The organism is Segniliparus sp., from assembly GCF_051660745.1.
GTDB lineage: Bacteria > Actinomycetota > Actinomycetes > Mycobacteriales > Mycobacteriaceae > Segniliparus.
The window spans coordinates 1-56,171 of sequence record NZ_JBOFQF010000028.1; the positions used below are offsets into that span (position 1 = coordinate 1).

50 protein-coding genes and 3 tRNA genes (1 of these 53 running past the window's edge) are annotated in these 56,171 nt (G+C 67.9%); 33 read left to right on the forward strand and 20 right to left on the reverse strand.

Going from position 1 to position 56,171, the window contains the following annotated elements; all coding sequences use genetic code 11:
• Positions 1–37: 37 nt before the first annotated feature.
• The 3 genes from ACRC20_RS07505 to ACRC20_RS07515 all read right to left on the reverse strand — a co-directional run bounded on the left by ACRC20_RS07505 (position 38) and on the right by ACRC20_RS07515 (position 3,600).
• The gene (locus ACRC20_RS07505) at positions 38–532 is read right to left on the reverse strand and encodes a DUF222 domain-containing protein (protein WP_438685740.1); all 495 of its coding nucleotides are present in this window, start codon (positions 530–532) and stop codon (positions 38–40) included.
• 132 nt (positions 533–664) lie between these two features.
• Positions 665–1,327, reverse strand: coding sequence for an O-methyltransferase (locus tag ACRC20_RS07510; RefSeq protein WP_438685741.1), 663 nt, complete (start codon positions 1,325–1,327; stop codon positions 665–667).
• A gap of 167 nt (positions 1,328–1,494) precedes the next feature.
• Entirely contained in the window at positions 1,495–3,600 is a 2,106-nt protein-coding gene (locus ACRC20_RS07515) for a M13 family metallopeptidase (RefSeq protein WP_438685742.1), read from the reverse strand.
• A 135-nt stretch (positions 3,601–3,735) separates the two neighbouring features.
• On the opposite strand from ACRC20_RS07515, the gene sigE reads away from it, so the two are divergent.
• The 5 genes from sigE to ACRC20_RS07540 all read left to right on the forward strand — a co-directional run bounded on the left by sigE (position 3,736) and on the right by ACRC20_RS07540 (position 7,811).
• A complete protein-coding gene (gene sigE / locus ACRC20_RS07520; protein WP_438685743.1) occupies positions 3,736–4,440 on the forward strand; it encodes an RNA polymerase sigma factor SigE in 705 nt (234 codons plus the stop codon).
• Positions 4,441–4,529: 89 nt separating this feature from the next.
• On the forward strand, positions 4,530–4,931 hold the full coding sequence (locus ACRC20_RS07525) for a zf-HC2 domain-containing protein (protein ID WP_438685744.1): 402 nt from the start codon (positions 4,530–4,532) through the stop codon (positions 4,929–4,931).
• Entirely contained in the window at positions 4,928–6,457 is a 1,530-nt protein-coding gene (locus tag ACRC20_RS07530; RefSeq protein ID WP_438685745.1) for a S1C family serine protease, read from the forward strand. Before ACRC20_RS07525 ends, ACRC20_RS07530 begins: the two co-directional genes overlap by 4 nt.
• Before the next feature lie 7 nt (positions 6,458–6,464).
• Positions 6,465–6,878, forward strand: a complete 414-nt coding sequence (tatB, locus tag ACRC20_RS07535) for a Sec-independent protein translocase protein TatB (RefSeq protein WP_438685746.1) — start codon at positions 6,465–6,467, stop codon at positions 6,876–6,878.
• Between the two features lie 9 nt (positions 6,879–6,887).
• Positions 6,888–7,811, forward strand: coding sequence for an SMP-30/gluconolactonase/LRE family protein (locus tag ACRC20_RS07540; protein WP_438685747.1), 924 nt, complete (start codon positions 6,888–6,890; stop codon positions 7,809–7,811).
• On the opposite strand, the gene ACRC20_RS07545 is transcribed toward ACRC20_RS07540, so the two are convergent.
• Positions 7,778–9,286, reverse strand: a complete 1,509-nt coding sequence (locus ACRC20_RS07545; RefSeq protein ID WP_438685748.1) for an MFS transporter — start codon at positions 9,284–9,286, stop codon at positions 7,778–7,780. The genes ACRC20_RS07540 and ACRC20_RS07545 overlap by 34 nt on opposite strands.
• Before the next feature lie 4 nt (positions 9,287–9,290).
• The gene (locus ACRC20_RS07550; RefSeq protein WP_438685749.1) at positions 9,291–10,445 is read right to left on the reverse strand and encodes a P-loop NTPase; all 1,155 of its coding nucleotides are present in this window, start codon (positions 10,443–10,445) and stop codon (positions 9,291–9,293) included.
• Positions 10,446–10,473: 28 nt separating this feature from the next.
• On the opposite strand from ACRC20_RS07550, the gene ACRC20_RS07555 reads away from it, so the two are divergent.
• The 5 genes from ACRC20_RS07555 to ACRC20_RS07575 are packed head-to-tail and all read left to right on the forward strand — an operon-like array spanning position 10,474 to position 15,258.
• Positions 10,474–11,346 carry an SGNH/GDSL hydrolase family protein gene (locus ACRC20_RS07555; RefSeq protein ID WP_438685750.1) on the forward strand — a complete coding sequence of 291 codons (873 nt, stop codon included), beginning with the start codon at positions 10,474–10,476 and terminating at the stop codon, positions 11,344–11,346.
• 43 nt (positions 11,347–11,389) lie between these two features.
• Positions 11,390–12,262, forward strand: a complete 873-nt coding sequence (locus tag ACRC20_RS07560) for an SGNH/GDSL hydrolase family protein (RefSeq protein ID WP_438685751.1) — start codon at positions 11,390–11,392, stop codon at positions 12,260–12,262.
• 19 nt (positions 12,263–12,281) lie between these two features.
• The gene (locus ACRC20_RS07565) at positions 12,282–13,562 is read left to right on the forward strand and encodes an extracellular solute-binding protein (protein ID WP_438685752.1); all 1,281 of its coding nucleotides are present in this window, start codon (positions 12,282–12,284) and stop codon (positions 13,560–13,562) included.
• The gene (locus ACRC20_RS07570; protein WP_438685753.1) at positions 13,559–14,422 is read left to right on the forward strand and encodes a carbohydrate ABC transporter permease; all 864 of its coding nucleotides are present in this window, start codon (positions 13,559–13,561) and stop codon (positions 14,420–14,422) included. The genes ACRC20_RS07565 and ACRC20_RS07570 overlap by 4 nt, the downstream gene beginning before the upstream one ends.
• Positions 14,419–15,258 carry a carbohydrate ABC transporter permease gene (locus ACRC20_RS07575; RefSeq protein ID WP_438685754.1) on the forward strand — a complete coding sequence of 280 codons (840 nt, stop codon included), beginning with the start codon at positions 14,419–14,421 and terminating at the stop codon, positions 15,256–15,258. Before ACRC20_RS07570 ends, ACRC20_RS07575 begins: the two co-directional genes overlap by 4 nt.
• Before the next feature lie 85 nt (positions 15,259–15,343).
• Here ACRC20_RS07575 and ACRC20_RS07580 read toward each other — a convergent pair.
• From ACRC20_RS07580 to ACRC20_RS07600, 5 genes are all read right to left on the reverse strand, one after another.
• Positions 15,344–15,417 (reverse strand) — tRNA-Gly (locus ACRC20_RS07580).
• A gap of 168 nt (positions 15,418–15,585) precedes the next feature.
• Positions 15,586–17,115, reverse strand: a complete 1,530-nt coding sequence (locus ACRC20_RS07585; protein ID WP_438685755.1) for an L-lactate permease — start codon at positions 17,113–17,115, stop codon at positions 15,586–15,588.
• A gap of 210 nt (positions 17,116–17,325) precedes the next feature.
• Positions 17,326–20,157: an RND family transporter gene (locus ACRC20_RS07590; RefSeq protein WP_438685756.1), complete on the reverse strand. Its 2,832-nt coding sequence runs from the start codon at positions 20,155–20,157 to the stop codon at positions 17,326–17,328.
• Entirely contained in the window at positions 20,154–20,567 is a 414-nt protein-coding gene (locus ACRC20_RS07595) for an MmpS family transport accessory protein (RefSeq protein WP_438685757.1), read from the reverse strand. Before ACRC20_RS07595 ends, ACRC20_RS07590 begins: the two co-directional genes overlap by 4 nt.
• A gap of 122 nt (positions 20,568–20,689) precedes the next feature.
• Entirely contained in the window at positions 20,690–22,483 is a 1,794-nt protein-coding gene (locus ACRC20_RS07600) for a hypothetical protein (RefSeq protein WP_438685758.1), read from the reverse strand.
• A gap of 114 nt (positions 22,484–22,597) precedes the next feature.
• Here ACRC20_RS07600 and ACRC20_RS07605 point away from each other — a divergent pair, with 114 nt between their 5' ends.
• The 7 genes from ACRC20_RS07605 to ACRC20_RS07635 all read left to right on the forward strand — a co-directional run bounded on the left by ACRC20_RS07605 (position 22,598) and on the right by ACRC20_RS07635 (position 29,825).
• On the forward strand, positions 22,598–23,317 hold the full coding sequence (locus ACRC20_RS07605) for a queuosine precursor transporter (protein ID WP_438685759.1): 720 nt from the start codon (positions 22,598–22,600) through the stop codon (positions 23,315–23,317).
• A gap of 9 nt (positions 23,318–23,326) precedes the next feature.
• The gene (locus ACRC20_RS07610; protein ID WP_438685760.1) at positions 23,327–24,097 is read left to right on the forward strand and encodes a crotonase/enoyl-CoA hydratase family protein; all 771 of its coding nucleotides are present in this window, start codon (positions 23,327–23,329) and stop codon (positions 24,095–24,097) included.
• Positions 24,098–24,394: 297 nt separating this feature from the next.
• Complete coding sequence (locus tag ACRC20_RS07615) at positions 24,395–25,177, forward strand: hypothetical protein (protein WP_438685761.1); 783 nt, start codon at positions 24,395–24,397, stop codon at positions 25,175–25,177.
• A gap of 1 nt (position 25,178) precedes the next feature.
• Positions 25,179–25,520, forward strand: coding sequence for a hypothetical protein (locus tag ACRC20_RS07620; protein WP_438685762.1), 342 nt, complete (start codon positions 25,179–25,181; stop codon positions 25,518–25,520).
• Between the two features lie 51 nt (positions 25,521–25,571).
• The gene (locus ACRC20_RS07625) at positions 25,572–26,099 is read left to right on the forward strand and encodes a hypothetical protein (protein WP_438685763.1); all 528 of its coding nucleotides are present in this window, start codon (positions 25,572–25,574) and stop codon (positions 26,097–26,099) included.
• A 717-nt stretch (positions 26,100–26,816) separates the two neighbouring features.
• Positions 26,817–28,925 (forward strand): hypothetical protein, encoded by a 2,109-nt coding sequence (locus tag ACRC20_RS07630; protein WP_438685764.1) that lies wholly within the window; start codon positions 26,817–26,819, stop codon positions 28,923–28,925.
• Positions 28,926–29,012: 87 nt separating this feature from the next.
• A complete protein-coding gene (locus ACRC20_RS07635; RefSeq protein ID WP_438685765.1) occupies positions 29,013–29,825 on the forward strand; it encodes a hypothetical protein in 813 nt (270 codons plus the stop codon).
• Here the strand turns inward: ACRC20_RS07635 and ACRC20_RS07640 are convergent.
• The 4 genes from ACRC20_RS07640 to ACRC20_RS07655 form a co-directional block, all read right to left on the reverse strand.
• The gene (locus tag ACRC20_RS07640) at positions 29,781–30,731 is read right to left on the reverse strand and encodes a COX15/CtaA family protein (RefSeq protein ID WP_438685766.1); all 951 of its coding nucleotides are present in this window, start codon (positions 30,729–30,731) and stop codon (positions 29,781–29,783) included. The genes ACRC20_RS07635 and ACRC20_RS07640 overlap by 45 nt on opposite strands.
• Before the next feature lie 48 nt (positions 30,732–30,779).
• Complete coding sequence (locus tag ACRC20_RS07645) at positions 30,780–31,988, reverse strand: DUF222 domain-containing protein (RefSeq protein ID WP_438685767.1); 1,209 nt, start codon at positions 31,986–31,988, stop codon at positions 30,780–30,782.
• Between the two features lie 121 nt (positions 31,989–32,109).
• Positions 32,110–33,903 (reverse strand): AMP-dependent synthetase/ligase, encoded by a 1,794-nt coding sequence (locus ACRC20_RS07650; protein WP_438685768.1) that lies wholly within the window; start codon positions 33,901–33,903, stop codon positions 32,110–32,112.
• A 47-nt stretch (positions 33,904–33,950) separates the two neighbouring features.
• On the reverse strand, positions 33,951–34,688 hold the full coding sequence (locus ACRC20_RS07655) for an SDR family oxidoreductase (protein ID WP_438685769.1): 738 nt from the start codon (positions 34,686–34,688) through the stop codon (positions 33,951–33,953).
• 323 nt (positions 34,689–35,011) lie between these two features.
• Between ACRC20_RS07655 and ACRC20_RS07660 the strand changes: the two genes are divergently transcribed.
• The 4 genes from ACRC20_RS07660 to ACRC20_RS07675 are packed head-to-tail and all read left to right on the forward strand — an operon-like array spanning position 35,012 to position 39,183.
• A complete protein-coding gene (locus tag ACRC20_RS07660; RefSeq protein ID WP_438685770.1) occupies positions 35,012–36,355 on the forward strand; it encodes an ROK family protein in 1,344 nt (447 codons plus the stop codon).
• Between the two features lie 38 nt (positions 36,356–36,393).
• Positions 36,394–37,707, forward strand: coding sequence for a D-inositol-3-phosphate glycosyltransferase (mshA, locus tag ACRC20_RS07665; protein ID WP_438685771.1), 1,314 nt, complete (start codon positions 36,394–36,396; stop codon positions 37,705–37,707).
• Entirely contained in the window at positions 37,704–38,207 is a 504-nt protein-coding gene (locus ACRC20_RS07670) for a YbjN domain-containing protein (RefSeq protein ID WP_438685772.1), read from the forward strand. Before mshA ends, ACRC20_RS07670 begins: the two co-directional genes overlap by 4 nt.
• 49 nt (positions 38,208–38,256) lie before the next feature.
• Positions 38,257–39,183 (forward strand): oxygenase MpaB family protein, encoded by a 927-nt coding sequence (locus ACRC20_RS07675; protein ID WP_438685773.1) that lies wholly within the window; start codon positions 38,257–38,259, stop codon positions 39,181–39,183.
• On the opposite strand, the gene ACRC20_RS07680 is transcribed toward ACRC20_RS07675, so the two are convergent.
• Positions 39,184–40,173: a glycerophosphodiester phosphodiesterase family protein gene (locus tag ACRC20_RS07680; RefSeq protein WP_438685774.1), complete on the reverse strand. Its 990-nt coding sequence runs from the start codon at positions 40,171–40,173 to the stop codon at positions 39,184–39,186.
• Positions 40,174–40,198: 25 nt separating this feature from the next.
• On the opposite strand from ACRC20_RS07680, the gene ACRC20_RS07685 reads away from it, so the two are divergent.
• The 5 genes from ACRC20_RS07685 to ACRC20_RS07705 all read left to right on the forward strand — a co-directional run bounded on the left by ACRC20_RS07685 (position 40,199) and on the right by ACRC20_RS07705 (position 43,596).
• Positions 40,199–41,005 (forward strand): fumarylacetoacetate hydrolase family protein, encoded by an 807-nt coding sequence (locus ACRC20_RS07685; protein WP_438685775.1) that lies wholly within the window; start codon positions 40,199–40,201, stop codon positions 41,003–41,005.
• The gene (gene gltX / locus ACRC20_RS07690) at positions 40,998–42,494 is read left to right on the forward strand and encodes a glutamate--tRNA ligase (protein WP_438685776.1); all 1,497 of its coding nucleotides are present in this window, start codon (positions 40,998–41,000) and stop codon (positions 42,492–42,494) included. The genes ACRC20_RS07685 and gltX overlap by 8 nt, the downstream gene beginning before the upstream one ends.
• 71 nt (positions 42,495–42,565) lie before the next feature.
• A tRNA-Gln gene (locus ACRC20_RS07695) sits at positions 42,566–42,640 on the forward strand.
• A 53-nt stretch (positions 42,641–42,693) separates the two neighbouring features.
• Positions 42,694–42,765: transfer RNA gene (locus ACRC20_RS07700), tRNA-Glu, on the forward strand.
• A gap of 156 nt (positions 42,766–42,921) precedes the next feature.
• Positions 42,922–43,596: a hypothetical protein gene (locus ACRC20_RS07705; protein ID WP_438685777.1), complete on the forward strand. Its 675-nt coding sequence runs from the start codon at positions 42,922–42,924 to the stop codon at positions 43,594–43,596.
• Here ACRC20_RS07705 and ACRC20_RS07710 read toward each other — a convergent pair.
• The 3 genes from ACRC20_RS07710 to ACRC20_RS07720 all read right to left on the reverse strand — a co-directional run bounded on the left by ACRC20_RS07710 (position 43,571) and on the right by ACRC20_RS07720 (position 46,280).
• Entirely contained in the window at positions 43,571–44,785 is a 1,215-nt protein-coding gene (locus ACRC20_RS07710; protein ID WP_438685778.1) for an MFS transporter, read from the reverse strand. The genes ACRC20_RS07705 and ACRC20_RS07710 overlap by 26 nt on opposite strands.
• Positions 44,786–44,794: 9 nt before the next feature.
• The gene (locus ACRC20_RS07715; protein ID WP_438685779.1) at positions 44,795–45,517 is read right to left on the reverse strand and encodes a VC0807 family protein; all 723 of its coding nucleotides are present in this window, start codon (positions 45,515–45,517) and stop codon (positions 44,795–44,797) included.
• Between the two features lie 67 nt (positions 45,518–45,584).
• Complete coding sequence (locus tag ACRC20_RS07720; protein ID WP_438685780.1) at positions 45,585–46,280, reverse strand: VC0807 family protein; 696 nt, start codon at positions 46,278–46,280, stop codon at positions 45,585–45,587.
• A 134-nt stretch (positions 46,281–46,414) separates the two neighbouring features.
• Between ACRC20_RS07720 and ACRC20_RS07725 the strand changes: the two genes are divergently transcribed.
• Complete coding sequence (locus ACRC20_RS07725) at positions 46,415–46,927, forward strand: LppP/LprE family lipoprotein (RefSeq protein ID WP_438685781.1); 513 nt, start codon at positions 46,415–46,417, stop codon at positions 46,925–46,927.
• 24 nt (positions 46,928–46,951) lie between these two features.
• Here the strand turns inward: ACRC20_RS07725 and exaC are convergent, their stop codons facing one another.
• Positions 46,952–48,469: an acetaldehyde dehydrogenase ExaC gene (gene exaC, locus ACRC20_RS07730; RefSeq protein WP_438685782.1), complete on the reverse strand. Its 1,518-nt coding sequence runs from the start codon at positions 48,467–48,469 to the stop codon at positions 46,952–46,954.
• 149 nt (positions 48,470–48,618) lie between these two features.
• Here exaC and lgt point away from each other — a divergent pair, with 149 nt between their 5' ends.
• The 3 genes from lgt to ACRC20_RS07745 all read left to right on the forward strand — a co-directional run bounded on the left by lgt (position 48,619) and on the right by ACRC20_RS07745 (position 52,093).
• The gene (lgt, locus tag ACRC20_RS07735; protein WP_438685783.1) at positions 48,619–49,683 is read left to right on the forward strand and encodes a prolipoprotein diacylglyceryl transferase; all 1,065 of its coding nucleotides are present in this window, start codon (positions 48,619–48,621) and stop codon (positions 49,681–49,683) included.
• 9 nt (positions 49,684–49,692) lie between these two features.
• Positions 49,693–51,114, forward strand: a complete 1,422-nt coding sequence (gene pyk, locus ACRC20_RS07740) for a pyruvate kinase (RefSeq protein WP_438685784.1) — start codon at positions 49,693–49,695, stop codon at positions 51,112–51,114.
• Between the two features lie 85 nt (positions 51,115–51,199).
• A complete protein-coding gene (locus ACRC20_RS07745; RefSeq protein ID WP_438685785.1) occupies positions 51,200–52,093 on the forward strand; it encodes an acyl-CoA thioesterase in 894 nt (297 codons plus the stop codon).
• Between the two features lie 16 nt (positions 52,094–52,109).
• On the opposite strand, the gene ACRC20_RS07750 is transcribed toward ACRC20_RS07745, so the two are convergent.
• The gene (locus tag ACRC20_RS07750; protein ID WP_438685786.1) at positions 52,110–52,775 is read right to left on the reverse strand and encodes a S1 family peptidase; all 666 of its coding nucleotides are present in this window, start codon (positions 52,773–52,775) and stop codon (positions 52,110–52,112) included.
• Between the two features lie 136 nt (positions 52,776–52,911).
• Here ACRC20_RS07750 and serA point away from each other — a divergent pair, with 136 nt between their 5' ends.
• The 3 genes from serA to ACRC20_RS07765 form a co-directional block, all read left to right on the forward strand.
• The gene (gene serA, locus ACRC20_RS07755) at positions 52,912–54,507 is read left to right on the forward strand and encodes a phosphoglycerate dehydrogenase (protein WP_438685787.1); all 1,596 of its coding nucleotides are present in this window, start codon (positions 52,912–52,914) and stop codon (positions 54,505–54,507) included.
• Positions 54,504–55,559, forward strand: a complete 1,056-nt coding sequence (locus ACRC20_RS07760) for a 3-isopropylmalate dehydrogenase (protein WP_438685788.1) — start codon at positions 54,504–54,506, stop codon at positions 55,557–55,559. The genes serA and ACRC20_RS07760 overlap by 4 nt, the downstream gene beginning before the upstream one ends.
• 153 nt (positions 55,560–55,712) lie before the next feature.
• Positions 55,713–56,171: the 5' end (the start) of an FAD/NAD(P)-binding protein gene (locus ACRC20_RS07765; RefSeq protein ID WP_438685789.1), read on the forward strand. The gene runs 2,598 nt beyond the window's last position; 459 of the gene's 3,057 nt are visible here — the first part of the coding sequence; the start codon lies at positions 55,713–55,715; its stop codon lies beyond the right edge, outside the window.

Genomic DNA, 56,171 nt, shown 5'->3' on the forward strand with positions numbered 1-56,171 from the left:
AGCGTTGTTTATGCGCCCGCTCCCGCCGCCGCTTGCACTATTCGGGGTCCAGTCGCAGGTACTGGGCCTCCATGAGGTGCTCGATCTTGCGGGCCGTGTGCGTCCGCCAGCGCGGGGCCTGGACCGCCAGCCACGCGTCCAACTCCTCGCGACTGCCTGTGGGCGCGAGGCCGAGCGTGTTCCCCACGTAGCGGGCCGTCTTTGCGGTGACCTCGCCGGCTGCGAGTTTCGCGCCGAGACGCGGGTAATTCGTCGTCATGTCCTCCGCGAACGAGAGCATGGCCTCCGCCCCGCGCGAGGAGACCCCGAGCGCCGGGCCCAACTCCAACAACACCGCCTCACGAGTCGCGAAAGAGAAAATCCCCTTCCCCACGGCCTTCTCCTCCACGATCTGGCGTTGCGCCACCTCTTCGGCGATCCTCGCCACCAGCACGGCTTTGCGGGAGAGCAGCACCGCCTCTTCGCGCTCCACTTCTGCGAGCGCGGCGAGCAAATCTCTCACCGCCGAACCGGTTCCCGCCGTGTCATCCATACGTTCGATTCTACCCGAAAACGCCAGGCAGAACAAGGAAAACTCACACGCTTGTGTGCCTACTTATGGCAACCTTGCGCAACGCTTTTCACTGACGTATGAAATCAGCGCGACGCGGGCGAGCAGCTTGTCTTAGCGCTCGGCGGGCTCGTGGCGCACGGCGGCCACTAGCAATCCCTCCCCGAAGGGGACGAGAATATGCAGGAGGCGCTCGTCTTCGGCGATGGCCCGTGCGGCTTCTCGGCCTGCGACAGCGGCCCGGTCGTGGCGATCCGGGTCAAGGACCGCGCCCGCGTGCAGCGCCGCGTGCACGGCGAGGACGCCGCCCGGACGCAGGAGTCGCACCGCTTCGGCGATCAGATGCGGCTGCTCGGTCGGCTCCGCGTCGATATGCACGAGGTCGTAGGCGCCGTCCGCGAGCCTCGGCAGCACTTCCTGGGCCTTGCCGGTGATCAGCCGAGTCCGACCGGCGGGGATATGCGCGGCGGCGAAAGCGGTTTTCGCGACCTTGTGGCAGGCCGGGTCGGCGTCGATGGTGGTGAGCACGCCGTCCGGGCGCATGCCGCGCAGGAGCCAGAGCCCGCTCACGCCGACACCGGTGCCGACCTCGACGACAGCTTTCGCCGAGGCAGACGCGGCGAGAAGGGCGAGCACCGCGCCCACCGACGGTTCGACGCTCGGCACGGCGAGCTCTGCCGAGGCGAGTCGTGCCTGACGGGTCGGCTCGTCTTCGGCTGCGGTTGAGGCCGCGTAAGCGAGGAGCTTTTCGGCGGCCGGAGGCTCAACTGGAGACATTGGACTCACCCTAGCAGGCTGTTCGGCCCCGCCGGGGGCTTCGTCCCCGGCGATTGGGCGAGGAAGCTCCCCCTCGCGGGCCGGGAGCGCTTCCTGCAGTCGTGCGGCGAAACCGGTTCTTTTCGTCGAAGCCTTGGCTTGTTGTTCGGGCTTCGGTCTGTCTGAGCTCACCAAATGGAGACTAGTTGATCACTGGTGTGCGCCTCGGCCGCGCCTGGCTTGCACGAGAACGCGGCGGCGAAGGCCGGGACGTTCGCGACCGTCCCGTTCACCCGGTACTGGTTCGGCGAGTGCGGATCGGAGGCGAGCAGCCGGATCTGCGTCTTCTCCTCGATCTTCTCCCGCCAAATCACCGCGAAGCTCAGGAAGAAGAGCTGCTGCGGGGTGACGCCCGCGTGCGGGCGCATGACCTCTGTCTTCTGGTCGACCAGCTTTTGCAGCGCGTCCGAGGACGAGAGCAGGCCGCCGAGGTCCGCGATGTTCTCGCCGAGGGTCAGCTCGCCGTTGACGTGCAGGTCCGGCTGGTCGGGGAAGGGGTGGTATCCGTTGAACTGGTCCACGAGCTTTTGCGTGCGCGTCTTGAACTGCGCCGCGTCCTGCGGGGTCCACCAGTCGGTCAGGTTGCCATCGCCGTCGTACTGCCTGCCCTGGTCGTCGAAGGCGTGCGTGGTCTCATGCCCGATCACCGCCCCGATGGCGCCGTAATTGGCGGCGAGGTCGCGGTCCGGGTCGTAGAACGGCGCCTGGAGGATCGCGGCGGGGAAGTTGATCGTGTTGTACTCGGGGCTGTAGAACGCGTTCACCACCTGCGGGTTGGTGATCCATTCCTGCTTGTCGGTCGGCTTGCCGAGCTTGGAGAGCTCGTATGCGCGGTTGAAGTCCCTCGCGGCCTGCAGGTTCTCGTAGTACTTCCCGTCTTCGACGGCCAGGCCGTCCCAGCTGCGCCATGTGTCGGGGTAGGCGACCCGCAAGCCGATCTTGCCCCACTTGTCGAGGGCCTTCTGCTTGGTCTCCGGGGTCATCCAGTCGACCTTCTCGATCCTGGCCTTCACGGCTTCGAGGATGTTCTTGATGAGCTCGGTCGCCTTGCTCTTCGTCTCGGGGGAGACGTACTTCTCCACGTAGAGCTTGCCGAGCGCGTTGCCCATGGACTTGTCCACGTTGCTGACGGCCCGCTGCCAGCGCGGCTTTTGCTCCTTCTGGCCGCTGACCGCCTGCATGTACTGGAAAACGTTGTCCACAAAGGCCTTGGACAGGGCGGGGGAGGACTCGTAGGCGAGGTGGAAGGCCAAGTACGCCTTCCACTGGTCGACGGGGATCGCGGCGAGGAGCGTGTCGACGGTGGTGAAGACCCGCTCGGGCGCCAGGTTCAAGGTCTGCGGCGCGGCGATTTTCGCGGCGGCGAAGACGTCCTCCCATTTGATGTGCGGGGTGGTCTTGTCCGCGTCCGCGAGCGAGACGATCTTGTAGGTCGCGTTGGGGTCGCGCTCCTCGACCGGCGAGAGCTCTGCGGCGGCGATCTTCGTCTCGATGTCGATCACCTGGTCGGCTTGGGCTTTCGCCTGGTCGTCGGGGACTCCGACGAGCTTGAGGGTGCGCTCGGCGAGCGCGTGGTAGGCCTCGCGCTGGTCGGCGTAGTGCGGGTCGGTGTAGAAGTCTTTGGTCGGGAGGCCGGTGCCGCCCGCGGCGGCGGCGACGATCTGGGAGTCGGTGTGCTTCGGGTCTGCCTGGGCGTCGAAACCGAGCAGCGGCGAACGGCCTTGCGCCGCCGTCTCGACGACGTAGCGCAGGAGCGCGGGAGTGTCGGCGATCGCCGCGATCTTGGCGAGCTCCGGTTTGATCGGGTCGAAGCCGCGCTGCTCGATCGCCGCCTCGTCGTTGGCGGCGCGGTAGAGGACGCCGAGCTTGTCGCGGTCGGACAACCCTCCGGCGCTGGACGGCTTCCCGTCCTTCGCGGCGGCTTCGAGGATGTCGTGCAGGTTGTCGCGGACTTTGTTGCTCAGGGTGTTGAACGCTCCGATCGCGACCTCGCTCGGCGGGATCTGCAGCTTGTCCTCGGCGAATTTGTTCACATGCGCGTTGAAGTCGTCGCATGCCGCTGCCGCGTCGTCGAGCTGGCCGATGTCGGCGAAAGAGTCGTGCCAGACAGGGGCGGCGCTGGAGCTGGGCCCTGCGGCCTTGTCGAGTCCTGTGGTCTGGCAGGCGGTGAGCGCGAGGGAGAGCGAGCCGACCGTGATGAGGAGCGCGGGCTTCAGGCGCGAATGGGGACGCATGACTGTGCAGCCTAGCAAGCCCGGAGAGATCGAGTCCGGAAAAAACCTTGGCTTGGCCGGCTGCGGCTGGTATTCTCAGGAACGCCTCAGGTTTACCACACGATCGTCATACCCGGACCTGACAAGGTGATCGTCATGGCACGCAGAAAAGACACCGTCCAAGACGCTGACGACGAAGTCAGCGGCAAGGCCGTCTTGCTCTCTGAGACTGGGCTCGAAACCGACAACGGGCTCGAAGGAGACGAAGAGCTCGAAGGCACCGCGCGGTTCGACGTGACCGGCCAAGCTTCGGACATGCCGAGCTGGGACGAGCTCGTGCGCGAGCACGGCGCGCGAGTCTACCGGATCGCCTACCGCCTCACCGGCAACCAGCAAGACGCGGAAGACCTGACCCAGGAGACCTTCATCCGCGTGTTCCGCTCGCTGCACACCTACCGGCCTGGCGTGTTCGAGGGGTGGCTGCACAGAATCACCACGAACCTCTTCCTCGACCAAGCCCGGCGCAAGACGAAGATCCGCATGGAGGCGCTGCCCGAGGACTACGACCGGGTGCCTTCCGGCGCCCCGAGCCCGGAGGACGTCGTCGCGGACGCGGACCTCGACCCGGCGCTGCAGGCGGCGCTCGACAACCTGCCCCCGGAGTTCCGGGCGGTGGTGGTGCTCTGCGACATCGAAGGGCTTTCGTACGAAGAAGTCGGGGCTTCGCTCGGCGTGAAGCTCGGGACAGTGCGCTCTCGGCTGCACCGGGCCCGGCAGTCCATCCGCGACAGCATTCTCGCCGGCAGGGAGCGTGAGGCGCGGGGCGACATGGCGCGTGAGCTCGCCCTCGCCAGCCGATGAAGCCGAATGTCGCTATACTGCGAGTATTGGTAGATATCCGCAGGACGCACGGGCTGCGGTACGAAACGTGAGAGAGAGGGCCTGGTCCTATGATCATCCCCCGCAACCTCGAGGGTGAATCGACGCAGTGGTCCCGAGGGGCGGAAGTGATCCTGGGAACCCTGGGAGCCGAATCCGCGCCGAAAGCCTTCTGGTCGGTCGACCACGTGGCGTTCGAGGCTGTCGCCGCGTATGCGGACGGCAACCTGGGGGAGAAGGCGGCCGTCCGAGCCCGCGAGCACTTCCGTGCCTGCTCGGAGTGCTGCGATCAACTGCAGGCGCAACTGCAGGCGCGGGCCGCGCTGCGGCAGTCGAGTTGCGTGCAGGTTCCGGCCGATCTGCTCGGGGCGCTCCGCGCCATTCCCACGAAGTCGGCCATCCCGACGCACGCGTTCCCGACGCATGAAGCGCAGCGTGGCTCAAGGTCGGGTCGCCCAGGATCGGCTCGATGACCTCGACAAGCACAGACCAGTCCCTGGAAGACGGACGCCCGCAATACATCCCGAAACTGCCAGAGCGCCCAGCCGTCGACACGGTCAGCGCCCAGTTCTTCGGCAGGCCCGCAGGCGTCGACGGCTCGTTCCTGCCGGATTCGGCCAATGGCGCGTCCGGTGAGCGCGGGTACACGCTCGCGCCGCCCGACCCGGTCCTGAGGGAGGCGTTCTCCCGGCCCGAGGGCGCGCCCGAGTCGCTGCAACGCGATCCGCACGCGCCGGACGTTGAGCAACGGCAGGAGGATCCCCGCCAGGACGACCCGTGGCGCGATCCCGCCGCCGTGGTCCGGCTCGGCGAAGCCGCGTACCCGGCTCCCGCGCCGGAGGGGCCGACTGCCGGACACCGGCTCGGGGCTCGCGAAGTCCTCTTCGGCGACAAAGTCAGCCCGGTCGCCTTGGGCGCGCTCGGCCTTGTCGCCCTGCTGGTCGGGGCCGTCGGCGGTTTGATCGGCGCCCTCGCGGGCAAGACGCACGAGTACCTCGTCGACGACAGCCACCCGGACATCAAGCTCGCGGGCTCCCCGCCGGTGCCGAACGCCGATGCGGTGCAGAAGGTCGCCGCGGCGGTCGCCCCGGCGGTGGTGACCATCGAGTCGGTGTACACCCAGGGGAGCGACAAGGTGAAAGAGACCGGCTCCGGGGCGATCATCACCAAAGACGGCTACATCGTCACGAACAACCACGTGGTGGAGAGCGCGGCGGTCGCGGAGAACAACGCCACCCTCGAGGTCGTCTTCTCGGACGCGCGGCGCATCCCCGCGAAGATCGTTGGCCGGGACCCCAAGAGCGACCTCGCCGTGGTGAAGGTCGAGGCGACGATCGACAAGACGCTTGAATTCGTCGACCCCAAAGACGTGCATATCGGCGAAGAGGTGGTGGCGTTCGGCGCCCCCTACGGCCTTGCGAAGACCGTGACCAGCGGGATCGTGAGCGCCCTGCACCGGGCGATCGTCATGCCCTCGAAGGACAGCCCGGACGACGCGAGCGCGTCCTCGGTGATCGACGCGGTGCAGACCGACGCCGCGATCAACCACGGCAACTCCGGCGGCCCGTTGGTCGACCTCAACGGCAAGATCGTCGGCATCAACACGATGATCTTCTCGCCGAACGACAACGGCAGCATCGGCCTTGGCTTCGCGATCCCGTCGAACGACGCGAAGGACGAGATGAACCACTTGATCCACGAGGGTTTTGTGGAGCACCCCGTCATCGGACTCTCGGCCCGTCCAGTGGTGAACCAGCAAGGCAGCGGGGTCTCGGTGTCCGACGTGAAGCCGGGCGGCCCCGCAGATCACGCCGGGATCAAGCCGAACGACGTCATCGTGCAAATCGGCGACCGTCCGGTGACGAGTTTGGACGAGTTCCTCGTCGGCGTGCGCAAGATGCCGCTCGGCAAGGCGACCACGGTCAAAGTGCTCAGGGGCGAGGGGCAGAACAAACCGGTCGAATTGCAAGTCACCCCCGACTCGGACAAGCAGAAGTGAGTTCACGATGTTCGGCTCTATAGGTTGGGGAGAGATCTTCATCCTGTTGATCGCGGGCCTGGTGATCCTCGGCCCGGAGCGGTTGCCCGGGGCCATCGGCTGGGCGACCAAGTCCCTGCGCCAGGTCCGTTCGTTCGCCCAGGACGCCTCCGGGCAGCTCCGCGAGCAACTCGGCCCGGAGCTCTCCGAGCTGCAGGAGCCGATGCAACAGCTGAGCCAGTTGCGCAGGACGACGCCGTCGGCGTTCATCTCCAAGCATCTGCTCGACGGCGAGTCCCCGGACAGCTTGTTCAACCCGCTCGCCCCGAACCAGCCGGGCCAATCGACTGCTCCGAAACCCGCCGCGCCGCAACCGGCCCCCTCGCCTGCCCGCCATGAGGAACGCTCCGGCCCGCCGGTCTTCGACACGGACGCCACATAAGATAGCCGTATGGCTCACGACCAGGTCCGGCTCGTGCCCCTCCCCGGCAAAGGACCGGAGGATGTGGCGATCGGTCCGGACGGCACGGTGTACACCGGTCTCGCGGACGGACGGATCGTCGCGTTGCCGCCAGACTCGCCGCCGCGTGTCGTGGCGCGGATCGAGGGCGACCGGCCGTACGGGGTGGAGATGCACGGCGACGGCGAGCTCGTGGTCTGCGCGGCCTCGGCGGGAGCGCTCGTGGTCGACATCCGAGCGGGCACGGCCACGTCGCTCGTGTCCGCCTTCGCGGGCAGGCGTTTCCTGACGTGCAACAACTCTGCGGTCGCTTCGGACGGGACGGTTTATTTCAGCGAGTCGTCCCAAGTGCACGCCATGGCCCGGTACCTGGTGGACCTTGTGCAGTCGACGCGGACCGGCCGTCTCTTCCGCAAGGCTCCGGGCAGCGGGGCAGAGCTTTTGTGCGAGGGGATCGACTTCGCGAACGGCGTGGCGCTCGCCCCGGACGAGCGGAGCGTTTTTGTGGCCGAGACGGCGACCGGCCGAGTGCGGCGTGTGTGGCTCGAAGGCCCCGAGCAGGGCAAGAACGACGTGTTCGCGGACGGACTGCCCGGCTACCCGGACAATCTGGCGAGCGCTGCCGACGGAGGGCTGTGGGTCGCTGTGCCAAGCAAGCGGGACCCGTTGCTCGAAGCTCTGCGCGCCGCCCCCAAGCCTGCGCAGTCCCTGATCAAGATTCTTCCGCCGAAAGCGGGGGAGCTGCTCGCCAAAGGCGAGACCGTCGCGGTCAAGCTGGACGGCACAGGCAACGTCGTCCGAGAGGCGCGGATCAAGCAGCGGGGGTTTCAAACCCTGACCGGGATGCGCGAACACGGGGGCGAGCTGTGGTGCGGTTCCCTCTACTCGCCCGCGCTGGCCGTCGTGCCGCTCTGAACCACGTCCGTGGGGGACTTGCGCAGCATCCCGGCGACAGCCAGCCCGAGCAGCAGCACGCCGACCCCGCATGCGACCCACAACCCGTGGACGAACGCGATGCGGGCAGGCCCTGCGAGGCCTGCCGCGAGGGCGTTGGCGAGCGTCTCCTTCGCTTCGTCCACCATTTTCGGGTCGAAGCCGGAGGGCACCTCGAACTGGAATTGGTAGACCGCGTTGACGATACTGCCGAACACGGCGACGCCCATCGCCACGCCGAGCTCGATCGCGGTCTCGGAAATCGCCGCCGCGGCCCCTGCGCGCTGGGGCGGGGCCGCGTCGAGCACGATCGCGCTGATGACGGTCATCGCGGAGCCGAAGCCGAAACCGACCGCCACGCCGCTCGCCGCGACCACATACGCCCCGTGCTCGACGGTGAGCCCGAATATCGCCATGACGCCGATCGCGGTGAGGACCAGTCCCATAACGATCAAAGCGCGCTCCGACACGCGTCTCATCGCGGCGGCGGCGACGAAGCCGGAGATCACTGAGGCCACCGCGCCCGGCAACAGGTACAGGCTCGCGCGACTCACCGGGATGTCGAGCACCAGCTGCAAATACTGCGGGATGAGGAACTGCGTTCCGACCAAGACGGAGACCACGACCATGCTCGCGGCGACGGCAGAGGAGAACCGGGGGTTGTGGAACAGCCGCAGATCCAAGAGCGGCTCCGCGAGCTCTTGCTGTCTGCGCACGAACACCCACACCATCAGCCCGCCGAAGGCGATGGCGGCCCCGGCTGCGAGGTTCGGCCCGTGTTTGGCGACCTCTTTCACCCCGTACACCACGGGCACGATGGCGAGGAGGGACAAGACGACGCTGGCGGGGTCGATCCGCCCGGGGTCGGGATTTCGGGACTCGTCGACGAGCAACGGCACGCACACCAGGGCGACGAGCACGACCGGCACGTTGATCAAGAACACCGAGCCCCACCAGAAATGGTCGAGCAACCAGCCGCCGACCACCGGGCCGAGGCCCGACCCCGCGCTGAACGCCGTGCTCCAGACCGCGACCGCGAACACCCGCTGCCGCTCGTCGAGAAACATCGTGCGCAGGAGGGACATCGTGGACGGCATGAGGGTGGCCCCCGCCAAGCCGAGCAACGCCCTCCCCGCGATGAGCACATGCGCGTCCGGCGCGTACGCGCACATGATGGAGGCTGCCCCGAAGCCCGCCATGCCGATCATGAGCAGTTTGCGCCGTCCGATGTGGTCGCCGACGTTGCCCATGGCCACCAGCAGGCTCGCGAGCACGAACCCGTACGAGTCCACGATCCATAGCGTCTGGGTGGCGGACGGGCGCAATTGGGCGTCGAGGCTGGGCAGCGCGAAGCCGAGCACGGTGCCGTCGACGGCGATCAGGAGCGCGGGCAGCATGAGCACGGCCAGGCCGACCCATTCCCGCGTGCCGGCCCTGGTGCGGACCTGGTCCGACATCACATCAATGCCGCACCGGCTCGACGGTGAGCGACATGCCGACGAGGCCCCGTGGTTTGATCGCGAGCCGGGAAGCCACCTCGCGCAACGCGACGGCGGCCGGGTTCTCCGGGTCGCTCACGACCAGCGGCGCGCCCTCGTCGGCCGAGACGCGCAGCCCCGCGTCGAGCGGGATGCTGCCGAGGAGCGCCACTTTGCTGCCGGTCACCGCGGACAGCCGGTTCGCGACCTGCTCTCCGCCGCCTTCGCCGAAGACTCCGCCCGACATGTTCTCGATGACTCCGGCGATGGACTGCCGGGTCTGCACCGCGATCGCGCCCGCGCGCTCGGCGACAACGGCCGCAGTGTGCTGCGGGGTCGTGACGACGAGCAGCTCCGCGTTCGGGATCAGCTGGGCGAGCGAGATCGCGACATCTCCTGTGCCGGGCGGCAAGTCGAGGAGCAGCACGTCGAGGTCTCCCCAGTACACGTCGGCGAGGAACTGCTGCAACGCCCGGTGCAGCATCGGGCCGCGCCAGACGACGGGCGTGTTGTCCTTGGTGAACTGCGCGACCGAGATGAACCGGACGTTGTGCGCGGATGGCGGCATGATCATGCTCTCCACCTGGGTGGGGCGCGCGTCGGAGCCCAAGAGGCCTGGCACGGAGTGCCCGTAGATGTCCGCGTCGAGCACGCCGACGGACAAGCCGCGCGAGGCCAGCGCGACGGCGAGGTTCACCGTCACGGTGGATTTCCCGACGCCGCCCTTGCCGCTCGCCACCGCGTACACCTTAGTGAGCGATTTCGGCTGCGCGAAGGGGATGACCGGGTCTTTCGCGTCGCCGCGCAGCGATTTGCGCAACGCGGTGCGCTGCTCGTCGTTCATCACGTCCAGCTCGACCTGCACGTCGCGCACGCCGGGCACGTCGAGCACCGCGCTGCGGACTCGCTTGGCGATCTCGTCCTTGAGCGGGCATGCCTTGGTGGTGAGGTAGACGGCGATCCTCGCGACGTCGTCGGCCCCGATCTCGGCAGATTTCACCATGCCGAGCTCGGTGATGGGCTTGCGGATCTCCGGGTCGATCACGCGCGCAAGCGCCGCGAGAATCTGTTCCTGTCGCACATCGGTTGTCGAACTCACCTGTCCATGGTACCCGCAGGCTTTTCGGGTATTTTCCATTCCCCGGCCTCGGTGTAACGTGCTTCACATGTCCAGCACTCGCCGCAAAGCCGCGCTTCTCGCAGCTCTTTCGCTCTCGTGCCTGCCTGCCCGGGCGGCGCTCGCGGACCCGTCCGGCCCCGTCCAGTTCCACAAGTACGTCGCGCTCGGGGACTCCTTCGCCGCAGCCCCGTTCCAAGACCCGGTGGACGGCTCCTCGGGGAGCTGCGACCGATCGCTCGGCAACTACCCGTCGCGAGTGGCGGACAGCCTCGGCCTTGAGCGAGACTCCGGGTTCGTCGACGTGACGTGCAGCGGCGCCACTTCCTACGGGCTCACCGCAGACGAAGGCCCGCAGGTGATCATCGGCGGCCACGGCGCGATGGTCAATGCGATCGACTCGGACGTCGACTTGGTGACGGTCACGATCGGCGCGGTCAACGACGGCCTCGCGCAGACGCTCTTCCTCGACTGCAACATCGGCGGCGGCGGATGCGAGCAGAAGGTGGAGGCGAAGCCGCAGCTGGGGGACATGGGCGGATTCTTCCCAAGGGTCAAGGACACCGTGGCCGACGCATTGCGCCAGATCCGCCAGATCGCGGCTAAAGCCACGGTCTTGGTCGTGAGCTACATCAGGGTGGGCTCGGACTGGTGTCCGGCGTGGGGCTCGTACAACGCGCAGGACGCCGCGTACATCGACGGGCTCCAAGCCCGGCTGAACGACGCGCTCAAGGCGGCGGCGGCCGAGGGCGGGGCGCGATTCGTGGACGTCAACGCCGCGTCGGGCGGCCACGGAGTCTGCTCGGGCGACCCGTGGGTCGCGGGCGGCGGGCCCCTTCTCGGCGGCGACATCGCGATTCACCCCTTGCCCGAAGGCCAAGCGGCTTCGGCGAGGGCCGTGCTCGCGGCGCTCGGGCGCTGAGGTTGTCGTCTCTGGCGATGTTTGTCAGGTAGCCTGCTTTGCTATGCCCCCCTCATTGCGCAAAGTCGCGCTGCTCGCAGCCTTGCCCCTGTTCTGTCTTCCCGCCCAGGCCGCCCTCGCGGACCAGTCGGGCCAGCGGGCTTCGTTCCACAAGTACGTCGCGCTCGGCGACTCGTACGCAGCCGCTCCCGGCGTGGGCCCGACAGACGGCGCGTCGGGGGGATGCTCGCGGTCGCTGCGCAACTACCCCTCGCAGGTGGCCGACGCGCTCGGCCTTGAGCGCGGGGAGTCGTTCCTCGACGTGAGCTGCAGCGGCGCGAGCTCGTACGGGATCGCGGGCGGGGAGTCCGGCCCCCTCGGGGACGCGCGTTCGGCGCAGTTCGATGCGGTCACCCCGGACACCGACCTCGTGACGCTCACCGTTGGCGCGAACAACGACGGCCTCGCGGAGGCCGTGTTCTTCGAATGCAACATCGGCGGCGGCGGATGCGAGCAGAAGGTGGAGGCGAAGCCGCAGCTCGGCGACATGAGCGACTTCTTCGCGCGAGTCCAGGGCTCGGTCACCGACGTGCTGCGCCAGGTCCACGCGGTCGCTCCGAAAGCAACCGTGGTGGTGGTGAGCTACATCAGGGTCGGCACGGCGTGGTGCCCGGCGTGGGGCTCGTACAACGCGCAGGACGCCGCATACATCGACGGGGTCCAAGCGGGGCTGAACGGCGCGTTGCGGAACGCGGCCGCCGCGACCGGGTCGAAATTCGCCGACGCCGCAGCCGCCTCGGCGGGCCACGGCGTGTGCTCCGACAACCCCTGGATCACCGGCGGCGGCGCGCTCATCGGCGACAACATCGCCTTGCATCCCCAGTCTGCGGGCGAGGACGGCATGGCGCGAGCGGTGCTCTCCGCGATCGGGCGCTGACCCCGGATAGTCTGGAGCCATGAGCCGAGCCGTCCGAGTCCTCCTCGCGGCGGTCTTGGCCGTCGGGCTCGTCGCCTCGTGCGCGCGGCAGGCGGGCCCGCTCGTCTTGTGGCTGTACGCCTCGGGCAACGAGGGGGAGCAGTACACGCGGGCGGCGAAGGACTGCTCGACGGCGCAGTACCAGGTCGAGACGCGGCTTCTGCCAAGGGAAGCCGACTCGCAACGGCTGCAGCTCGCGCGCCGTCTCGCCGGGGACGACGCGAGCTTGGACCTGATGCTCCTCGACGTGGTGTGGACCGCCGAGTTCGCCGAGGCGGGCTGGGCGGTCCCGTTGCCCGAACGGCTCGTGTCGGAGGTCCGGGGCAAGAGCCTGCCTGGCCCGTACACGACCGCGATCTGGAAAGGCGTGCTCTACGCCTTCCCCGCGAACACCAACACCCAGCTGCTCTGGTACCGCAAGGACCTCGTCGGCGACGCGCCCGCCACATGGGCCGGACTGATCGACCAGGCGCAGCGGTTCGCCAGGGCCGGAGGCCCCGGCCAGATCGCCGTCCAAGCCGCCCCGTACGAGGGGCTCATGGTCTGGTTCAACACGTTGCTCGTGAGCGCTGGCGGGGCGATCCTCGCGCCGGACGGCAAAACGCCCACCCTTGAGGACACCCCGGAGCACAGGGCCGCGACCGTGAAGGCGCTCACCGTCATCCGCGACGTCGCGCGGGCCCGAGGCGCAGACCCGTCCATCTCGCAGAGCAACGAGACGACGGCGCGGCTCGCCCTTGAGCAGGGGAGGGCCGCGTTCGAGGTGAACTGGCCGTATGTGCTCAACAGCGTGATCGAGAACGCGAAGTCGGGCGGCGTCGCGTTCGCGCCCGAAGCCCTCGGCCACGAGCAGTACCCGAGGGTGGACCCCGACAAGCCCGCGCGGGTCACGCTCGGAGGCTACAACCTCGCGGTGGCGAGCACGTCTCGGCACAAGGACCTCGCGTTCCAAGCGGCCAAGTGCATCACCGGCGAACGGGAACAACGTCAGGTCGCAGTGGGCAACGGCGTGCCGCCGACGATCCGCTCGGTGTTCGACGACCCCGAGTTCCAAGCGGTGTACCCGCTGTGGCGACAAGTCCTCGGCCAGCTGCAGGAGGACTCGGCCGCGATCCGTCCCGCGACCCCGGTGTACCAGACGCTCTCGAAACTCGTGACGGCCAAGCTCAACCCGCCCGCTGACATCGACCCCGAGCGCATGGTCGACGTGCTGGACAAGGAAGTCGGGAAAGCTGTCGCCGGAGAGGGGCTGGTCCCATGACGAGCACTCGACGCGGCTGGTTCCTCGTCGCGCCCGCGCTGGCATTGATGTTGCTGGTCGGGGCGTATCCGGTGGCGCACGCCTTGTGGCTCTCGACGCAGCGCTACCGGTTCAGCCAGCCGGGGGACCGGGCTTTTGTCGGGTTCGCGAACTACGCGGCGGTGCTGTCCGACCAGTACTGGTGGCACGCGTTGTGGGTGACCGTGCTCATCACAGCGGTCTCCGTCGCCCTCGAATTCGCGCTCGGCCTCGCCCTCGCCCTCCTCATGCACCGCACCCTGGTCGGGAAATCCTTGGTGCGAACCTTGGTGCTCATCCCGTATGGGCTGGTCACTGTCGTTTCGGCGTATTCGTGGCTGTACGCGTGGACGCCGGGGACCGGCTATCTCGCGAACCTGCTGCCGCAGGGCAGCGCCCCCCTCACGCAGCAGGCCTCCGCCATCGCGGTGGTCGTCCTCGCCGAAGTGTGGAAGACCAGCCCGTTCATGTCGCTTCTGCTCCTCACCGGCCTCGCACAGGTGCCCCAAGACTTGACGGACGCCGCGCAGATGGACGGGGCCGGGGCGGCGACGCGCCTGTGGCGCGTGGTCCTGCCCGCGATGCGGCCCGCGATCATGGTGGCCCTGCTCTTCCGGACGGTGGACGCGTTCCGCGTGTTCGACAACATCTACATCATGACCAAAGGCGCGTCGGGCACCGGGTCGGTGTCGATCCTGGGCTACGACAACTTGTTCCTCTCCTTCAACCTCGGAGTCGGCTCGGCGATCAGCGTGCTCGTCTTCGTCTGCGTCGCCCTCATCGTCGCCGTGTTCATGAAAGTGTTCGGAGCCGCCGCCCCCGGGATGGAGCGCGAGGCATGAGCGGCTCGGGCAAGGCGCGCGGCATGATCGCCGGATGGGCGGCGTTGGACCTCCTCGCGGTGGTGTACGCGCTGGTTCCCGTGGGGTGGATCATGAGCCTGTCGCTCAAGCCGAGCTCCGCCATCGGCGACGGCAGGCTCATTCCCAGCGCGGTCACATTCGAGAACTACCGCAGGGTGTTCCAATCGGGCGACTTCACCGCCGCGCTCGTCAACTCGATCGGGGTCGCGCTCCTCGCGACCGCGCTCGCCGTGGCGGCCGGGGCGCTCGCCGCGTACGCCACCGCACGGGTCGACTTCCGGGGCAAGCGGCTGTTCGTCGGCGTGATGCTCGCCGTCATGATGTTCCCGCAGATCTCCCTCGCGACCCCGCTCTTCGACGTGGAGCGCCAGCTCGGGCTGTTCGACACCTGGGCGGGCCTCGTCCTGCCCTACGCCACGTTCGCGATGCCGCTCGCCGTGTACACGTTGGCGGCGTTCTTCCGCGAGATCCCCAAGGATTTGGAGGAAGCCGCCGCAATGGACGGGGCGAGCCCGATGACCACATTCCGCCGGGTGATCCTGCCGCTTGCCGCGCCGGGAGCGGTGGCGACGGCGATCCTCGTCTTCATCTTCGCCTGGAACGACCTGCTCTTCGCGTCGACGTTGACCGCGACCGCGCGCTCGGTCACCGCCCCGGTTGCGATGGCGAACTTCACCGGAAGCTCCGAGTTCGAAGAGCCGACCGGCACAATCGCGGCGGCGGCGGTGATCATCACGATTCCCATCGTGGTCTTCGTGGTGCTGTTCCAGCGGAAGATCGTCGCCGGACTGACTTCCGGCGCGGTGAAGGGGTAATGGAGCCGATGGCGGGAATCGAACCCGCCGTGTTGTTGAGCGCGGTCAGCTTGGGAAGCTGTTGATTGCGTTTGGAATGGTCTTGTGGAGCCGATGACGGGAATCGAACCCGCGTGTTCAGCTTGGGAAGCTGACATTCTACCATTGAACTACATCGGCAGGGGCTAGGAAAAACTCGTTTTCCGAGGCCAGGGGCGTGGAGGCTCGATCATGAGATCGTGTCTCGCGCTGGGATAGCAGTATAGCTGACGGCGCGGGCGATTCGCGACCGGGGTTTTCGGGCAGGCGGCGTGCCAGCCTTGTCGGACGGCCGCGCAGGGGGCGGCGCTAGCCCCATAAGGCGATCGCGCCTGAGACGAGGCAGAATCCCGCGAGCAGCGGCACGCACCATTTCGCCGAGATCCGGAACAGCTCGCCCTCCCGCCCCGTGAGCCCCACCGCGCTGCCCGCGAGGGCGAGGCTCTGCAGCGACATCGGTTTGCCGAAGAACCCGCCCGCGCTGTTCGCCGCCGCGAGCAGGGAGGGCGACAGTCCGACCCGCGTGGCCGCCGCCGCTTGCATGCCGCCGAACAACGCGTTCGAGGTGGTGTCCGAACCGGTCAGGACCACCCCGAACCATCCGACCGCGGCAGAGAGGAAGGCGAAGCCCCGTCCCAGCTCGGCCGCCTGGCTCCCTAGGGCGAGCGCCATTCCGGAGATATTGATGACGTAGGCGAGGGCGAGCATCGCGGCGATGGTGAACGCGGCGACACGGATCTGCGCGGCGGCCTCGCCCAGCGCGGCGAGCGCGCGGCGCGCGCTGACCCCCATGAGCGCGGCAGAGGCGACTCCGACAAGGAACAACGTCGTCCCCGAGGAGCTCGCCCACGCGAGGTGGAATGTGCTGAACGGGGCAGCGAGGCCGGTCGCGGGCAGGCCCGGCCAGTGGAAGGAGATGTCGGTGGCCGCGAGCAGCCTGCGCACGGGGCCGACGAAGGTTTCCACCGCGAAGACAGCGGTCAGCAGGACGTACGGCGAGAACGCGACGATCTTGTCCCGCGCCGAGTCGGGGCTCGGCGTGCGCGCTTGCGCCACGCCGGGCGGGGTCCAGAGCCTCAGGAACACGCCGAGCGCGACGAGCGAACAGACCGCCGAGGCCACATCGGTGAGCTGATAGGCGAAGAACCGCGCGCACAGGTACTGGCCGCCGCCGAAACTGATCCCGACGACCAGCCCGACGGGCCAGAGCTCGCGCAGCGCCCGTCGCCCGTCGAGCAGCGCGAGCAGGACGAACGGCATCACCACGTTCACGATCGCGGAGAACAACCCGACCAGGCCGCCCAGCTGGGCGGCAGGGAACCCGGTCACCTTCGCGAGCGCGTCCACCGGGGTGCCCATCGGGCCGAACCCCGACACAGAAGCCTCCGCGAACAAAGCGATGATCGCGGCCCGGACGGGTTGGAAGCCGAGCGACATCAGCATCACAGACGTGATCGCCGTCGGAGTCCCGAACCCGGACACCGCCTCCACCACCGACCCGAAGCAGAAGGCGACAAGGATCGCCTGGACCCGGGCGTCGCTCGACACCGCGCAGAAGGTCCGCCCGACCACGTTGAAATATCGCGTGGCCCGCTGCAGCTTGTTGAGCCACACCGCGTTGAATATCGTCCATCCCATCGGGAAGACGCCGAACAGGGCGCCTTCGGCGGCGCTCGACAGCGCCTGGCCGACGGGTTGGCGGAACAACGCAGTCGCGAGGAGCAGGGCGAGGGCGAGGCTGATCAGCACGGCTTTGTGCGCGCGCACTCCGAAAACACTGACCAGCAGGAAAAGCGCGACGAGCGGAGCCGCTGCCAAAATTGCCTGCAACGCGATCACACACCCGCCGGTTCGACATCGGCTGGGCGGGCTCGACTCGCCATCCAGTTCTCCTCAAGCTTCGGGAAAGGCTTGCCCCGCCGTGGTCGTCAAGCCGATGTTCCGCAGACCGGTGCCCGTGGTTCCCTCGGCGACCGGTGTAGCTGCGAACGACAGCTCTATCTTATGCCGCCATGCGCCCGGAGATGGCGGCATAGCGCGGCGTCTGATTCATCTCACCGGCTGTTCGATGTTGTGCGGTCGGATCCGGGCCCGCTCGGGCCGGCTGCGCACCACGATGGGCCACCAGAACCATTTGCCGAGGAGCGCGGCGACCGACGGGATGACGAACGAGCGCACGATCAGGGTGTCGAGGAAGAGCCCGATGCCGACCATGGTCCCGATCTGGGCGATGTTGTGGGCGTAGCCCGAGATCATCGCGAACATCGTGAAGCCGAAGACGAGGCCTGCCGTGGTGACCACGTCGCCCGTCGAGGCCATGGCGCGGATGATGCCGGTGTTGATCCCGGCGTGCAGTTCCTCTTTGAACCGCGCGACCAGCAAGAGGTTGTAGTCCGCGCCGACGGCGACGAGGAAGACGAACGAGACCGGGGCCGCCGACCAGTGCAGCGGGTTGCCGATGAGGTCCTGCCAGATGAAGATGCTCAGGCCGAGCGCGGAGAGATAGGACAGCGCCACACTGCCGATCACCGCGAGGGCTGCGACAAGGCTGCGCAGCAGGATGAGCACCACGCAGAACACGAACGCGAATGCGGCGACGGCGCTGGTGACGAAGTCCTCGCGGGCGAAGGCTTGGATGTTGAGCAGCGTGCCGCCCGCGCCGCCGACGCTCACGGTGCTTCCCGCGAGCGAGGTGCCTTTGATCGCGGTGAGCGCCGCCGGAACGATCTTCGCGCTCAAATCCATGCTTTCTTGGCTGAAGCCGGGCATCTCGGCGGTGACGACCATCCGTGTGGCCTTGCCGTCTGGCGAGAAGAAGTAGGGCATGGCCCCTTTGAAGAGGGGGTTCTCCAGCGCTTGGCTCGGGAGGAAGAAGAACCCGTTCGGGTCGCCCGCCGCGAAGCTCTTGCTGATCTCCTCGGTGAACTGGGTGATCTGCTTGACCTGGGGGAGCAGAGCGCTGAGCGTGCTCTGCAACGGCGCGAGCACAGACTTGGCCTGGGCGACGAAGCCTTTGAGCCCGCCGAGCTGCGCGGAGAGCTGGGGAAGCGTCTGCGCGGCGGCGCTCGTGCTGTGCACGAGCCCTTTGACGAGGCCGTCGAACTGGTCGAGGTCGTCGAAGAGCGAGAATCCGGTGAGCGCGGCTTGGCAGAGTTCGTTGTTCTCGCAGTTCGGAATCGAGCTCACGAACTGTTTCGCGGGCTCGGCGGTGTCGCGCAGCGAGTCCAGCTTCTCGACCACGCCCGCGAGCGCCGTCTGCAACTGCTGGGCGCTGCCGACGACCTGCCCGAACCCCTGCTTGCCGGAGTTGAGCACGCCTTCGAGGCCGTTGACGACGCCCGAGAGCTGCCCGATGCGGTCGGAGAGCGTGTTGAGATCGTCGAGGCGTTGGCCGAGCAGGCCGGTCATCTGCGTGAGCCGGTCGCCGATGTACCCGGCCTGGCTGGTGAGCGTGCCCTGTTCGAGCGGGACCGCGAGCGGCCGGGTGATGCCTTGCACCTGGCTGACGCCGGGGAGCGTGGCGATGGCGTTGGCCGCTTTCGCGAGCGCGATCAGGTCCGAGGGGTTGCGCATGTCGTGGTCGGCCTCGACCACGAAAAGGTTCGGGATCAGGATGTTCGGCGGCAGGTGGCGGTCGGCGACGACGATCCCGGTGTTCGCGGGCGAGTCGCTCGGCTGGGCCTTGCGCTCGTCGTAGTTCACCACATAGGTGGGCAGGATGAGGATCACCACGGCGAGCACGCCGAGGCTCGCGACGAGGACCGGCCCAGGCCAACGGACCACGCAGGTGGCGATTCGTCGCCAACGGCGGATCGCTCGCCGCTCGCGTGGCTCGAGGAAGCCGAGCTTGCTCCCGAGCGCGAGGAGCGCGGGGCCGAGGGTGAGGGCCGCCGCGAGTGTGACGGTCACGGCGATGGTGCAGGGCAGTCCGGAGGTGGAGAAGATCGCGAGCCGGGTGAACACCATGCAGGCGGTCGCGCCCGCGACGGTCAGCCCCGACGCGATGATGATGTGCTGCGTCCCGGCGAGCGCGGTGTAGTAGGCGCTCTCCGGGTCTTCGCCCGCCCGGCGGGCCTCCTGGTATCTGCCGAGCAGGAAGATGCCGTAGTCCGTTCCCGCGCCGAGCACGATCACTGAGAGCAGCGAGGACGCGAAGATGGAGACGCCGATGACGCCGTGCATCCCGCAGAGCGCGACCACCGCCCTGGCCACTGCGAGGCTGAGCCCGACGGTCATCAGCGGCACCATGATGGTGACCGGCGACCGGTACACCCAGAGCAGGACCCCGCCGACGAGCACGGTACAGGCGGCGAGCAGGATGATGATCGAGTCGTTGATGGCGACAAGCTCGTCGTTCACCACGACCGAGGCCCCGGTGAGGTAGACGTGGAGCCCCGCAGGGGGAGGGTTCGCGGCGATGATGTCGCGGACCGCCTGCGTTGAGTCCATGGCCAACGCCGTGCCCATGTTCCCCGACAAGTTGACCAGGACGTATGCGGCCTTCCCGTCGTGGCTCTCGTTCGCGGGCGCGAAGTTCGGATCGGACCAGAGGTCCAGTGCCGAGTTGACGTGCTTCTTGTCGTCGAGCAGCTTCTTGAGGAGCGCGGCGTAGTACTGGTGCGCCCCTTCGTCGAGCTGTTGGTCTCCTTCGAGGAGGAGGTAGCCGAAGTTGTTCGTCCCGGTCCCGCCGAAGTACTTGCCGAGCTTCATGAAAGCCTGCACGGAGGCGGCCTCGTCCGGAAGGAAGGACTGGGCGTGCTCTTTGATCACGCTCTCCAGCTGCGGGATGGCGAGGTTGAGGCCCGCTGCGAGCAGCAGCCAGACGAGGATGACGGGCGCGGCGAGCTTGTGGAGCAGCCGGGCGAGCAGCGGGCGCTTCATGCGCTCACCACATTGCAGGTCACGGACGCGGCGGCCCCGGTCGTCGACTGCTCGTCGAGCTGCTGCCCGTTGACGAGGATCCGGCAGGAGACTTGTCCCGCGCTCGCTTGGGCGGTGACGCCGATGGGGATCGTCAGCCGATGGGTGCGCAGCGTCGTCCGCCACGGCAGCGTGGCATTGACCTGTTGGACGGCGTTGTTCTCGTCGAGGTAGGAGAGCGCCACGGCGGCCCCGGGGGGCCCGGAGACCTCGTAGTCGATGGTTTTCTCCCGCAGCCTGCCCAGCTCGGGCGGTTTGGGCGAGTACCCGATCGCCAGATCGGGGATCTCGCTCAGCCGCAGATGCGCCACGTACGCCGCTGTGGCGGCGAGGGTCGCAGCCACGACCAAGTACACCCATGCGTTCTTCACACTCAGCTCCTCTTCGGGCAAGACCGGGATCAAGTGAGCATTATGTTATAGGCCATACCAGCTGGTGGGAGTGATGAATTTCAGTGCCAATGGGCATAGATCACAATAAATTGTGACTCACGTCATCTCGACTCGTCGTCGAGCACGACGGTCGGCGCGTGATGGAACGGAGTCGGCAGATGGGCGAGGAACCAGAGCCGGGGCACATCGCGGTCAACGACGAGGTGCTCGGGAGTGCGCCACACCGGCAACAGGATCCGGATCTGCGCCTCGAGGACCAGGTCGACCGCACGCTGGTAGAGCTGGTCGAGCAGCCAAGGCACGTCCTCCTGCTCGTACCGCTGCGCCCAAGCCGGATCCACTCGGACGTCGAGCGGCTCGCAGTTTCCGCCGACGCTCACCGAGAGCAGCGATTGGGGGCTGTCGACGCAGGTGACGGCGACTTGTGAAGCCGCGCTGTACAGGTCGTGCCGGTCGCTTTCGCGCCCAGGCGCACAAACCCGGAGGCCGAATTTGCCCGCAAGCGCGTCGGCCCGCTTCGGGGCAGGCTCGTAGTCCTGCCGCATCGGGGCGGCGCTGCACCAGCGCAGTTGGGCGAATTCTGGCGCGTGCACAGAGAAATCGACCAAGCCGATCACGAGCGTGCGGATGCCCGCGTCGGGGTCCGTTTGCCGCGCCAGGGCGGACAGGCCCAGCTGCAGGTCTTTGCAGATATTCAAATACATGCTGGTCAGCATCCATTCGATCTCGCCGAGAGTGTGCCAGCGGAGCAGGTCGGGGTCTGCGGACCACGACACCACCCGGCCCCTTGCGTCGACGGTCAGCGAGAGCCGCTCGCCAAGCGCGACGCGCGTCTCGGCCTGCTTTGCCGCGAGGTCGCCGAACGAGTCCCTCGGCCACCCGAACAGTTTCGCGTCGTGGGGCTGCCAGCGGCCCGAGGGCTGCGCGAGGAACTCGGGGAGCGCGTCGTAGGTGCGGGCCGATCCCGCGGACCAGCCGGAGCCGATGAGCGAATCGGGGACTTGGTCCGCGTCGGAGCCCCAGTCCCGGTCTTCGGGCGTGTGCGTGGCGAACCAGGTCGGGTAGCGCTGCCAGAGCGGGGCGAAATGCTTGGCGAGCCAGACCTGCGCCTCGCGCCTCGCGAGCAGGAGGCAGTGCTGCAGGACGTCTTCGAGCTGGGCCTTGGTGTAGAGGCTGGAGAGATCGCCCCTGGTGTACCAGGCGACTTGCCTGCCTGCGGCGTCCACGACAGCTTTCACCCGCTCGTCTTGCGAACCGCTGAAGAACCAGGATTGCGCCTTCTCGAGCAGCTCCGGGTAGTCGGGGTCGGGGCAGTCCACGTCGAGGAGCAGGGGCGGGAACGGGTTCTGCTCCGCCTCGTCCGCCTCTGCAGTGGCGTGCGCGGCGGCTCTGGGGGAGCGCGGCGCCCCGAACGACAGCTCGACGCCGCCGGGGAAGTCGTGTTTGAGCGCGACCGCCCTCGGCTGGACGGCTCTGCCCTGACGGCCTTGTCCCGACGGCGCGGGCAGTTTGTCGAGCCCGAAATGCTCGGCGACGCCCATGCCGCCCATCGCGGCGAGCGCCACGGACCATGTCCACCTGGCCTGCGCCATGATCTTCCCGATCTCGGCGAAGCGCAGCACCCACGAATCAGTCCGGGGGTCCGGGCCGGTGTGGCGGACGTCGAGGATCTCGCCGAAGCGGTTCACCTTGACCACGGACAGCCCGTCGGAGGAAGTGGTCAGCGCTGCGGAATGGAACGCGAACAGGTCGGCGGTCTGCGGCAGCTGCACGACACGACGCGTCGCGGGCGGGGGAGCGCTCGGCGGGGACGGTTCGACGGGCTGCTCGGAAACGGGCAGGATCGCCTCGTCGGACCCCGCGACATCGTGCGGCGGATCCTCGCCAAGGCTCATCGAAAACTCCCACTCCTCGTGACTGCGCGTCGTACGGTGGACTCAGCCTACTTCTTCTTCGACAACGCCGCCACCGGCCAGCGTGGTTCCTGCGCCGCGTGTTTCAATTGCCGCATGCCCGAGGAGAACCGCGCGCGGGTCCGTTGGGCCGCGCTGCCGAGCGCGCCGTACGTGGTGCTCGCCCAGCTGTTCATGGCGGTCGAAATCATCTCGAACATCACGGCCAGCAAGGGCGTCGAGCTGTTCTCCGGGGCTTCATTCTCGATCGGGCCGGTGCAGGTCTTGCCGGTCGTGACGGACGGAGCGTTCTTCCTCTTCCCGCTCAGCTACGTGATCGGCGACGTGCTGAGCGAGGTCTACGGGTTCAAGGCCACCCGGCGCGTCGTGTGGGCCGGGTTCGCGGGCCTGATCCTCGCGGCGGTGTGCTTCCGCGCCGCCATCGGCCTGCCCGCCGCGTGGTTCTACGACCGGACGGAGGCGTTCGGCCAAGTGCTCGGCGCGACGCCGCAGCTCCTTGCGGCGGGGCTCGCGGGGTTCGTCCTGGGAGAGCTGGTCAACAGCTATGTCATGGTCGCGCTCAAGCGCCGCTCCGGCGAGCGGAAGCTGTGGCTGCGGCTGTCGAGCTCGACCCTTGCCGGGGAGCTCGTGGACACCGTCGTGTTCTGCTCCATCGCGGCTGGCGCGATCGGCATCGCCACATGGGGGGACTTCGTCAACTACACGGTGTTCGGCTTCCTGTGGAAATCGGCGGTGGAATTCCTGGTCATGCCGATGACCTATCAAGTCATCAAGCTCGTCAAGCGCCTTGAGCCCAGTTACGGGCCCGAGGCGTAGAGTCGGGCCATGGCTGTCCGGGTAGAACGTTCTGGCGCGGTCACGGTCGTCACGATCGACCGGCCCGAGGCCCGCAATGCGGTCGACGGCGAGCATGCCAAGGCGTTGTCCGACGCGTTCTTGGCGTTCGAGGCCGACGGCGCGGCGAGCGTCGCGGTGCTCCACGGGGCAGGGGGGAGCTTCTGCGCCGGTTTCGACCTCAAGGCCGTCTCTGCGGGAGCGGTTGACCATGTCGTCCCCCCGGACGGCCAGAACCTCGGCCCGATGGGCCCGACCCGCCTCGTGCTCTCGAAGCCGGTGATCGCCGCCGTCGAAGGCTATGCCGTCGCGGGCGGGCTCGAACTCGCCCTCTGGGCAGACTTGCGGGTCGTCGACCCCGGCGCGGTGTTCGGGGTGTTCTGCCGCCGTTGGGGCGTTCCGCTCATCGACGGCGGGACGGTCCGGCTGCCTCGGCTCATCGGCCAGTCGCGCGCATTGGACATGATCCTCACCGGCAGGCCGGTGGACGCGCGGGAAGCGCTGGCGATTGGTCTGGCGAACAGGGTGAGCGCGCCCGGCAAGGCGCTGGACGAGGCCGTCGCCCTGGCGGAAGAGCTCGCGAAATTCCCACAGCAGTGCATGCGCCACGACCGGCTCTCCGCATATGAGCAGGAGCACCTGTCCCTGGGCGAGGCATTGCAGAACGAATGGCGGCACGGGCTGGTCTCGCTCGCGGCGGAGTCGGTGGCCGGGGCAGGCAAGTTCGCGGGCGGCAGCGGCAGGCACGGCGATTTTTCGTAGCCCGCCGTAACATCGAGGATTCCATGTTGTAAATCACACGCAAATTTTCTGCGGCAGCAGCCAGCTTTCTTGCCCCCGTGTGCCTCTTTCGGGGGAATGCGGCAAATATCCTCCATGATCGCGCAAAATCAACTTTTCAGGTGCTTTTCTGCCTCCTTCGCCCGTTCCAGACTGGAAGGAACAACGGGCCCGGCCCTTCGGGCCCGCCATGGCGAAAGACGGGAAAAGGTGGCCGGATCTGATGATGCGTTGCCTGCGCCCCGAGAGCTCCAGCCATACGAGGAACGAGTCCGCCGCATGGCAGAGGTGCTGCCGAAATTGACGGCGACGGGGCATTCGGAATGCGGCAGGGCGCGCGCAACGGTGGGGCACGGGTGCGCCTTGACCGAGCTGTGGCTGGACTGGGACAGGCTTCGGGCGGACTTGGAGCTGCGCCGAGGGCCGCGCAACGAGCTGGTCGGGGCAGAGCATTTGGCGCGGATCATCGAGTCGGCGGTGGTCGCCGCGATTCGAAAACTCCTCGTGGCGGTGAACGACGCCTTCCACAAGCCCGCGCCGAGCAGGGCGGACTTGGAGAACCGGTACTACGACGAGTACTGGGCTCTGCCAGAGCACATGCGGCCGGACACTGTTGACGAGCACATCCGCGAGCGCACGAGGGCCGAGGGGCCACGCGCGACTGCGGAGCGGCAGCGCGAGTCGGACGAGCGCGCGGCGCGGGAGCGCATCGCGAGAGCGCTCGTGGCGTTGCCCTCGGACCCGAGGGAGATCCTCCGATCCGATCCCGGCGTGGTGCTCACGCCCCAAGTCGTCGAGGCGGAGGAGCGGGCCGCCCGGACGCTGGAGCGGCTGCGGCGAATCGACACGACGGCAGTGAAATTCGTGGGAACGGATGACGAGCGCTCGCCGTCGGTCGTCGTGACGACGGACTACTCGGCGCCGTTCTCGCTCTGGCTGCACCCGGGGGTCTTCGCGCGGGTGGGCTCGCGCCTCGACAGGGTCGTCCCGATGTGCGCGGCGAAAGCCCAAGCGAAATTCAGCGAGCTGGTCGAAGGGCCACAAGACGGAAAGGCAATGTGACGTGGCGGGGCAAACGCAGGTCGACACCGACAAGATCAATGTGGCCGAGGCGAAAATCGCGGGCGCGCTCCAGGCGGTCCGTGCGGCGGTGGACCAGCTCAACGCCCATACGAAGGAGTTCTGCGCAGCTGCGGGGAGCGACGCCAAGAACGGCAACCTCAGACGGCAGTCCCAGGCCGACCAAGAGAACAAGGACAAGCAGTTCAGCGCGACGAACGAGGTCGCGGAGCACGACCGAGACGCGGCGCGGGCGGCTGTGGCCGAGTACACCGCTCGGGAAGCGGACAACACGGCCTCGCTCAAAGTCGATCTGAACAGGCCGCTGATCACAGGGTTCGAGTAGGGCGAAGGGAAGACACGTTCAACGATGCGAAGCGAAAAGGAGCAGTCGAGAATGGCACGAGGGTATGGGCGTGGTTCGGCGGCGGTGCTCGCCGGTTTGGCGGTTCTGGGCGTTGCCGCCTGCGAGAGGGGAGGGGGCGGGGGCACTGCTGCCACCATCGTCCAGACGGTGGCTGGCGCTACGGCAGCCACGCCTGCCCCGACCACGCCGAACGTCAGCCCGATCAATGATCGGGCGAAACTGTGTCATTATTTCAACTCGCGGGGTCAAGAGATTGTCAATGCGACGGACGCATACCGAAAATTAACCCTGGCGCATGGTTGGTCTTGGACTGATCCCCAAGTGAGCGCTGCGGCTGACCATGCCACGGAAGTGGTCGGAAGACTTTCGCCATTGCTTCTCTCTGCCGTTGGGCCCGAAGCCCCTCGGGATGTTGGAGACGCCATTCGCCAGTTCGTCGAAGCTGTAAAAAGTTTTGCCGACGCAGTCGCCTCGCGATCGGGCGCGGATGAGCTGAATCCTTTGAATCACAAGTATATGGATGCGCTTGATGTCGCAAATAAAGCTTGTGGCGATTAGTTAGGGATGAAGGTGTATGCGATGAGAATTTTGGTCGGGCAGCCCGTGCGGGCAGTCCTTGCTAGTGTGGCTGTTTTCGGCGTTGCCGCCTGCGAGAGGGGCGAGGGCGGCGGCCCTGCTGCCACCATTCAGACGGTGGCTGGCGCTACGGCAGCCACGCCTGCCCCGACCACGCCCAACATCAGCCCGATCAATGATCGGAGCCTGCTGTGCAGCCGGGCTCTGGGACGGACTCGGGACATCACGAGCGCTTCCGACGCTTATTGGAAGCTTGCTGGAAAATCTGGTTTCGGCGATCCGGAGGTGAGCGACGCTGGCGATAAGTTCCGGGCAGCTGCCGAGAGGACGATTCCGCTTCTGCGAGGCTTGGTTGGCGCCGGGGCTCCCCATGGTGTCGGTGATGCGATTAAGCGATTCGCGGACGCGGCAGACAAGTTTTCCGATGCGGCAGGCGCACATTCTTCAGCGGCAGAAATAAACCCACTGGCGAGTTCTTGCGGCGATGCCTTGGACGGGCTCAAAGAGGCATGCAGAAAGTAAATACGGTTGCCTGAAAATTACTCAAGAGAGGGCTTGGATAATATGGGAATGCCATGGCCGGACAAGTATGGCGCATTTAAAGATATAGCTGACAAACACTATTCGGACGCCGACGAGTCGGTGCTGGACTCGTCGGCGAAGGGGCACGACGCAGGTTTGAAGGCTCTGCAGTCAGCGTTGGAGCAAGCCGATCAGGCGTATGACGAGCTGTTAGGCGCATTCGAAATCGACGGGAAGCAGTCGGACTCCTATAGCGCGGTCAAGGCGCGCCAGTTGGAGTTCCGCCGCAAGGGCGGAGCCTTGGCGGCGAAGGCGCTTGCTGGACAGCAGTTCATGGAGGCAGCTGCCGGACCGGTCAAAGACTCGAAGTCGAACGACCAGGACGCAGGGGGCAAAGCGCTGGAGAAGATCCAGAAAACCCAATTCTGGCCTGATTGGATGCTGCATCAAGCTGGCAAAGAGACCCATATGGAACAAGCAAGGAAACAGCTCGAAGACGACATGTCGGCCAACGAGACCACAAGGGTCAATGCGCTGAACGGGAAGTACAAGGAACCTGCGGGTGGCGACTACGGCTTCGACGGGCGTCCCACAAGCTGGAACAGCGGTGGGGTGAAGAGCGAGACAGGGCGCACGGATGCTGGAAGCGACACCGCTGTTGGCCCTGTGGAGAGCGAGACGGGGCAAACGAGTTTTGGGCGCGATGCACCTGCTCATCCTGTGAAGAGCGAGACGGGGCAAGCCAGCTTTGGAAGTGATGCTCCCGCTCGCCCTGTCGTGAGCGAGACAGGGCGCACCGACACACAGCAGGGCGCTTCCCGTACAGATGAGTCCGGCCAGCAATCCGCTGTGCCGGGAGCAGGCGGCCAAGGGGCTGGCGGCGCCAGCGCTTCCCAAGGCGCTGGCGGCAGCGGTTCGGGCGGCGCTGGCGCGCCGACGGGCAGCGGTTCCGCCGCAACCGGTTTGCAGTCGGGCGCCGCAGTGGCGGGCAAGCCGCAGGCCGCGCCCCCGCCCTCGATCTCCGGCGGGGGCGCTGGCGGCGGTGGGGGAGCCGGAGCCCTGCCTTCCATTGGCGGCCTCGCGGGCGGTCCCGGCGCGGGCGCCGGTCTCGCGCCCCGTATCGGAGGACTCGGGGGCGGTTCGGAAGCGCCCCGGACCGGCGTGCAAGGCGCTGGCGTGGCAGAGAAGCCTGCGGCGCAGTCGTCCTCGTCTGGCTCCGGTCCTCAGCAAGGCTCTGGCTTGAGCCGAGGCGGCGGCGGTGTTGGCGCTGGCGGGGCGACACATGCCCAGTCCGCGCAGCAGGCTGCCCTGCGCGACGCGCTGCGCGGCGACACGGCGGGCGGAGCCTCGGGCACGGGCAGGCGTCTCGACCACCAGAACCAAGCGTTGGGCACGGTACGGGCGGCCCAGTTGTCCCCGACGGCCTTGCAGTCGGCGCACGCGCAATCTGCGCAGCTCCTCTCCTCGTTCGGCGGGCTGGCGGGATCGCTGGCCTCGGCGCACCCCGCGTCCGGCGCGGGAGAGCTCGCGCACTGGATCGTCAACGGCGGCACGATCGTCGGCGCGGGCCGGGCCGGGTTCCTCGCGGACGGCGTCACCTGGGGCAGGGTCGAGCAGCCGCCGTTCGAGCATGTCGGCGTCACCGGTTTGGTGTTGTTGTTCGAGGACTCCCGTGTGGAGCCGAACCGGGACGCGGGCGTGTTCCGGCCGGTCGCCGCGCGAGTGACCACGACCGGGTGGATGGGCGAGGCCGACCCCGAGATGCGCCTGCCCGAGGGGACGCGGATCTTGGACCGCTCCCAGGCCCCGGCGGCGACCGACCACATCACCGACGCGGGCCTGCTCGCGCGGGGGCTCGGGCGATGGCTGCTGGACAGCGGGCTCGACGGCGACAGGTCTTGGCGGCTCGTCGCGGTCTGCTTCTTGGAGGAACCGGACACGGAGAGCGTTGACGGGCTGCTGCGCTTGCAGCATCAAGTGGAGTCGTACTGGCCCGGCCGTCCGGGCTACGAGGCGGACGTGCCGCAAACGGCCGTCGCGGACGCGCGGTCCCTCGGCGGCGAGGAGCTGCGCGTGAAGCAGAACGACCCGCTCAGGCACGCCCAGGATCTGGCGCGCCTTGACCCGGACGGGCTGTACGACCCGACGGGCCTGCCCGCCAAAGAGGCGGCCTGGTATCGGGAGGCCGCCGAACGGGCGCAGCGGCCACAGCTCACGAACGCCCGCTGGAAGCAAGAGCTCGACCAGTACCGCAGGGAAGAGCGCGGCGGCGGGCCTAACTGGTGAGCGGGGGACGGGCGCGAGATGGATTGGGCAACGGCTCCTGACGCGGCTGTGTGGGCCGCTGCGGTGCGAGGGACAAGGCTTGAACATGTGGGCCTGATGGAGGCAGCTGCCGAAGGCTTTTTCGAGGCGGCGGGCTGGGCGGAGGCGATGGCATGCCGAGCGGCGTGCGGCTATGAGCGGCTGCGGGCCATGAACGCTGCGCGGTCCCCGGACGATCCGCTGCAGCAGCGCGTTTTCGCGGAATACCGCGATGCGCTGGGACCTGGCGAGCTGCCGCCGGTCGGGTTCACCCGCCGGATGCTGGAAGCGATGTTCGACCGGGCCGCGTTGGCGTTGTGGGAACACGCGGCGCAGGCGGGCGAAGAGGCGTCGGCGTTGTTGGCGGCGGCTCGTGCGTGGGCGAAAGAAACGGAACAGTCGTGGACAGGCGTCGATTGGCGGCGGGACGGATACGACGCCCTCGCCCGCGAGAACGGCGGAGACGAGCTCTGGCGGACTTCGCGCGAGGATATCGCGGCGGGGGCGCAAGGGTGGTTCGTCCTGCCGGAAGGGCTTGCCCCTCCGGTCCGGCACTGGCGGCTGTCCTCGGCGCTCCAGCACGCTTTCCCGCCGGACGTGCTCCGGCAAGCGTGCGGCTCCCCGTACGCGATGCTGCAGGATCTGCGCCCCTCGAAAGAGGCGGGCCTGCGGCTCTCGCTCGAATACGCAGGCGAGCCGATGGCGGACCTGTTCGAGCTGGTCATCGCGTGGCATTGTCACGCGGGGGATCTGCTGAACGAGCTGGCGTGCAGGCTCGCCGAGCTACACGGCCCATGGTTGGACGCGTTGTGGCTCTACATGGAGACCGGCGTGTGGCTATTGCGCGACGGGCGAGATCTCACGAATCTCGACCGGTCTTGAGGCGCGGGTCCACGCGAGCGCTGTCGCCGAGGTCACCACGACCGCGCCCGCCACATGCAGCACCACGAGCAGCGCGGGCACGCCGAGGTGGTACTGCGCTATGCCGAGCGCGCCTTGGGCAAGGGCGAGCCCGACGACGAGGACTGCCGCTCTGCGGGCTTGCGGGCCTGCCGCACGCGCGAACCACGCGAGCGCGGCCAAAGACGCGAGATACGCCAGCACGAGTACGCCATGCCAGCGGGCGAGCTCGACGATCGGCAGATCGAGGCGCGCGACGGGTCGCGTCGGGCTCTTGTCTCCCGCGTGCGGGCCCGCGCCTGTCACGAATGTGCCTGCGACGAGGACGAGCACGAGCAGCACGCCGGACACGGTCGCGCTGGCTCGCAGCCCCCGGTCGGCGCCGTGCGCGGGCAGGTCGTTGTCCGGCTGGCGGATTTTCACGACCAACAGGGTCGCGAGCCAGACCATCGCCATCGAGGCGACGAGGTGGATCGCCACGGTCCACCATTTCAGGCCCGCGAGCACGGTGATGCCGCCGATCACCGCCTGCGCGAGCGTGCCGCCGATCATGGCCCAGCCGAGGACCAGCACTTCGCGCCTGCGGTGCGCACGCGTGACCAGCAACGCGACGGCGATGGCCGCGAGGCTCACCAAACCGGTGAGCGTTCGGTTGCCGAATTCGATTGCCTGATGCTGCCAGGGGACCAGCGCGTCGGGTCTCGGTGTCATGCTGTCGGGGAAACAACCAGGCCAGGTGGGGCATCCAAGGCCGGACGAGGTGACGCGCACCACCGCGCCGGTGACGGTGATGAGCCCTTGCGTCACGAGGCAGACCAGCGCGGCGAGCCATTGCTGCCCGGAGGTGGGCTGCCAGTTCGCGATGCGGTCCTTCTGGGCTGTGTTCACGAACTCATCGTAGTTTCTACTACGGATAGTAGTAGAAATGGGTCCGGTTCAGCTTGGGCTGGTGGTGTGGTGTTGGCCGGTTGGGCTGGTCCAGTGGACGGTTCCGTCGGGTTCTTGTGTGTCGTGCCAGTGGCCGTGGGTTTTGGCTCGGTGGTGGTGTCGGCAGAGGCGTTTCAGGTTTTCGGGAATGGTGAGGCCACCGGATTCGGGGTGTTCGTGGTTGAACGGGATGGTGTGATCCAACTCTGTTCGGGCTCGCCGGTAGCAGCCGGGGAAGCGGCAGTGTCCATCGCGTGTGTTGACGTGGGTCTCGACTGCTGAAGTTGGCTTGTATTGCTGGGGGTCTGTGGTGAATTTGATCCGCGAGGCCGCTTTGGCGAGCATTCGTGCGAGTCCCGAGTCAATCGGGGCTCCGTCCAGGAGCGCGGGTGCGGCGTCGCCAGCCAGAAGCGTGGTCTCGGTGATGACGAGTTCGATGTTCTTGGTGTGATGTGCGGGTCTTTGGGCTGCCTTGCAGGACGGCTTGCCGCATTCGCAGACGAGTTGGTGTTCTTCGCCGAGGATCGCGAGTGCGTCGCTGTGGCGGGTGAAGATGGGTCTTCCGTCGTCGGGGCACACGGTGCGGGCGATGGCGTCGAGGCGTTCGCGCAACTCGGCTGCCGCTTCCAGCGGCATCGTCCCACGCAAATCCGCCATGCCGTCACTGACGGGGGTGATGGTGAAGGAGCGGGACTTGTGCGCCCGCTCCCTGCGTTTCTTGCACCACTCCGGGTCGAGCCGCAGGTACTGGGCCTCCATCAGTTGCGAGATCTTCCCGTACGAGCACATCCGCCAGCGCGGTGCCTGGGCGGCGAGCCACGCGTCCAGCTCCTCCCGGCAACCGCTCGGGGCGAAACTGAGGTTCTCGCCCACGAACCGGGCGGCTTTCGCCGAGACCTCGGCCGCCGCCAGCTTCGCCCCGAGTTTCGGATAGTTGACCGTCATGTCCTCCGCGAAGGACAGCATGGCCTCCGCGCCGCGCGACGACACCCCGAGCACGGGAGCAAGTTCTAAGAGCACGGCCTCACGCGTGGCGAAGGAGAAAATCCCTTTCCCCACGGCCTTCTCCTCGCGGATCTGGCGCTGCGCCACCTCCTCGGCGATCCTCGCCACCAGCACAGCCTTCCGCGACAGCAGCACCGCCTCCTCGCGCTCCACTTCTGCGAGCGCGGCAAGCAGATCCCTCACCGCCGAACCGGTTCCCGCCGTGTCATCCATACGTTCGATTCTACCCGAAAACACCAGGCGGAACAAGGAAAAACCACACGCTCGCGTGCCTACTTAATGCAGCCTGCGCAATGCTCGTTGCCGACTTGACGAAGCGGGCAGAAGGCAGCTTTTAGGTGTAAAGGGCTTCGATCTCGCTCGCGTACGACTTCGCCACCACGTCTCGTTTGATCTTGAGCGTGGGGGTCAGCGTGCCGCCCTCGATGGAGAAGTCCTCCGGAAGCACTGCGAACTTCTTGATCGCCTCGGCATGCGAGACCTGCTTGTTCGCGCCGTCCACGGCTTTTTGCAGTTCGGCTTTGAGATCCGAGTTCTTCGCAAGCTCGGCGATCGGGGCGTCCGCAGGCAAGCCATGCGCCACGGCCCACGAGGAAGCGGCCTCCGGGTCGAGGGTGAGGAGCGCCGCGATGAACGGGCGGTCGTCGCCGACGACGACGCTCTGGCTCACCAGCTCGTGCTCTTTCAATCCGTCTTCGAGCACCTGAGGCGCGACGTTCTTGCCGCCAGCGGTGACGATGATGTCCTTCTTGCGCCCGGTGATGAACAGGAAGCCGTCCTCATCGATCCGGCCGAGGTCGCCGCAATGGAACCAGCCGTCCTCGATCGCGCCCTTCGTCGCCTCGGGGTTGCGCCAGTACTCGCCGAACACGACCGGCCCGGAGAGCAGGATCTCGCCGTCGTCGGCGATGCGCGCGCCGCAGCCCGCCATCAGTTTGCCGACCGAGCCGATCTTGTTCCCCTCGGGGGAGTTGAAGGTGATCGCCGCCGTGCTCTCCGTGAGCCCGTAGCCCTGGTAGATATTGATCCCGATGCCGCTGAAGAAGTGCACCAGCCTCGGGGCGATCGCCGCCCCGCCCGACACAGCGGCGAACAGCTTGCCGCCGACAGCGGCGCGGAGCTTGCCGTACAGGAGCCGGTCGAAGAGGGCATGCTGCAGTTTGAGGGCGAGGCCGGGCTTGCCCTCCTGCGAAGCCTCGCTGTACGCGATCGCGACCGCGCTCGCGCGCTCGAAGATCTTCTCCTTGCCCCCGGCGGCGGCTTTCTTCTTCGCCGAGTCGTAGACCTTCTCGTAGACCCTCGGCACCGAGAAGAGCAGCGTGGGCTGGATCTTCTGCAGGTCCTCCGACAAGTTCACGGTGGAGGAGAGGAACGTGATGAGCACGTCGGAGCTCATGCACGTGATGGTGAGCGCGCGGGCGAAGATATGGGCCAACGGCAGGAACATCGCCGTGGTCGACTGGCCCTCTTTCGGGGCCATCGCCCTGACCGGCTCCTGGGTCGCGATCACCTCGGCGAGGAAGTTCCGGTGCGTGAGGCACACGCCCTTCGGCCTGCCAGTCGTGCCGGAGGTGTAGATGAGCGTGGCGAGGTCGTCCGCTCCGCGCTGCGCTCGGCGCGCGTCGAGCTCGCTGTCGGGGACGTCCGCGCCGCGCCGCACGAGTTCGTCGACCGCCGCGTCGCTGAAGACCAAAGTCTCGCGCAATGTGGCGATAGTCTCACACGTGGCTTGATGCGCCTGCTGCAATTTCGTGTCGTCCACGACGAAGAGCTTCGCCTCCGAGTCGCTGAGGATCCACCGGACTTGCTCGCTGGACGAGGTCTCGTAGACAGAAGTGGTGACGGCCCCGGCGGCCCAGGCCGCGAAGTCCAAGAGCGTCCACTCGTAACGGGTCGGCGCGCAGATCGCGATCCGGTCGCCGAGCTCGATCCCCGATGCGACGAGGCCCTTTGCGACCTTGCGCACCTCTTCGTAGAAGGTCTGGGCGGTTACTTTCCGCCCTGAGCCGTCGGTCGTCTGGTCGAAGAAAATATGGTTCGGGCTTTTCGTGGCTCGTTCCGAAACCACGTCGAGGACGGTGGCGGAGTCAGCGATGGTCAACGGGGTGCGGTTGTGGGTCTCACGCATGGCCTCAGCCTAGTCTGTGAGTCTTTCGCCCGAGCTTCAGCCTCGCCTCACGGCTTGGCGGCGCGGAACTGTTGCGCGCCCTCGAATTGCGAGCGGGGCTTGACGGTGATCGAGTCGATGTTGACGTGCGCGGGGCGAGTCGCGATGAAACCGATGACTTCCGCGATGTCTTGGGCCACCAATGGGGTGATTCCCTCGTACACCGAATCGGCCCTCGCCTGGTCGCCGCCGAACCGGACGAGCGAGAACTCGGTGTTCACGGCGCCGGGTTTGACTTCCGAGACCCTGATCGGCTCGCCCTTGAGCTCCAGCCGCAACGTGCGGTGCAGTGCGGACTGGGCGTGCTTCGCGGCGGTGTACGCGGAGCCTCCCGTGTACACCGTGTCCGCCGCGATCGAAGTCACTGTGACGATGAGCGCGTCGTCGGAAGCGCGGAGCAGCGGAAGCAGCGCTTTCGTGACCCGGAGGGTGCCGAACACGTTGACTTCGATATTCGCCCGCCACTCGTCGACAGAGGCGTCTTCGAACGCGGTGAGGCCGAACGCGCCGCCCGCGTTGTTCACGAGGACGTCCACCGAGGGGAGCTGCGCGGCGAACTCGTCCACCGACTTCTGATCGGTGACGTCCAAGGGCAGCGCCCTCGCGCCGATCCGCTCGGCGACCGCGCTGAGCCGGTCGAGCCGCCTGGCCCCGACGACCACGTCGAAACCGGCCTCGACCAGCGTCGCGGCGGTCGCCTCGCCGATCCCGGAACTTGCGCCAGTCACCACAGCGGTACGTGTCATGCCGCCATCGTAGCCCGGTGCTCGGCGATCTGGCCTGCCCTGTGTTAATCTGTGCCCATGCAGGCCTCGAACAAGTTGCCGGCCCATGAGCTCACCGCTCTGGGCAATCGCCTGCCGCCCATTCGGGAATTGTGTCGCTTCTGCTGTTGACCGCCCGTGCGCGCCTCCCGCGAAAGAGCAGATCTCACTGATCTTTAACCCCCCGACCTCAAGGGGCTCGCGACGGAACGCCGGATTTGAACTTTCTGTTCCCAATCTCCACAGCAGACATTCCGCCAGCGAACGAAGAGCTGGCGCTCTCGACAGAGGAATTCCACGACATCATGGCTTCTCCATTGCTTTCTCCGACCCGTGTCCCCAGCCCTTCCCGTTTGCTCGTGCGACCGGAGACCGCCGTTCGGGGCGAAACCGCCGTGCGGCTGCGCCCGGTCGGCCTTCCCGTCCGTCGAGACCTGGGCCGCGTGGTCCAGCCCCGGCTGGGCTTCTCCGACGTCCCCGCCTCGGCGGTCCTGCACGCCGCGCGCGGCAAAGGGGCCGTGAGCCGGGACGTGCTCGCGAAATCGACCGACCTCTCGGTCGCGACCGTGAACCGCCAAGTCGTCGCGCTGCTCGAGGCGGGGCTGCTGCGCGAGCGGGCCGACCTCGCGCCGAGCGGCCTTGTCGGGCGCCCGCGCGTGCCCGTCGAGGTCGACCACGAGCCTTATCTCGTGCTCGGCGTCTACGTGGGGCTCAACTCCGTCTCCATTGTCGCGGGCGATATCCGGGGGAAGGTGCTCGACTCCGCGGAGTTCCCGACCCCGCGCGGGAACGTCAAAGACGCCCTTGAGCAGATCGCGTCGAGCGCGCGGCAGTACTTGGTGCGTTGGCCGCGCAGGCGCCCGCTGTGGGCAGGGGTGGCGAGCGTCGGCTCGGTCGACCCTGTCGCGGGCACGACGACCCGTGCGGAGCTGGGCTGGAAGGACGCGCCGCTCGCCGGGGTCGTCTCCGCGAAACTCGGCCTGCCGACCTCGCTCGCGGTGCAGGTCGAAGCGGTCGCCGCAGCGGAGCTGCTGCTGCCGCCGAGCAACCACGTCGTGACGAGCCCGGTGCGGGAGCGGACCACGCTGCACTTCTACGGCAGGGAGTCGCTGGGCACGGCGCTGACGATCGGCGGCAGGGTGCACAGCCCGAAGAGCGGTCCGGGCACGATCTCGCATCTGCCGGTGCGCTCCAAGCTCCTCCTCGGCCACGAGGGCGCGGGCGCCCTCGCCGACGCGGTGAGCGACAGCGCCGTGGCGCTCGCGTGGACCAGGCTCACCGGAGCCAAGGCCCATCCTCGGTCCGCGCAGACAGTGCAAGACGTGATCCGCCAGGCGGCGGCAGGAGATTCCGTCGCCCAAGAGCTCTTGGGCGAGCGCTCGCGCCTCTTCGGCGAGTCGGTCGCCATCGCGGCGAGCTTCGTGAACCCGGACGAGGTGGTGCTCGGCGGGCAGGCGTTCACCTCGTACCCGGAAGCCGCCGAGCAGGTGGCGAAGGCGTTCCAGGAGGCATCGGCCACACCGGGCGTCCCGGTCCGCGTCACCCGGCTCGGCTCGAAAGTCCAGGAGTTCGCCGCGCTCGCGGTCGCGCTCTCCGCGGTCTGGGCGGACCCGATCGGGGCATGGCGCCAGGCAGGTCTCGCGGCGTGATTTGACGGCGCGCGGAGGAGGTGTCCTACCCTGGAGGGATGGCCACCTCCTCCAGACCCCGGCCGCCAGCGGTCTCGACACTGGCCAGCCGGTCGCCGACGCAGCCGCGCCGTGTGGCGGTGCTCTCCTTGCACACCTCTCCCTGGGCGCAGCCCGGGAGCGGCGACGCGGGCGGTATGAACGTGTACATCCGCAACACGTCGATTGCTTTGGCGCGTCGCGGGGTCGCGGTCGAGATCTTCACCAGGGCGACTTCCTCGGACGACCCGCCGAGCTGGGAGCCAGTGCCCGGAGTGGTCTTGCGCAACGTTGTCGCGGGTCCTTTCGAGGGGTTGCGCAAAGAGGAGCTGCCCAGCCAGCTCTGCGCGTTCACTGCGGGGGTGCTCCGCGAATGCCTCGGGCATGAGGCGTGGCACCACAGCCTCGTCCACTCGCACTACTGGCTGTCCGGCCAAGTCGGCTGGCTCATCAAGGACCGGCTCGGCGTGCCGCTCGTGCACACCGCGCACACGCTGGCCGCGGTGAAGAACGCGACACTGGCCGAAGGCGACGCCCCGGAGCCGTTGCAACGGCTGGTGGGGGAGGGCCAGCTCGTCGCAGAGTCGGACCGAATGATCGTCAACACCCAGGTCGAGGCCGAGCACTTGGCGCAGTACTACGCGGCAGACCCGCAGAAGATCGACGTGGTGGCTCCGGGGGTGGACCTCTCGGTTTTCCGGCCCGGCGGCAAAGCCGTTGCGCGCGCGGGCCTCGGCCTCGACCCGGCCGAACAGATTGTGGCGTTCGTCGGCAGGATCCAGCCGCTCAAAGGCCCGGACATCTTGCTCGCCGCCATGGCCCCGATCCTGCGGTCGAAGCCGGGAGTCCGGCTGTTGGTCGTCGGCGAGGCCTCGGGCTCGGGCCTGAGCCCCGAGCGGCTGATGGCGGCGGCCGAGGAGTTCGGCGTCGCGGGCCAAGTGACAATGTGGCCCGCCCAGCCGCCCGCCCGGCTCGCGCAGATCTACCGCGCGGCCGACCTTGTCGCGGTGCCGAGCCATTCGGAGTCCTTCGGCCTGGTCGCCATCGAGGCGCAGGCGTGCGGCACGCCGGTGGTCGCGGCTGAAGTCGGCGGCCTGCCGGTGGCGGTCGCGGACCAGGTGAGCGGCGTGCTGGTGGACAGCTGGGCGCCCGAGCGCTGGAGCGAGGAGATCGCGAGCTTGCTCGCCGCGCCGAAGCTGCTGCGCGAGATGGGGGAGGCCGGCGTCGTGCACGCCAGCCGTTTCTCGTGGGACGCCACGGTCGACGGGCTCCTCGCCTCGTACCAGGCGGCGCTGCGCCCCGCCGCCACGCAGATGCGGGCGGTGAGCGGGTGAGCGAGGCGGACGGGACGCGCGAGCGGCTCCGCGACAGCCTGCGCGAGCTGGAGATCGATGCGGAGGAGATCGAAGAGCACAGAGTCTTCTGGGTGGTCCTCCCCGCCGAGCGCCGCCACCAGGTCGGCGTCGCCCTCGCGCCGCGCGACGGCGGGGTCCGGGTCGAGGCGTTCGTCTGCCGTGCCCCCGAGGAGAACCACGAGGACGTGTTCCGATTCCTCTTGCAACGCAACCAAGGGCTGTACGGGGTGCATTACACTATCGACAAGCCCGGCGACGTGTACCTGATCGGGTACATTCCAAAAGCCGCGCTCGGGGCGGACGAGCTCGACCGGGTGCTTGGGCAAATCGTGCTCGCCGTCGATTCCGACTTCAACCAATTGCTCTCGCTCGGCTTCGCGGAGGCGATCCGGCGGGAATGGCAGTGGCGGACTTCGCGAGGGGAGTCGACGAAGAACCTCGCGGCGTTCACCCATCTGCTCGACGAGAGCGGGGCCTGATCACGCCTGCCCGCAGGCGATGTGTCCCGCGTCTCAGTAGTATGGACATGTGTCTTTTCGCGCGCAGACGTCTGACCTGGCCGCCGAACGCTTCGACGGGATCGGCCCCGGGTCGCTCCTCTGGCAGCTGGCGGGCGATTCCCGCATCGCGTACGCAGGCGGCATGGCGGGGATCCTGCAGACCATGCACCCAGTGATCGGGCAGGCCCTCGTCGACCACTCCGACTTTTTCGACGATCCGATGGACCGGGTCTTTCGTTCTTTGCCGGGGATCGTCGGAGTCGTCTACGACGACCCGAAGGCGCAGACCGGGCACACGGTGCGCGATTTCCACAAGGAGATCAAGGGCTCGTTCGCGGACGGGAGGCGCTACCACGCCCTCGACCCCGCCACGTACTGGTGGGCGCATGCCACGTTCCACATGATGGCGGAGCATGTCGCGGACGTGTACTCCCTGCGCCCGCTCGGCGACGACGAGCGCGAGCGGCTCTACCAAGAGGGCGTCGCGTGGTACCGCCGCTACGGCGTGAGCGAGGCCCCGGTGCCGAAGGACCGGGCCGCGTTCCAGGTCGAATGGGACCGGCATTGCGCCGAAGTGCTGCAGCCGAACCCGGCTTCGGACTGGCTGCTCAAGCTCGTCGACGGACGGGTCTTCCCCAAGGTCGGCAGGCCCGCCTACTTGCCGTTCCCGGAGCGCTATCACCGCGTCGGCAACGCGATGCTGCGCCAAGGCCTGGTCAGAAAGCTCATCGGCCCGCCGTTGCGGCTCTCATACGTCGGTGCCCTCCCGGCAATCGTGCGCGAGCGTTTCGGGATCGAGTGGACGCAGTCCGAGGAGCGGCAGTACTGGCGCCAGGCCAGGCGCGTCGCCGTGGAATGGCGCGTCCGTCCGACGGCCTGGCGCTGGTACCCGAGGGCCTACGCGGGGTGGATTCGCGCGACCGGGGCCCCGCCGCCGCGCTCAGCCTCGCGGTGACTACCTCGGCTGCGGCAGCGGCATGCCCCGCTCGGCGAGGACTTCGCGAAGGACGTCCGGATAGTCGGTGATGATGCCGTCGACCCCGGACTCCACGAGTTCGGCCATCGTGGCCTTGTCGTCCACGGTCCATGGGATGACTTTCAAACCGAGGTCGTGGGCATGCGCCACGTACTCGGGGGTGACGAGCAGCTCGAAGCCGGGGTCGCCGATCTTGCCGTCCTGGGGATCGCCGTACTGCGGGGAGATCGCGCTCGCGCCGATGGACTGCGCCGCCGCGACGACGTCGCCGCCGAAGTCGTCGAGCGCGATCCCGCCGAGCCACGGGTTGCTCGCGGTCGGGTCTGCGGAGAAGGCGGGGGAGGAGAGCGCGACGAGCGGCAGCTCGGGGGCGATCTGGCGCATGAGTTTGAGCGATCCCCAGTCGAAGCTCTCGATAGTGACCTGCCTGACGAGCCCGGCCCTGCGGATCTCCTCCGCGACGACTCGCACGAACTCCTCGCGGGGCGCGGTCTCGGAAGGCGCTCCGGCCTCGACTTTCGTCTCGATGTTCATCCGGGTCGCGCCGCCGCCGCGTTCGCGGACCAGGTTCAGCACCGAGCGCAGCGTCGGCATCTTCGCTCCCGGCGCGGCCTGCTGCCTGGGGTACTGCGGCAAGGTCTTCGAACCGCAGTCCAGCGTCTCGACCTGCGCGAGCGTGAGGTCTTTGATGAACCGCCCGACGTATTTGCCGGAGCATTTCGCGGGGTCGACCTTCCGGTCGTGCGTGATCACCGCCACGTGGTCTTTGGTGATCTGCACGTCCATCTCCAGCGTGGTGACTCCCACGGAGAGCCCCTTCGAGAAGGAGTCGATGGTGGACTCCACCATGAGGCCGAGACCGCCCCGATGGGCTTGCAAGTCGAAGTCCGGCGCCGGGCTCCCGCTTGCCGCCGAAGCGGTCCCGAAGCTGACGGCCGAGACCATGAGGGCGGCGCGGATCGATCCCATGGTCTCCATAGTAGGCTCGGAACCCATGAGACTAGGCAGGGTAGCGAGTCCGGACGGCGTCGCGTTCGTGCGAGTGGAAGGCGATGGCCCGGACGCGATCGCCCACGAGATCGCCGACCACCCATTCGGGGACCCTGCGTACACGGGGCGGCGCTGGCCGCTCGCCGATCTGCGTCTGCTCGCCCCGATCCTCGCGTCCAAGGTGGTCTGCGTCGGCAAAAACTACCTCGCGCACGCCAGGGAGATGGGCGGCGAGCCGCCGGAGGAGCCGGTGATCTTCCTGAAGCCCTCCACGTCGATCATCGGCCCGCGCACCCCGATCGTGCTGCCGTCCGAAGCCGAGACCGTGCACCACGAGGGCGAGCTCGCGATCGTCATCGGCCGTCCATGCCGCAATGTGCCGCGCGACGAGGCGTTCTCCGTCGTGCTCGGCTACACCATCGGCAACGACGTGTCCGCGCGCGACCAGCAGCGCCAAGACGGACAGTGGACCAGGGCCAAAGGCCATGACAGCTTCTGCCCGATCGGGCCGTGGATCGAGACCGAGCTCGACCCGGAGGACCTTGAGATCCGGACCGAGGTGCGCAGCGCGTCTGGGAAAGACTGGGAGCTGCGCCAGCATTCGCGGACGAGCCTCTTGATCCATTCCATCCCGAAGCTCATCGCGTGGTGTTCGCGGGCGATGACGCTGCTCCCTGGCGATATCATCCTCACGGGCACGCCGGAGGGGGTCGGACCGATCGTCGACGGGGACGAAGTGTCGATCACGATCGAAGGCGTCGGGACGTTGACCAACCCGGTGCAAGCGGAAGAAGGTGCGCTCCATGGCTGACCGTGTGCCGGTTCGTGTCCGGTTCTGCCCCTCGCCGACGGGGACCCCGCATGTGGGCATGATCCGCACGGCCCTGTTCAACTGGGCGTTCGCCCGCCATCACGGCGGTACGTTCGTATTCCGCATCGAGGACACCGACGCGGCGCGCGACTCCGAGGAGTCGTACCGGGCGATTCTGGACTCGCTGACATGGCTGGGCCTGACCTGGGACGAAGGGCCCGAGGTCGGCGGCCCGCACGTGCCGTACCGGCAGTCGCAGCGCAGGGAGCTGTACCGCGACACGCTTGCCGCCCTCCTTGAGACGGGCGAGGCGTACGAGAGCTTCTCCACGGCCGAGGAAGTCGCGGCCCGCCATGTGGCCGCGGGCCGGGACCCCAAGCTCGGCTACGACAACTTCGACCGGACGTTGGACGAGGCCGACCGCAAGCGGTTGAAGTCGGAGGGGCGCGCGCCGGTGATCCGGCTGAAGATGCCCGACCGAGACCACGAGTGGGACGACCTCGTCCGAGGCCGGATCACGTACCCGGCGTTGTCGCAGCCCGACTACGTGCTGAGCCGTGCGACCGGAGACCCGCTGTACACCTTGGTGAACCCGGTGGACGACGCGGTCATGGGGATCACGCACGTCTTGCGCGGGGAGGACCTGCTGTCCTCGACGCCGAGGCAGCTGGCGCTGCACGAGGCGCTCGGGCGGATCGGCGTCGGAACGGGCAGGACGCCCCAGTTCGGCCACATGCCCTACGTGATGGGCGACAAGAACACGAAGCTCTCGAAGCGGGACCCGGAGTCCAGCCTTTTCCACCACCGCGACCGGGGGTTTGTCCCCGAGGGCCTGCTCAACTACTTGGCGCTGCTCGGCTGGGGGATCGGCGAGGACCGGGACGTGTTCTCCCTGCAGGAGATGGTGGCGGCGTTCGACATCCATGACGTGAAGTCGAGCCCGGCGCGGTTCGACCAGAAAAAGGCGGACGCGATCAACGCGGCGCATCTGCGCCTCTTGGCCCCGGAGGACTTCGCGGAGCGGCTGTGGTCGTACCTCGTCGCGCATGGCCGCCTCACGGGAGCAGAGGACCGGCGGCTCTTCGACACGGCCGCCGAGCTCGTGCAGACTCGCGTCCAGGTGCTTGGCGAGGCGTGGGACCTCTTGAAATTCCTGTACGCCTCGGAGCCGGAGTTCCAAGTGGACCCCCAGGCGGCGGCGAAGGAGCTGACGTCGAGCGCGTTGCCCGCGCTGGAAGCCGTCCTCGGCGTCCTGGACCCCGCAGTCAGCGAACCGCCGCAATGGTCGCACGAGGCGCTTGAGGCCGCGTTGCACGGCGCGCTGATCGACGGGCTGGGCCTCAAGCCGAGGGCCGCGTTCGGGCCGATCCGGGTCGCGGTCACCGGCGCGCGGATCAGCCCGCCGCTTTTCGAGTCGATGGAACTGCTCGGGCGGGACCGGACGATCCGAAGGCTGCGGGCGGCGCACAAGGATATTCTTGGACACTGAGCTCCGGGTCTGCTACACTCGCTGACGCTGAAAAGCAAGGTCGAGCGGATGCGTCTGATCGGCCGGAGCTATGGGATATGGTGTAATTGGCAACACTAGTGATTCTGGTTCACTCATTCTAGGTTCGAGTCCTGGTATCCCAGCCACGTGAAAGCGTGTATAATATAAAACTCGGAACGATCTTCCAGATCGACCACATGGCCCTGTCGTTTAGCGGTTAGGACGCTGCCCTCTCACGGCAGTAGCGCGGGTTCGAGTCCCGTCGGGGCTACAGGCGAAAGACCCCCTGGTGCAGACCAGGGGGTCTTTTTTCGCCTCCAACGCGGGTGTGAGCGGGATCGCAAAGGGCGCAATCTCGGGCGCAGCTCCTTCTTCGCCCTCGCCGCGCCGTCGCCGCTGCGGCAGATTCGGGTGATACAACCCCAGCATGGGTTACAGATTGCAGTTCGGGCCGGTGCAGGTCGTCCTTGTCGTGGTGGCGTTGGTCGCCGTCCTGCTTTTGGCGACCATGTTCGTCGGGCGTGGTCCGGCGGATCCGTCGACAGGGAAGAAGGGCAAGCTGCGCCCTCGGCTCAAGCTGCGGCGGGGCTTCGGCGGCGGCGTGCTCGCGGCGCTCGCGGTCTTCCTCACATGGATCATGACGTTGGTCCAGGGGTATCTGGGCCTGACCGGCGAGGTCAAGGCCGCGCATGTCGTCGTGTCGAAGTTCGAGAACATGCCGGGCGTGTTGAGCGTCGATCTGACGCTGTACGGGGACGACCACGCCACAGCCGCCTCGCGGAAGGCCTACCAGCTGCAGGGCGACCGATGGGTGCTCCAGGCGAACATCGTGGAGCTCGAGCCGTTGGCGAACACGCTCGGCTTGCGCGGCGGTTACAAGGTAACCCGCCTGTACGGCCAGTACGCGGACGGCAGGCCGACGACCGAGCATCAGGTCCTGCTCGGCGACGACCAAGACTTCTTCAAGGAGATGGAGGACGGCGTCTGGTGGACCAAGCCCTTCGTGCGCTCGGCCTACGGCAACGCGGTGATCTCGAACCCGGGGGAGTACGACGTGTTCATCTCTCGGGACGCCATCACCGCTCGCCGCGCCGACCGGTGAGCGCGCGGTCGCCCTGGTCTTTCGGCACGAGCGGGATCGCGGCTGCGGCAATCACGGCGGAGACCCCGAACGCCCAGGTGTAGCCGGAGGCGTCGATAAGCCACCCGAAGCAGGGCGGAACGAGGAAGCTCGCGATGTACTGGCAGGTGTTCTGCGCGCCAAGCGCCCGCCCGGACCATCGCGGCCCGGCGAACTCGGCGACCGAGGTGAAGGCTAGGCCGTTGTCCGCGCTGGTGATGGCGCAGGCGGCGACCATGAGCGCGACGGCTGAAGCCGTCGCCTGTCCCCAGCTCGCGAGCGCGAGACAGCCGAGCACGGCGGTGGCGATGGTCGCGATCGCCCGGATCGTCCAGGTGCGGCTGCCGACCCGGTCCGACCACACCCCGGCCGCGACGCGGCCCGCGGCTCCGAGGACGTTCGCGGCGGCGACGAGCGCGCCCGCCGTCGTCTCGGGCCAGCTGAGTGAATGGTTGAGCCAGGTGAACATGTACGTCCACACGAAGTACTGCGGGATCACGAGCAGCACGGAGACCCCGTGGACGAGCCAGAGGAAGCTCCCGGCCCGGTAGGGGTTCGCCCCGTCCGTCGCGGTCGCGCACGGCGAGGCCCCGGCCGTTTCGGGCAGCCCCGCGAACATCGCGGCCAAGGCCGCGAAAACCAAGACTGCGACTGCGGGGACGGCCAGCGCCGCGCCGACTCCGTGCTGCTTGGCGAGGACTGGGAGGACGAGCGCGTCGAAGCCCATGCCGAGGGGTTGGGCCATTTGGCGGATCCCCATGGCGAGGCCGCGTTGCTCCTTGGGGAACCAGCTGACGACGATGCGCCCGCTCGCGGCGTTCGTGCTCCCTGCGGCCATGCCCGCGACGAAGAACCAGCCGCCGATCCACCTCGGGTCGCTCTGCGCGGCGGCGGCCAACGTGCTCAGGCCTGCGAGGGCGAGGCCTGCGGCGAGCGTCCACCGCTCCCCGTACCGGTCGATGAGGAAGCCCCACCCGATCAGGGTCAGCATGATCCCGAGCGACGTCATCGCGGCGACAAGGCCCGCCTGCGGCAGCGAGAGGCCTCGTTGGACGAGGAGGGCGGGGATGAGGAACCCCCCGGCCACCATGACCATGGCGGCGGCGGCCGAGGACCCGGTGGCGAGCGCGAGCATCGTCCAGCGGCGGGCGGCCCCATCAGTCTTGTCCATATATTGATACTATCGTCCCATATAGTGAGACTCCTGTTCGTGCTCGGCGAACAGGGCCTTCGCCTCGATACGCAGCCGCGCCGCACGCATCGAGGCGAAGGCCGGACGCCCGACGCGCAGCAAGAGCGGGCTGGCCAGGGCCCAGATCGCGAGCGACGGCAGGCCTGCGGTGAGGATGGCGACCTCGGTGCTCGTGTGGTACACCACATACACACGGGAGGCTGCGGTGAGCGCGGTCGTGACGCCGATGAGGAAGTTGAGCGCCCGGATTTTTTGGCGGAACTGGGCGTCGTCGTCCCAACACAGGTCCCACGCGGGACGGTGATGCGGCGACATGAGGTCGAGACTCGGCCGCAGCAGCAAGCCAAGGAGCGGTTTGCCGACGAATGTGGTGGACAAGCATCCAATGGCGGTGGCGAGCGAGACGATGGACTGGCGGGCGAGCACGATCCGTGGATCGTCGGAAAGGGCGGCGAGGGCGAGCGACGCGATGTTCAGCCCGAGGAGGAAGAGTTGGAACCCGTCTGCCCTGCGCTGGCGGAGCATGGTGGCGAGGACTCTGGCGGCGAGGAAAGCGGTCCCGGCGGAGAGCGCGACGATCTCGGAATACCCCAGCCAGGAATGCAGCAAGTAGAAGAGCAGGACCGGGACGAGTCCGTCGACGAGGCCCGGACGCGCCTTCGCGAAACGAGGATGGCTCCACCATTGCGTCAGCGTTTCTCGGACCAGCACCGTTCCAGAGTGCCTGCCGTTCTTAAATTTTTCCCAAGAGCGCCCCGGGAGTAGGGGGTGCGAGAAGCTACGATCCGGCCTCGACCGACTCCTCGGCTTCGGCGTTCTCCTTGCGGACCTGCTCCATCGCGGTGACGAGCGGCATGGCGAGCACTCCTGTGGCGACCGCGACCACCCCCGAGATGATCAGGCCGGGCACTCCGCTCGCGGCGACGGCGACGCCCTCGCTCGTGTGGTAGACCACCCAGACCCGGGTCGCGGCGCTCGCGAGGAAGCTCGCCCCGTAGAGCAGGTTGAGCTGGCGGACCCTGCGGCGGAACGGCTGGTCCGTGTCCCAGCACTGCTCCCAGGCCGCTTCCAGCCCCGGCGCGGTGAGGGCGAGGCCGGGGCGCATGATCCGTTCCAGGAGCGGCTTCCCAACGAAAGTGGTGACGACGCAGCCGAGGCCGAGCACTGCCGAGTAGATCGAGCCGCGCAGCAGGGCGATTCGGGAGTCATGGGCGAGGACCGCCAGCGCGAGGGACACCAGGATGGAGGCGAGGACCAAGATCTGGAAGGAGTCGATCCTGCGCTCGCGCACGGCGGTGGCCACGACGCGCGCGGCGAGGATGGCGGCGGCGACCGAGAAGGCGAGGATGGCGGAAAGGCCCAGCCAGCTGTGCAAGATGTAGTAGCACGCCGCGGGCACGGCGGTGTCGATGAGCATCGGCCGCGCCTTGGCGAAACGGGGATGTGACCACCAAGCGGCGAGTTTGTTCATCATGGCAGTCCATTGTGCCGGTAATCTCGTAGCTTATGCGGACCACGTGGCTTCTTGGCTTGTCGACGATGTTGTTTTCGACCGCCTGCTCTCATCCCGACGTCCAAACGCTGGAGAGCGCCCAAGCGTTCGCGACAATGACCGCGCCGCGTGGCGGCCTGGCCGCGAGCAGCGCGAATCCCTGCCCCCAAGTGCCGGACGCGCCGGAGGCGCGCGCCGCCGCGGGCTCGTTGCCGCCGCCGCAACGGGCTCCTGGGAAACAGGGGCCGCCCAAGCAGGGTCCTCTCCAACAGGGTCCTCTCCAAAAATGGTCCCAGTCGTACACCGGGCGCTACGACCGGTGCGGCGCGCTCACCGCCGTGGTGGTCTCCCTCGAAGGGGACGACGACCCGCTCGGCCCGAGGCAGGTGCTGTTCTTCCACGACGGAGGCTTCGTCGGGACCGCCGATCCCTGCGCGTTCGGCCACACGGAGATCAAATCGGTCCGCGGGGACGTCGTGGTCGTCCAGTACCGCTGGCCGCGTGGACAAGAGACCGTGACGACTATGTCCGGCTCGGCGAACGTCAAGTACCGCTGGAGCGGCGACAAGGTGGTGCGGGTGGACCAGATTCCGCAGGAGCTCTACGACGCGGTGGGGTGCAAGCGCTAGGGCGCCCCTCCCGGAGCCGGGCGGTCAGAAGAATCCGACCCGGTCCGGCGAGTAGCTGATCAGCAGGTTCTTCGTCTGCTGGTAGTGGTCCAGCATCATCTTGTGGTTCTCGCGGCCGATGCCGGACTGCTTGTACCCGCCGAACGCTGCGTGCGCAGGGTAGGAGTGGTAGCAGTTCGTCCACACCCGTCCCGCCTTCAGCCCCCGGCCCAGCCGGTAGGCGGTGTTGATGTCGCGGGTCCACACCCCGGCTCCGAGGCCGTACTGGGTGTCGTTGGCGATCTTCAGGGCCTCGTCCACGGAGTCGAACGTGGCCACCGAGAGCACCGGCCCGAAAATCTCCTCTTGGAAGATCCGCATGGTGTTCGTGCCTTTGAAGACAGTCGGCTCGACGTAGTGCCCGTCCGGGTACTCGTCCACTTTGCGGGTATTGCCGCCGATCAGCAGCTGGGCGCCCTCGGACTTGCCGATGTCGATGTAGCGGAGGATCTTCTCCTTCTGCTCGGCGCTGGCCTGGGCGCCGATCATGGTCGCCTCGTCCAGCGGGTCCCCTCCGACGATGGCCCTCGTCCGCTCGACACAGCGCGCGATGAACTCGTCGTAGATGTCGGCGGACACCAGCGCGCGGGACGGGCAGGTGCAGACCTCGCCCTGGTTGAGCGCGAACATCACGAACCCCTCGACCGCTTTGTCGAGGAATTCGTCGTCCTTGGCCAGCACGTCGGACAGGAAGATGTTCGGGCTCTTGCCGCCGAGCTCCAGCGTCACAGGGATGAGGTTCTCGCCCGCGTACTGCATGATGAGCTTGCCGGTCGTGGTCTCCCCGGTGAAGGCGACCTTCGCGACCCTCGGGCTCGACGCGAGGGGTTTGCCCGCCTCCAGGCCGAAGCCGTTGACGACGTTGAGCACGCCCGGCGGCAACAGGTCGCCGATGAGCTCCATGAGCACCATGATCGAGGCCGGGGTCTGCTCTGCGGGCTTGAGGACGACGCAGTTGCCCGCCGCGATCGCGGGGGCGAGCTTCCACGCCGCCATCAGCAGGGGGAAGTTCCACGGGATGATCTGGCCGACGACGCCGAGCGGCTCGTGGAAGTGGTAGGCGATGGTGTCGGAGTCGATCTCGGAGATCCCGCCCTCCCCGGTGCGGATGGCGGAGGCGAAATACCGGAACTGGTCCACTGCGAGGGGCAAGTCGGCGGCAAGGCACTCGCGGATCGGCTTGCCGTTGTCCCAGGTCTCGGCGACCGCGAGGTCGGCGATGTGCTCCTCGAAGCGATCAGCGATCTTGAGCAGCAGGTTGGCCCGTTCGGTCGTCGAGGTCGCCCCCCATTTGTCCGAGGCCCGGTGCGCCGCGTCGAGCGCCAGGTCCACATCTGCCGCAGTGCTCCGGGCGATCTTGGTGAACACGCGCCCGTCGACCGGCGAGGTGTTGTCGAAATACTCGCCCTCCGCCGGGGCGGCCCACTCGCCGCCGATGAAGTTGTCGTAGCTGGCCTTGAAGGCGAAGGAGCTTCCCGCAGAGCCGGGCGCCGGGTGTTTCATGGTCTCTACTTTCTGTTCGGAGCATGTGCGAATGTCGATTGTCGAAGTGGCTCCGACAATAGGGGAGTCCCTTTGTGCTCCACGCTACACCCCTTGCGGGCGGCGGACGCGGGCGTCGCGAGCGGGGCGAACGGGTAAGGTGTTGTCGCGTGACGACTCTGGCGTACATTCCCTCGCCCCCCCAGGGGGTCTGGTTCCTCGGGCCGATTCCGATACGCGCGTACGCCCTCTGCATCTTGACGGGCATCCTGGTGGCCTGCTGGTGGGGCACGAGCCGGTGGATGGCCCGGGGCGGGCGGCGCGAGGACGTGGTCGACGTGGCGCTCATCGCGGTGCCGTTCGGCCTCGTCGGCGGCAGGCTGTACCACGTGGCGACCGATTGGCGGACCTACTTCGGCGGCCAGGGGCGCTCGCCGATCCATGCCCTCTTCATCTGGGAGGGCGGCCTCGGCATCTGGGGCGCGGTCGCGCTCGGCGGCGTCGGCGCGTGGATCGGCTGCAGGCGCAAAGGCATCCCGCTGCCCGCGTTCGGCGACGCGATCGCCCCGCCGGTCCTCCTGGCCTCGGCGATCGGCAGATTCGGCAACTACTTCAACCAGGAGCTGTTCGGGCGGGAGACGAACCACTGGTGGGGGTTGCGGCTCTACGAGCGAGTGCGCGACGGCGCGGTGGACAACGTGTACGGCGTCTCCGACGGCAGGCCGTGGATCGGCGGGGAGATGAACCTCACCGGCAAGCTCGTCCATCCCACCTTCCTCTACGAGGCGTGCTGGAACGTCGCTATTGTGCTGGTCCTCGTGGTCCTCGACCGGCGGTTCAAGATCGGCCACGGCAGGCTCTTCGCCCTGTACGTCGCCGGATACAGCCTCGGCAGGCTCGGCCTCGAGTTCGTGCGGATCGACCCGGCGACCACGATCGGCGGATACCGCGTCAACGTCTACACGTCGAGCCTGCTCATCATCGCCGGGCTGGCGTACTTCTTGTTCGTGAAGAAGGGCAAAGAGGCTCCGGAGGAGATCGAGGCGGGCCGCAAGGACCTTCCCGAAGCGGAGGAAGGGCAGGCTGCCGAATCAGAGCCCGCATCTGGACAAAAATCGGCCTTTGTCAAGGAAGCGGCTTCCAAGCAGGAAGAATCCGACGGAGAATCCGAGGAACCGGCCCCGACATCTGACATTCACTCATCTGAGGTCGGATCGACAGCTAAGTCGGACTAGGCTTTCCGTATGACTCGTCGTACAAAGATCGTGTGCACTCTGGGGCCTGCCACTGCTTCTGCGGAAAAAGTGAAGGCGCTCGTCGAAGCGGGCATGGACGTGGCGAGGCTGAACTTCAGCCATGGCGACCACCCGGACCACGAGCAGATGTACCACTGGGTGCGCGAGGCCTCCGACCAGACCGGCCGCGCGGTGGGGGTCATGGCCGACCTGCAGGGGCCGAAGATCAGGCTCGGCAGATTCGCCGAGGGGCGCACGGTGTGGGCGACGGGCGAGACCGTGCGGATCACCGTGGCGGACGTCGAGGGGACCCACGACCGCGTCTCCACCACGTACAAGCAGCTCGCGGCGGACGTCGTCCCCGGCGACACGCTGCTGATCGACGACGGCAAGGTCGGGCTGCGCGCGCTGCGCGTGGAAGGCGACGACGTGGTGTGCCAGGTCTACGAGGGCGGCCCGGTCAGCAACAACAAGGGCATCTCGTTGCCGGGGGTGAACGTCTCGGCCCCCGCGTTGTCGGAGAAGGACACCGAGGACCTCGAATTCGCCCTGCGGCTCGGCGTGGACTGGGTGGCGCTGTCCTTCGTCCGCTCCCCGGACGACGTGCGGCTGGTCCACGAGGTCATGGACCGGGTCGGCAGGCGCGTCCCGGTCATCGCGAAGCTGGAGAAGCCCGAGGCGGTGGGGGACCGGCTCGAAGAGGTGATCCTCGCGTTCGACGCGGTCATGGTCGCCCGAGGCGACCTCGGCGTCGAGCTGCCGCTCGAGGACGTCCCCGCGGTGCAGAAGCGCGCGATCCAGCTCGCCAGGGCGAACGCGAAGCCGGTCATCGTGGCCACCCAGGTGCTCGAGTCGATGATCGAGAACGCCACGCCCACCAGGGCGGAGGCCTCCGACGCCGCCAACGCGGTGTTCGACGGCGCGGACGCGGTGATGCTGTCGGGCGAGACCTCGGTCGGCAAGCACGTCCTCACCGCGGTGCGCACCTTGGCCCGCGTCCTCGCCGCGGCGGAGAAGGAGCCTGCGCTCATCGCGCCGCTCATCCGGGTCCCGAGGACCAAGAGCGGAGTCATCTCCTACTCGGCCAAAGACATCGGCGAGCGGCTGGAGGCCAAGGCGCTGGTCGCGTTCACCCAGTCCGGCGACACCGTCCGCCGCCTCGCCCGGCTGCACAGCGCGCTGCCGCTGCTCGCGTTCACCCCGGAGCCTGCCGTGCGCAGCAGGCTGGCGCTGTCGTGGGGCGTGGAGACGTTCATCGTGCCGCAAGTGGACTCCACCGACGCGATGATCCGCCTCGTCGACCAATCCCTCCTCGCCATCCAGCGCTACGAGCACGGCGATTTGGTGATCGTCGTGGCAGGAGCCCCGCCGGGCACCATCGGGTCGACGAACACGATCAACGCCCACCGGATCGGCGAGCACGACCACTGACGGCAGACCGGCCCCCAGGTGGCTGATGTGCAGCCTGTCTTAAGCTGAAAACGGCTGTTCAGGGCATTCTGCTACAGTCTCGCGAATGACTTCAGCGCAATCTCTGCTTGAGGCAGCCAAGGGCGATTTCCAGGAACTGCTCAGCATTCTGGATCTTGCGGAAGCTGGGAACGGGACGTTCGTCGGCCAGCATCCGAGCAAGGCGTGGGCGCGCACGTACGGCGGCCAGATCGTCGCACAAGCGACTATGGCGGCAGCGCGGACGGTTCCGTCGCCGAAGCTCGCCCTGCACTCGGCGCAGACACACTTCATCCGGGGCGGGGACGTCAGCAAGCCGATCGAATACCACGTTGCCTTGTTGCGGGACGAGCGGTCGATCGCGAACCGGCAGGTGACGGCGACCCAAGACGGCGCGGTGGTGTCGATCTCGTTGATCGCCTACCAGGACGGCAGGCCCGGACTCGAGCATTCCGCGCCGATGCCCTCGGTTCCAGATCCGGAGACTCTGCCGGAGATCGAAGAGACCTTCGTCGGCATGGAGGAGGAGCTGACGATGTTCGTCACGGCTCCTCGGCCCATCGACTGGCGGTACACGAACAAGCCCTCCTGGCTCGCCAAAGGGGCGGGCGAGGCGTTGCCGCACAACCGGGTGTGGATGAAGACGAGGGGGGAGCTGCCGGACGATCCCCGTTGGCACGAGGCGGCCCTCGCGTACGCCTCGGACACGACGATCTTGGACTCGATCATCACACAGCACGGGCTGTCCTGGGGATTGGACCGGATCATCGCCGCCACGCTCAACCACTCGCTGTGGTTCCACCGCCCGGTCCGCTTCGACCAGTGGCATCTCTATGCGACCGAGTCTCCTGCGGCGGCGCACTCGCGCGGATTCTCCACCGGGGGCTTCTATTCGAGAGACGGGGAGCGGGTCGCGAGCTCGGCGCAAGAAGGCGTGGTCATCTACCGGCCCAGGAAATAGCGCGCGGGGGGGCGGATCAGAGGGGCTGGAGCTCGAAGCCCTCGCCCACGCCGGGACCGATCGCGTCCAGGACCGCTCCGATGTTCGTCCCGCCCTCGGCTCCCGCGCACGGGGTGTCGAAGTAGTAGAGGTTGACCATGCCCACCAGCGTGTTCCCGATCACCAGCGGAGCCCCGGAATCGCCCTTGGCGATACAGATCTGAGCCTTGTGGCTGCTCCTGTCCTGATCCTTGACCAGTCCGCACGTCCAGCCGGTCGTCCGGCCCAGTTTGCAGGCCCAGCTGTTGAGGGGGGGAGGGGTCCGGTCGAGAGCGGCGATGGTGAGGTTGTCGATGGTCGGGCTCGGGATCACCCGGTTCGGGTTGAACAGGATCACCGCGATGTCGGGGCGGCTCAGTGTTTTTTCCATCACGCCGAGCGCGCCTGCGCCCTGGTCGGTCTCGGAGATCACTTTGTCCCCGCGCTGGCCGCAATGGCCTGCGGTGAGCCCGACGAGGTCGCCCGCCGCGTCATGGCCGATCGCGGTCAGCGTGCACGCGAGGTTTTTGGCCCCGATCACAATGATTGGAGATCCGCCCCCCAGCAGGACTCGGTCGTCCGCAGACGCGATGGCGGCGGTGTGCGCTGCGACGAGCACGCTGGCGAGCGCTGCGACGAGAGCGCTAATGCATCGTTGCGACATCACATAATCCTCCGGATAACGGGGTGGGCGCTAGCGGGACGTAGACCGCCATCTAGTGTGGCAGACCGAGTGAGTCTGGCAGATCGGGCTGTGCGAAGCCTGAGAACACGCCGGATGTACCGTGTGAGGAGTGACTGTGACTGATCCGAAACGGCCGATCGTGTTGATCGCCGACAAGCTCGCCGAGTCGACCGTTGCCGCTCTCGGCGACCAGGTCGAAGTGCGATGGGTGACCGGGACCGACCGCGAGGCGCTGCTCGCGGCCCTGCCCGAGGCCGACGCGCTCTTGGTGCGCTCTGCGACCCAGGTCGACTCCGAGGCGCTCGCCGCAGGCACGAACCTCAAGATCGTCGCGCGGGCGGGCGTCGGCCTCGACAACGTCGACGTCGAAGCCGCCACAGCCAACGGCGTCCTCGTGGTGAACGCGCCGACCTCGAACATCCACTCCGCGGCGGAGCACGCCATCGCCCTGCTCCTCGCGGCGGCCCGGCAGATCCCCCCCGCGAACGCCACGACGCAGGCGGGGGACTGGAAGCGGTCCGCCTACCTCGGCACCGAGCTCTTCGAGAAGAGCATCGGCGTGGTGGGCTTCGGCCGGATCGGCCAGCTCGTCGCCGCGCGGCTCAAGGCGTTCGAGACCGAGATCCTCGCTTACGACCCGTACGTCTCCGCCGCCAGGGCCGCCCAGCTCGGGGCGAGGCTGGTGACCTTGGACGAGCTCTTGGAGCAAGCGGACCTCATCACCGTGCACCTGCCCAAGACCCCGGAGACGGCCGGGCTCATCGACGCTGCCGCGCTGCGCAAGACCAAGCCCGGCGTGATCATCGTCAACGCCGCGCGCGGCGGTTTGATCGACGAGCAGGCGCTCGCCGACGCCATCGCGTCGGGCCATGTCCGAGGCGCGGGCCTCGACGTGTTCGTGCAGGAGCCCCCCGGCGAGAGCCCGTTGTTCGGGCTGGAGCAGGTCGTGCTCACGCCGCACCTCGGAGCCTCCACCGTCGAGGCGCAGGACCGCGCTGGCACGGACGTGGCCAAGAGCGTCAAGCTCGCCCTCGCAGGCGAATTCGTGCCCGAAGCGGTGAATGTCTCGGCGGGCCCGGTCGGCGAAGAGGTGCTGCCGTGGCTGGACTTGGTCCGCAAGCTCGGCGTGCTGCTCGCGGCCGTGACCGAGCAGGCCGCCGTGACGCTGGAGGTCAAGGTCTACGGCGAGCTCGCGGCAGAGTCGGTCGGCGTGCTCGGCCTCTCCGCGCTTCGCGGTTTCCTCTCCAACTCGGTGGAGACCCCGGTGACCTTCGTGAACGCCGCGCAGGTTGCTGCGGACCGAGGGCTGACGCACGTGGTGGAGACCGAGCAGGAGAGCCCGAACCACCGCAGCCTGGTCGAGGTGCTCGCGGTCGCGGCAGACGGCAGCACCTCGCAGGTCGCCGGGACGCTCGCCGGACGCGGCCAGGTCGCGAAGATCACCAGCGTCGGCCACCGGGGCTTCGACCTGCGCGCAGAGGGGCTCAACCTCGTCATCAGCTACGCGGACCGCCCCGGCGCGCTCGGCAAGATCGGCACGCTGCTCGGCGACTCGGGCGTGAACATCGAGGCCGCGGCTGTGAGCCACGACGTGAGCGGCGACGGCGCGACCATCGTGCTGCGCGTGGACAAGGAGATCAGCTCGGACCTGCGCCAGTCGGTGCGGGATTCGGTGAGCGCGACCGGCCTTGTGGAAGTGGACCTGCGGTGAGCGAGTCCACGCCCGCCGGAGGCAAGAGGCTCCGCCTCGGCGTGATTCCCGGCGACGGGATCGGCCCAGAGGTCGTCGGCCAGGCGCTGCGCGTGCTCGACGCGGTGCTTCCCGGCGTGGAGACGACGACGTACGACCTCGGCGCGGGGCGCTACCTCGCCACCGGCGACGTGTTGCCCGACTCGGTGCTCGAAGAGCTCAAGTCGCACGACGTCCTGCTGCTCGGCGCTGTCGGCGCCGACCCGCGCGACCAGCAGATCCCGAGCGGGCTTTTGGAGCGCGGCCTCCTGCTCAAGCTGCGTTTCGCGTTCGACCATTATGTGAACCTGCGTCCGGCGCGCAGCTTCCCCGGCGTGGCCTCGCCGCTCGCGGGCGACCCCGAGATCGACTTCGTCGTTGTCCGCGAGGGCACCGAGGGCCCGTACGCAGGCGTGGGCGGCACGATCCGCGCGGGCACTGCGCACGAGGTCGCCACCGAGGTGAGCGTCAACACCGCCTACGGCGTGGAGCGCGTCGTCCGCGAGGGCTTCCGCCAGGCGCAGGGCAGGCGCAAGAAGCTCGTCCTCGTGCACAAGACGAACGTGCTCAGCCACGCGGGCTCGCTATGGTCCCGGATCGTCGCCGAGGTCGGGGCGGAATACCCCGAGGTCGAGGTCGGCTACCAGCATGTGGACGCGACGACGATCCACCTGGTGGCGAACCCGGCCCAGTTCGACGTGATCGTCACGGACAACTTGTTCGGCGATATCATCACCGACCTCGCGGCGGCGGTCACCGGCGGCATCGGGATCGCGGCGAGCGGGAACATCAACGCCGAAGGGGCGTTCCCGAGCATGTTCGAGCCGGTGCACGGCAGCGCCCCGGACATCGCGGGCACGGACAAGGCAGACCCGACCGCGGCCGTCCTCTCCGTCGCGCTGCTGCTCGACCACGTCGGCGAGCCCGTGGCGGCCGAGCGAGTGCGCCGGGCGGTCTCCCAGCATCTGGCGGACCGGCCTTCGGGCCTTGGCACCGTGGCCACCGGCGAGCGGATCCTGGGCTTCCTGGGCTGAGCCGCGCCGTGTGGCCGCGCTCCGAGCGCCTGTTCTTCCTGAGGACTTGACGAACTTCCTGGCCACCTGACGAATCGATCCGAATGGCCTCGGATTCGTGGGCAGACTTCGCCAGGCTGGGCTCATGAGCCCTTCACTGAACAAAGCCGAAGCATGACGAGGGTCGTTGTTGTCGGCGGCGGTATTGGCGGTGTGGCCGCCGCGCTCGCGCTCGCGGACAAGGGCCACGACGTCGTCGTCCTCGAACGCGCGCGAGAATTCCGCGAGATCGGCGCGGGCGTCCAGATTGCTCCGAACGGGATGGCCGTCTTAGAGCGGCTCGGGCTCGGCGACGAGGTCGCGGAATTCTTGGTCGGGGTCGACTCGGTGCGGCTTTTCAACGCGACGAACGGGCGGCTCGTCGCCGAGATGCCGTTCGGGGAGGAGTACTGCGAGCTCTTCGGCAACCTGTATTCGGTGGTGCACCGGGGCGAGCTGCACCAGGCCCTCGTCCGCGCCGCGGCGCGGACTTCGAACATCGAGCTGCGCGCGGCGAGCCCCGTCGTCGGGTACGAGCAGGACGAGCACGGAGTCGCGGCGCTCCTGGACGACGGGACGCGGATCGGCGGCGAG

What these genes read in the sequence shown, in the direction of transcription:
- ACRC20_RS07505 (WP_438685740.1), bottom strand. Translation starts at nt 532, where the DNA reads ATGGATGACACGGCGGGAACCGGTTCGGCGGTGAGAGATTTGCTCGCC.
- ACRC20_RS07510 (WP_438685741.1), bottom strand. Translation starts at nt 1,327, where the DNA reads ATGTCTCCAGTTGAGCCTCCGGCCGCCGAAAAGCTCCTCGCTTACGCG.
- ACRC20_RS07515 (WP_438685742.1), bottom strand. Translation starts at nt 3,600, where the DNA reads ATGCGTCCCCATTCGCGCCTGAAGCCCGCGCTCCTCATCACGGTCGGC.
- sigE (WP_438685743.1), top strand. Translation starts at nt 3,736, where the DNA reads ATGGCACGCAGAAAAGACACCGTCCAAGACGCTGACGACGAAGTCAGC.
- ACRC20_RS07525 (WP_438685744.1), top strand. Translation starts at nt 4,530, where the DNA reads ATGATCATCCCCCGCAACCTCGAGGGTGAATCGACGCAGTGGTCCCGA.
- ACRC20_RS07530 (WP_438685745.1), top strand. Translation starts at nt 4,928, where the DNA reads ATGACCTCGACAAGCACAGACCAGTCCCTGGAAGACGGACGCCCGCAA.
- tatB (WP_438685746.1), top strand. Translation starts at nt 6,465, where the DNA reads ATGTTCGGCTCTATAGGTTGGGGAGAGATCTTCATCCTGTTGATCGCG.
- ACRC20_RS07540 (WP_438685747.1), top strand. Translation starts at nt 6,888, where the DNA reads ATGGCTCACGACCAGGTCCGGCTCGTGCCCCTCCCCGGCAAAGGACCG.
- ACRC20_RS07545 (WP_438685748.1), bottom strand. Translation starts at nt 9,286, where the DNA reads ATGTCGGACCAGGTCCGCACCAGGGCCGGCACGCGGGAATGGGTCGGC.
- ACRC20_RS07550 (WP_438685749.1), bottom strand. Translation starts at nt 10,445, where the DNA reads ATGGAAAATACCCGAAAAGCCTGCGGGTACCATGGACAGGTGAGTTCG.
- ACRC20_RS07555 (WP_438685750.1), top strand. Translation starts at nt 10,474, where the DNA reads ATGTCCAGCACTCGCCGCAAAGCCGCGCTTCTCGCAGCTCTTTCGCTC.
- ACRC20_RS07560 (WP_438685751.1), top strand. Translation starts at nt 11,390, where the DNA reads ATGCCCCCCTCATTGCGCAAAGTCGCGCTGCTCGCAGCCTTGCCCCTG.
- ACRC20_RS07565 (WP_438685752.1), top strand. Translation starts at nt 12,282, where the DNA reads ATGAGCCGAGCCGTCCGAGTCCTCCTCGCGGCGGTCTTGGCCGTCGGG.
- ACRC20_RS07570 (WP_438685753.1), top strand. Translation starts at nt 13,559, where the DNA reads ATGACGAGCACTCGACGCGGCTGGTTCCTCGTCGCGCCCGCGCTGGCA.
- ACRC20_RS07575 (WP_438685754.1), top strand. Translation starts at nt 14,419, where the DNA reads ATGAGCGGCTCGGGCAAGGCGCGCGGCATGATCGCCGGATGGGCGGCG.
- ACRC20_RS07590 (WP_438685756.1), bottom strand. Translation starts at nt 20,157, where the DNA reads ATGAAGCGCCCGCTGCTCGCCCGGCTGCTCCACAAGCTCGCCGCGCCC.
- ACRC20_RS07600 (WP_438685758.1), bottom strand. Translation starts at nt 22,483, where the DNA reads ATGAGCCTTGGCGAGGATCCGCCGCACGATGTCGCGGGGTCCGACGAG.
- ACRC20_RS07605 (WP_438685759.1), top strand. Translation starts at nt 22,598, where the DNA reads ATGCCCGAGGAGAACCGCGCGCGGGTCCGTTGGGCCGCGCTGCCGAGC.
- ACRC20_RS07610 (WP_438685760.1), top strand. Translation starts at nt 23,327, where the DNA reads ATGGCTGTCCGGGTAGAACGTTCTGGCGCGGTCACGGTCGTCACGATC.
- ACRC20_RS07615 (WP_438685761.1), top strand. Translation starts at nt 24,395, where the DNA reads ATGGCAGAGGTGCTGCCGAAATTGACGGCGACGGGGCATTCGGAATGC.
- ACRC20_RS07625 (WP_438685763.1), top strand. Translation starts at nt 25,572, where the DNA reads ATGGCACGAGGGTATGGGCGTGGTTCGGCGGCGGTGCTCGCCGGTTTG.
- ACRC20_RS07645 (WP_438685767.1), bottom strand. Translation starts at nt 31,988, where the DNA reads ATGGATGACACGGCGGGAACCGGTTCGGCGGTGAGGGATCTGCTTGCC.
- ACRC20_RS07650 (WP_438685768.1), bottom strand. Translation starts at nt 33,903, where the DNA reads ATGCGTGAGACCCACAACCGCACCCCGTTGACCATCGCTGACTCCGCC.
- ACRC20_RS07655 (WP_438685769.1), bottom strand. Translation starts at nt 34,688, where the DNA reads ATGACACGTACCGCTGTGGTGACTGGCGCAAGTTCCGGGATCGGCGAG.
- ACRC20_RS07660 (WP_438685770.1), top strand. Translation starts at nt 35,012, where the DNA reads ATGGCTTCTCCATTGCTTTCTCCGACCCGTGTCCCCAGCCCTTCCCGT.
- mshA (WP_438685771.1), top strand. Translation starts at nt 36,394, where the DNA reads ATGGCCACCTCCTCCAGACCCCGGCCGCCAGCGGTCTCGACACTGGCC.
- ACRC20_RS07680 (WP_438685774.1), bottom strand. Translation starts at nt 40,173, where the DNA reads ATGGGATCGATCCGCGCCGCCCTCATGGTCTCGGCCGTCAGCTTCGGG.
- ACRC20_RS07685 (WP_438685775.1), top strand. Translation starts at nt 40,199, where the DNA reads ATGAGACTAGGCAGGGTAGCGAGTCCGGACGGCGTCGCGTTCGTGCGA.
- gltX (WP_438685776.1), top strand. Translation starts at nt 40,998, where the DNA reads ATGGCTGACCGTGTGCCGGTTCGTGTCCGGTTCTGCCCCTCGCCGACG.
- ACRC20_RS07705 (WP_438685777.1), top strand. Translation starts at nt 42,922, where the DNA reads ATGGGTTACAGATTGCAGTTCGGGCCGGTGCAGGTCGTCCTTGTCGTG.
- ACRC20_RS07710 (WP_438685778.1), bottom strand. Translation starts at nt 44,785, where the DNA reads ATGGACAAGACTGATGGGGCCGCCCGCCGCTGGACGATGCTCGCGCTC.
- ACRC20_RS07720 (WP_438685780.1), bottom strand. Translation starts at nt 46,280, where the DNA reads ATGATGAACAAACTCGCCGCTTGGTGGTCACATCCCCGTTTCGCCAAG.
- ACRC20_RS07725 (WP_438685781.1), top strand. Translation starts at nt 46,415, where the DNA reads ATGACCGCGCCGCGTGGCGGCCTGGCCGCGAGCAGCGCGAATCCCTGC.
- exaC (WP_438685782.1), bottom strand. Translation starts at nt 48,469, where the DNA reads ATGAAACACCCGGCGCCCGGCTCTGCGGGAAGCTCCTTCGCCTTCAAG.
- pyk (WP_438685784.1), top strand. Translation starts at nt 49,693, where the DNA reads ATGACTCGTCGTACAAAGATCGTGTGCACTCTGGGGCCTGCCACTGCT.
- ACRC20_RS07745 (WP_438685785.1), top strand. Translation starts at nt 51,200, where the DNA reads ATGACTTCAGCGCAATCTCTGCTTGAGGCAGCCAAGGGCGATTTCCAG.
- ACRC20_RS07750 (WP_438685786.1), bottom strand. Translation starts at nt 52,775, where the DNA reads ATGTCGCAACGATGCATTAGCGCTCTCGTCGCAGCGCTCGCCAGCGTG.